A 57,671-nucleotide genomic window follows, 5' to 3' on the forward strand; every position below is an offset into this window, starting at 1 on the left:
AAGCAAAGCAAGCTGGGAGTGAACGACAAATTTAAAAGAATTCTGTCCCACTCCCTACATAGTGGAGACGGCGGGATTCGAACCCGCGTCCAGAGGTCCTGATACACACCTTTCTACGTGTGTAGTCTATTGATAAATTTCGCATAATAGTAAGCAACAGACAACCAGTATTATGCTAGTTTGATTGGATTTCATCTAAACAGACTTCAAACGGCAGTGTTTAGCATATCCTACTAGGGTTGAATCGCGTTAACAGCACGTAGGAGATGCTGTTAGGCGATGCAGAGTGCTATTACGCAGCTACTGCGAAATTATTGTTTGATTTGTCAGTTATATTTACTGAAATGTGTTGATGTCGGAGACAACCCTCCGACACGCTTAATGTGCTCGAGGGACCCCTGTCGAATCCAAAAACGCCCCCGAAATAATATTAGATACGTTTAGTATATAACACCCCTTTATGGCATCATGTACAAACGCAGTGACTGACCGAACTGAGAAGTTGCTAATATATAGCATTTCTCAGTTCTAATCATTCTTGCGAGATTGGGATGATGCATTCGGTTAGAATGTCACCCCAATCACTAACTAACATATCAGTTCATTCACAACATCAGTTATCATACCAAATAGAGACCAATTAAGCAACAAACACGCTTAATAACGGTCCTTAATCGCACGATCGACATCACGTTTCATTGCTTTATCTTTTAAAGCTTGACGCTTATCGTGTATCTTTTTACCGCGGGCTACACCTAATAAGACTTTACACTGACCATGCTTTAAATACAGTTTCAATGGAATAAGGGAATATCCAATTTCTCTTGTACGTTCACCAAGTTTAATAATTTCCTTTTTATGGAGTAATAACTTTCTAGAACGTAAAGGGTCATGATTAAAACGGTTCCCTTCTTCATAAGGGGCAATATGCATATTATTAATGAACATTTCGCCACGTTTAACTTGCGCATAGCTATCTTTCAAATTGGCACTACCACGACGAATGGATTTAATCTCTGTCCCTTTTAATGCAATACCCGCTTCAATGGTATCTTCAATATTATAATCATGTCTAGCTTTTCGGTTTTCAGCTAATGTACCGGGTGATTTTGTTTTCTTCTTAGCCATTAATCTCTGTCACCTCTTTGCTGATTATTTTTTCTTGCGTCGTGATTTTTTCTTCACACTTTTATCTTTGTAAAATGGTTTGTGATTCGTTTTACCTTTTTTATCACGATTACGTTGATTCTTACCTTTTCGTTGCTTACGTTTTTTCTTTTTGCCTTTATGATTATCATCTTTTGATTTATCTAGAGATTTGCCACGTGTTTTAGCCTGAATGGTTTTTCCTCTTGATGGACGTTGACTTCGTTCATTTTTCGGTAATGGCATACCAACGATTTGGAAGTCTATCATGCGCTCATCTACATCAACATGTGTGACTTTTACTGTAACTTGATCACCTATGCGGAATACTTTTGCTTGGCGTTCACCAATAAGTGCCATTTGGCGTTCATCAAAGTGGTAATAATCATCTGTCATATTTGAAATATGAACCATACCTTCAATGGTGTTAGGCAATTCAATAAACATACCAAAGTTTGCTACTGAACTTACAATACCTTCAAATTCATCGCCGATATGCTGAATCATATATTCCGCTTTTTTCAATTCATCTGTATCTCGTTCCGCTTCGATAGCTCGACGTTCACGTTGTGACGTATGCTCTGCTAATTCCGGCAATTTATCTTCCCATTTATGCAATTCTTTATTATTCATAGAATGATCGATGAGATATTTTCGAATTAGACGGTGAACCGTTAAGTCAGGGTAACGTCTAATCGGTGATGTGAAATGGGTATAGTATTCTGCTGATAAACCAAAATGTCCTAAGTTCGTATCATCATAATGGGCTTGTTGCATTGAACGTAACATCATTGTTGAGATAACCATTTGTTCTGAACGGCCTTCAACCTCCTCTTGAATCGATTGCAATGTTGAAGGATGGATATCTTCACCCGTACCTTTAATCATAATACCGAAGTTAGTAATAAAGTCGAAGAACTGTCTTAAACGATCTGATTTAGGTTGTTCATGGACACGGTAAATGAATGGTACTTCTAATTTATTGAAATGTTCAGCAACGGTTTCATTTGCTGCTAACATAAATGATTCGATTAAGCGTTCACCTTCACCACGTTCACGTAAAACTACATCAGTCGGTAAACCTTCGTTATTCACTAATACTTTGGCTTCACTGATATCAAAGTCAATTTCACCACGACGTTTACGCATTTGGATTAAACGATTTGATAAATCTTGTGCTAAATCAAGCATTGGTGTAATTTCTTGATATTGTTTGCGAACGTTTGGGTCCTTTTCAGTGATAATTTGATTAACCGCATCATATGTCATTCTGTAATTAGAATGGATGACACTATCGAATATGTCATGTTTAACCACGTCGCCACGTTCATTGATTTCCATGCGACAACTTAATGTTAAACGGTCGACTTCAGGATTCAATGAACAAATACCATTACTTAAGCGGTGTGGAATCATCGGAATAACACGGTCTACTAGGTAAACACTTGTTGCTCTATCGTAAGCTTCTTTATCTAGCGCTGAGTCTTCTTTAACGTAGTAGCTAACATCTGCAATACTTACAGTTAATTCAGTATGACCGTTTTTTAATTTTTTAACGCTAATTGCATCGTCTAAATCTTTTGCGTCAGCACCGTCAATTGTAATCGTTAACTCGTCACGCAAGTCAGTACGTCCTTTGATTTCTTCAGGCTTAATCTCTTCAGGTACTGCCTCAGCCTCTTTCAAGACATTATCAGGAAATTCAATTTCGATTCCATGTTGATAAATGATTGATAAAATATCTACACCTGGATCATTCTTATGGCCTAAAATAGCTGATATATGTCCTTCTGGATTATCCGTACCATCCGCATATTTCGTAATCTGAACGAGCACTTTGTGACCATCTACAGCACCAAGACTTTGGCCTTTAGGAATGAAAATGTCTTGCATTATGCGTTTATCATCTGGAATAACGAACCCGAAATGTTTCGCTTCACTAAACGTACCGACTACTTGGGTTACAGAATGTTTCTCAATTGATTTAACTTCGCCCTCTATTTTACCTTTATGTTCACCTTTAGATTTCTGTATCTCGACAATCACTGTGTCGCCATCTAATGCACGATTAATCTTAGTTGGTGGGATAAAAATATCATCCATCTCTTCATCTTCAGGACGTAAGAATGCAAAGCCCTTTTTATTTTGGCTTAATGTCCCCTTAATTAATTTAGAGTTCGTATTTTTATGTGATTGTTTACGTTGATATCTATCCGTTTTAGTTCTTTCAACTAATCCTGATTGTTCTAGTTCTACTAGCACCTTTATTAAATCTCTAAATGAGTCGGCACTATTAAGACCTAAAGCATCTTGAAAATCAGACACAGACATGGGTTCATAATCAGGTTGTTTTACAATGTCTTCAATGGATTGCTTTAAATTCATCATGCCCCTCCTTTCTACTTTCTTTTAATTTTTAAAATGATTATTCAGACCAATCTAAAGTTTCTAAGAAGTCATAGACGTCTTCGAATACTTGTTCTTTTTCTTTATCGATTGTTATGACATGACCTGAATTTGCATACCATTTAATATGTTTGTCTTCTGAATCGACATTATCGTATATATAATTTGCTGATTGAGGATTAATCATTTCATCATTTTCAGCTTGTACTACTAATATTGGATCAAGTACATCATCAACTTCATTTCTAACGTTATTTAGTGTCTCACTCAACTCTTTTAACGTTTCAGTTGGCTGGAAGTCTTCCATCTCTTTATCAATCGTATCTTGATCTTTACCTTCATATTTTTTAAAGTTGCGTGCATATTCTAAGAAACCTTCATATATTGTACCTTGCGTTTTACCTTCAGCAGGTGCACACATTGTAACAATACCCTTCACTGGACGGTTCAAGCTTAATTTTAAAGCATACACGCCACCTAATGACAATCCAGCTACGGCGATATCTTCGTAGCCATGTTCCACTAAATAATCATAGCCATCTAGCACGTCTTTAAACCATACATGCGGACTTGATTTTAAAATTTCTTCTGGTGGTGCAGCGTGCCCTTCGTATTGTGGCGCATATGACGTGTAGCCTTTTTTCTGTAGAAATCTACCTAATTGTCTTACGTCTGATGAATTACCTGTAAATCCATGTAGGAGTAAGACTGCGCGTTTGCCTTCCTCAAAGAAGAACGGTTGTGGTAATTTAATTTGCATTCATAATCCCTCTTCCATCGTTATCTCTAAATTACTAATATATACTGTTTTACTTTCAAACATCATTTCTCTTATTTACATATATATTTATACTTATTAAATATTCCCTTATTTCTTCGGAAATATGCATTATTTAAATTTGGACATTATGTCCATGAATTGAATATCTAAGACGTCATCCGTCTCTATTCATTATAAATAAAAAAGCCCGACATTAACATCGTCGGACCTTATAAACCAAAGTAACTGATACCAATCATTATTAAAAAGAAAATGACTGCTAAAATAATTGTTAATCTATGCAAGAATAAATCGACGCCACGTTGTTTTTGTTTACCAAATAACTGTTCTGCGCCACCACTAATAGCACCTGAAAGTCCATTACTTTTACCTTCTTGGAGTAATACAACAGTGATTAATGCAATACAATCAATAATTAGTAGTACTATGAAAAGTGTATGCATGAAAATTGTCCTCCATTCATTATATACGTTCCGAATTATATCACATACTCGTCTTTATAATCAATGACTATCGATTAAACGTGCTCTTACGTACAATTGAAATGATTAGCATATATAACGCTAATACGGTTGAGCAAATCATAACAATTATAATTGGAATAATAAATAGTACTGATTTCGCTGCTATAATCGCATTGATAACCATGGCTAGGTTTACTAATGTAAATAATACATTGGATACATAGACTGCAAACATAAACCACCATAAGTACTTATGTCTATTCCATAATGCAATGACACCCGCTAAATAAGCTAAGATATACATTATTCCTGTGTATCTGAAACTATTTAAGATGTTAGCGACTGCACTATCACTGACTTTCTGGCCTGCCTGTGATAACAACGTCTTAGCCGTTAATGTATCTAATGCAATAAAGTTATGGATGATCAATAAAATACATAATATTAAAGAACTGTAGCCAATTAACTTACCTGCATTTCGTTCCCTCTGACTAGGTTGATTAAGCTGATTCTCCATCTTTACTTCTCCTTCTTTTATATACAAATCTATTATATCAGTTTGAATACGTAAATTAAATCTGTTCCATTCTCAGCAAACACCTTTTTATCTAAACAATTACAACCTGTCATACACAACGTCGACTTAACATGTGTTCGTTTTGTTTGCCACATGATTAAAAAAACCTGCCACAGTCTCAACTCTGTGACAGGCAATATACATTTGCGTGAACTCTATTATATTAAATAAATCTCTGTATTAAACTTATTTATCTAAATTGTAGAAAGATTTGATGCCATCGAATTTAGCAGTTTCAAATAATTCATCTTCAATACGTAATAATTGATTGTATTTAGCAATACGGTCAGTTCTTGATAATGAACCAGTTTTAATTTGGCCAGCGTTTGTAGCTACAGCGATATCAGAGATTGTAGTATCTTCTGTTTCACCTGAACGGTGAGAAACTACTGCAGTGTATCCAGCTTTTTGAGCCATTTCGATTGCTTCGAAAGTTTCAGTTAAAGTACCGATTTGGTTAACTTTGATTAAGATTGAGTTACCAATACCTTGTTCAATACCTCTAGAAAGGATTTCAGTGTTTGTTACGAATAAATCGTCACCTACTAATTGAACTTTATCACCGATACGGTCAGTTAATTGTTTCCAACCGTCCCAGTCATTTTCATCCATACCATCTTCGATAGTGATGATTGGGTATTTACCAATTAATTCTTCTAAGTAGTCAACTTGTTCAGCTGCACTACGTTTCGCACCATGTTCACCTTCGAATTTAGTGTAGTCATATACACCGTTTTCGTAGAATTCAGATGATGCACAGTCAAATCCTAAGAATACATCTTCGCCTGGTTTGTAACCTGCTTTTTCGATTGCTTTGATGATTGTTTCTACAGCATCTTCAGTACCTTCAAATTTAGGAGCGAAACCACCTTCGTCACCTACTGCAGTTTCTAAACCACGTTCACTTAAGATTGATTTTAAGTTATGGAAGATTTCAGCACCCCAACGTAATGCTTCTTTAAATGATTCAGCACCTGTTGGTAAAATCATGAATTCTTGGAATGCGATTGGTGCATCTGAGTGAGAACCACCGTTTACGATGTTCATCATTGGCACTGGTAGTTGTTTACCATTGAAGCCACCTAAATATTTGTATAAAGGTTGACCTAATAAGTCTGCTGCTGCACGTGCAACTGCGATAGACACGCCTAAAATAGCGTTAGCGCCTAATTTACCTTTGTTAGGTGTACCATCTAATTGAATCATCATTTTATCGATAGATACTTGATCTAATACTGAAAATTCACCTTCAACGATTTCTGGTGCGATAATTTCGTTAACGTTTTCAACTGCTTTAGTAACACCTTTACCGCTATAACGTGATTTGTCTCCATCACGTAATTCAACTGCTTCGTGTTCACCTGTAGAAGCACCTGATGGTACTAATGCACGACCGAAAGCACCGCTTTCAGTTAACACTTCAACTTCAACTGTTGGGTTACCACGTGAGTCTAAGACTTCGCGAGCATAAACATCTGTAATAATTGGCATGTGAAAAATCTCCTTTAATTTAGATTCTAAAGCTATTATAGCTTGATTTAATCTTTAAATAAAATATTTATATCAGATAAGGACTGAATCCCTAAGTTTTAGTGATTATATTAGGGATTACAATATCCTTATACTTTAAAAACGCAACTTCATTTAGTGCTTAATAAGTGATTCACCAGTCATATCTGATGGTTGATCAACATTTAATAAGTCTAATAATGTTGGTGCTAAATCACCTAGACGACCAGTTTCACGTAATGTAACGCCTTCTTTAGTTACAATAACAGGAACTGGGTTTGTCGTATGTGTTGTCATTGGTTGATCATCGTCAGTTAACACTTGATCAGAGTTACCATGGTCAGCAGTAATAATTGCATAACCATTCATATCTAAAATTTTGTCGACAACTTCACCTAAACATTCATCCACTGCTTCGATTGCTTTAATCGTTGGTTCTAACATACCACTATGTCCAACCATATCAGGGTTAGCAAAGTTTAAAATGATTAAATCTAAATCACCTTTGTCTAACTCTTCTAATAATGCATCTTTAACTTCATATGCACTCATTTCAGGTTTTAGGTCGTAAGTTGCAACTTTTGGTGAATCAATCAGACGACGACGTTCACCTTCAAATTCTTCATTACGTCCACCACTCATAAAGTATGTTACGTGTGGATATTTTTCTGTTTCAGCAATACGTAATTGTTTCAAGTTGTTATTTTGAGCAACTTCACCAATTGTATTCGTTAAATCAACTTTTTCGAAGACAATTTCAGCATCTACATTGTCATTGTATTTAGTAAATGTTGCATAGTATAAGTCATTAACTTGTTCTACTTTGAAACCATCAAAGGCTTTGTTAGTAAATACTTCTGATAATTGTGCTGCTCTGTCAGGACGGAAGTTGAAGAAGATAACTGCATCTCCATCGTTCACGCCATCATTTTGACCTTCAACAATAAATGGTTCAACAAACTCATCCGTTAAGTCGTTAGCGTAGTTAGCTTCAACACCTTCTTTAGCTGATACATAAGAAGGACCTTCAAAGTTACGAATCGCATTATATGCTTTTTGTTCACGGTCCCAACGTTTGTCACGGTCCATTGCATAATAACGACCAGAAATAGATGCAAATTGACCTACACCTAATGCTTTAAATTTAGCTTCTGTGTCTTCAATGTATTTAAGTGCTGATTTTTGATCTACGTCACGACCATCTAAGAATGCATGTACATAAACTTTATCTAAACCTTTTTGTTTAGCTAATTCTAATAATGCAAATAGATGTTGGTAGTGACTGTGTACACCACCATCAGATAATAATCCAAAGACATGTAATGCAGAATTGTGGTCTTTAACATGTTGTGCAGCATTATTTAATACATCATTTTCAAAGAAATCACCATCAGCGATTGATTTATTGATACGTGTCAAACTTTGATAAACGATACGTCCTGCACCAATGTTCATATGACCAACTTCTGAGTTACCCATTTGACCTTCAGGAAGACCTACGTCTAAACCACTCGCTTCAATTTGAGTAGTAGGATATTTACTGTAATAACGATCAAAATTAGGTTTGTTCGCTTGTTTCACAGCATTACCATGTTCACTCTCACGATTAGCGAAACCATCTAAAATGATTAGAGCTGTTGGTTGTTTAGCCATAATTATTTTGCACCTTCTAACAATTGTACGAAATCTTCAACTTTTAATGATGCGCCACCTACTAATGCACCATCAATGTCAGATTGAGCCATATATTCTTTGACGTTGTTAGGTTTAACACTACCACCATATTGAATACGTGTTGCATCAGCAACGTCTTGGCTTGCTACTTTAGCTACTGTTTTACGAACGTGTGCACACATTTCGTTTGCATCGTCAGAAGTAGCTGATTTACCAGTACCGATTGCCCAAATTGGTTCGTATGCGATAACAACTTCTTTAAGTTGTTCTTCTGATAAACCTTCTAGTGCTTTTTCAACTTGGTTACTAACGATTTCATTAGCTTTACCATTTTCGCGTTCTTCATCTGTTTCACCAACACAAATGATTGGTGTCATACCATGATTAAATACAGCATGTGCTTTTTTATTCACATCTTCATCTGTTTCATGGAATAATTCACGACGCTCTGAATGTCCGATAACTACGTATTTAACACCTAAGTCAGCTAATGCTACTGGAGATGTTTCTCCTGTGAATGCACCATTATCTTCAAAATAAGTGTTTTGAGCACCAATTTTTAATCCTTTTGCTTTGCCATCATTTACTAATGAAATTAGTGCATCTAATTGGATTGTTGGTGCACAAATTACTGATTCAACTTCTTTTTCATCAGGTAATGTTGGTAAGTTATTAACGAAGTCTTTAGCTTCTTTAACTGTTTTGTTCATTTTCCAGTTACCAGCTATGATTGGTTTTCTCATTGATTACACTCCTATATATTTAAATTGTAATTTTAGCGTTAAATATCTTTTAAAGACGTAACGTCTCATGCTTTATGCATTTTCCCTAGAAAATGTTTAGAAAAACGTAGACATTTTCATAAGTCGATTATTTGTTATTAATCGCTTTAATGCCTGGTAATTCAATACCTTCTAAATATTCTAATGATGCACCGCCACCAGTAGAAATATGTGTGAAGTCATCTTCAAAACCTAAAGAAATTGCAGCTGCTGCTGAGTCACCACCACCGATAATAGTAGTAGCTTCTTTTAAGTTAGCAATGGCTTTACATACACCGATTGTACCTTGAGCAAAATTACTGAATTCAAATACACCCATAGGTCCGTTCCAAACGACTGTGTGTGCACCCTCTAATTCTTTAGAGAATAACTCAACAGTTTTAGGTCCAACGTCCATTGCTTCTTGATCTGAAGGGATGTTGTCTATTGATACTTCAGTGATTTCAGCATCATTAGAGAATTCTTTTGCCACTTTTGCATCTACTGGTAAAACGATTTGATCGCCGTTACTTTCAAGTAATGCTTTAGCAAAGTCGATTTTATCTTCTTCTAATAATGATAAGCCGATTTCTTTACCTTGCGCTTTTAAGAAAGTATACGCCATTCCGCCACCGATAAGAATTTTATCAGCAATATTTACTAAGTTTTTGATGACACCGATTTTGTCAGATACTTTAGCGCCACCTAAGATAGCAACTACTGGTTTGTGTGGGTCGTTGACAACACCACCGATAAATTTAATTTCTTTTTCCATTAAGTAACCAGCTGCAGTTTCTAAATGTGTAGAAATACCAACATTAGATGCGTGTTCACGGTGTGCTGTACCGAAAGCATCATTGACAAATACATCACCTAATGAAGCCCAATATTTACCTAATTCAGGATCGTTTTTAGATTCTTTTTTACCATCTAAATCTTCAAAGCGTGTATTTTCAACTAATAATACATCGCCTTCTTTTAAGTTTTTGATAGCAGTTTCTAATTTTTCACCACGTGTTTCAGGTACGAAAGTGACTTCTTTACCTAACTTTTCTGATAAAGCATCAGCAACAGGTTTTAAAGTTAAACCTTCTTTATCACTTTCTTGTTTAACTTTTCCTAAGTGAGAAAATAGAACTAATTTACCACCTTGTTCGATGATATATTTAATTGTTGGTAAAGCCTGAACAATACGGTTATCATTTGTGATTTTACCGTCTTTTAAAGGTACATTGAAATCAGCACGTTCAAGAACAACTTTCCCTTTTAATTCTAAATCAGAAACAATTTTTTTTGCCATTATAATTTCCTCCTCTAAATAGGAATTACTAATATAAAAATAAGCGGAGAAGCGTTAGTGCTCCCCGCTTACTCATAAGCTAACTTATTTCAATAATTTGTACAAGTGTACTTTGAATCGTACATCTATACTGAGCACAAGTTTATTTAACTATGCTTCTAAATTATTTAGATAATTCTGCTAAATATTCTAAAGTACGAACTAATTGAGCAGTGTAAGACATTTCATTGTCATACCAAGCTGCAACTTTAACTAATTGACGGTCACCAACAGACATTACACGAGTTTGAGTAGCATCGAATAATGAACCGTAAGTCATACCAACTACGTCTGAAGAAACGATTTCGTCTTCAGTGTAACCGAATGATTCGTTTGAAGCGTTTTTCATTGCTTTGTTAACGTCTTCAACAGTAACGTCTTTTTCTAATACAACTGTTACTTCAGTTAATGAACCTGTAGCAACTGGTACACGTTGAGCACCACCGTCTAATTTACCATCGATTTCAGGAATAACTTTACCGATAGCTTTTGCAGCACCTGTTGAGTTTGGTACGATGTTTTGAGCTGCTGCACGCGCACGACGTTTGTCGCCTTTTTTATGTGGACCATCTTGAGTCATTTGGTCACCAGTGTATGCGTGAATAGTTGTCATTAAACCTTCAACTAAACCAAATTCGTCACTTAACACTTTAGCAACTGGTGCTAATGAGTTAGTAGTACATGATGCACCTGAAACAACTGTTTCTGAACCATCTAGGTCATTGTGGTTAGTGTTGAATACGATTGTTTTAACGTCACCTTTAGCTGGTGCAGAGATTAATACTTTTTTAGCACCTGCATTGATGTGTGCTTCTGCTTTTTCTTTATCTGTATAGAAACCAGTACATTCTAATACTACGTCGATATCTAAATCGCCCCAAGGTAATTTGCTTGCATCTGGTTCTTCGTATGATTTAACTTCTTTACCATTTACGCGGAAACCACCATCAATAACTTCAACTTCTCCTGTGAAACGACCTTGCATAGTGTCATATTTTAATAAATGAGCTAACATTTCGTCGTCTGTTAAGTCGTTTACTGCAACTACTTCAATACCTTCTACGTCTTGAATTCTTCTAAATGCTAAACGACCAATTCTACCAAAACCATTAATTGCTACTTTTACTGCCATTATAATGGCCTCCTTTAAAATGATATTTAAAAAGCTATTAACTTTTTATTACTTATTTAATATTACTTTTGCTGCTGCTTCATCAGTAATTAATACTGTATTCTTAGGGGCAATACTTAAGTAAGCTTTAATTGCTTCTCCTTTAGATTGACCTCCGGCAACAGCGAATATAAAATCTTTGGTTTCTAAATCTTCAAGTTGTAGTCCTATCGTCTTTACTTTATAGACTACGTTGCCTTGAGCATCAAAATAGTAACCGAAAGCTTCTGCAACGGCTTGGTGATGTTGAAGGCTTTCAATCACTTCATCTGACGATTGTCTACGATGCGCCATCTTCAGCGCATCACCAATACCGTGGATTGTTATATTTGCTTGTTTGATTTTATCTAATGTATGAACCACAGAAGGTTCCATTAGAAGTGTATTATACGTTGATTCACTTACATTATCTGGTACGTAAAGCGTTGTATAATACCCACCTGTTTGTTGCGCCATGCTCGCTGAAATCGTGTTAGCTTGGTAGATAACATTTTCGCCAAGGCCACCACGCGCTGGAACAAAAAATACATTAAATGGTAAAAGATGCATCGCACGGCTAACATTTGCCATCGTCGAACCACCTGTTACTGAAACAATCGCATCTTCATATAGGATGCTTTCAAGTAATTGACCAGCTTGTCTCCCCATTTCTGATTTTACGTTCTCGTGAGCATCTGCATCACCAGGTATAACATGAACTTCTTTAATACCGAAAGTGGTCTTAATTTGTTCAGCTAATTGATTATCATCAGTATAAATATTGAAATATTCGTTAAGCTGATTTAAAACAGATCTACCTTCTTCAGTGATTTCCATTCCAGTTGATTTAACTTGGATTAAATCTTGTTTCTTCAACATATCTGTTTCAGACCTTAAGACACGTTCAGTAATATCCATATGTTCACTTAAACTTCTTCTACCTACTGGTTGATTATTTGAGATAGTAGTTAAGATAGAAAAGCGTCGATACATTTTATCCACGAGATCAGGTATCAACTTCTGTTGAATTTTAATCAAGTCTTTCACTACTACCTTCCTCCTTTATGTCTAAAAGGTAACCAATAGTATAAAAGTGGTTTGACTATTTGTGTCCCGCCTGGGACAAAATCTAACCTCTTTACACTTGCAATAGTACTATTGTGTTGATGAAAATGCAAGAGAAAAACTCTAATATTTAAAATTATCTGTAAAATTTCCCAAATTAAGTAGAATAAACCTACTATATACATAATAAAAAGTATTATTTATCTCTTATTTTATAGTATTACCCTCAAAGTTTAATAATTATTCTTTTGCAAAATACTTTCCTATGCAAGTTGTTCTCATTTACAATAGAAGCACTTCATTTAAAGGAGGAGAAAAAAATGGCTCGCGAAGAGGATAATCATGTTGAGGTTATTGATCCAAATGATCGAAGATATAAAGATGATGACTATTTTAATCATTCGCAGCCTACTGATCGAGCGCATTATTCCGTTAGGTATCGGTATGGTTGTGGTTGCCCGTTTGGTTGCCTTTCTTCAATCTTTATTTCTATTTTACTTTCTATCATTTTTACTTTTTTATTGAATTGGGTGTTTTAAAGAGAAGGAGCTCGGTAATGATGTCGTATTGGTACAAATTCATTCTAGCGCTTTGTCATCATACTATTGATGACTAAACTAAGAAAAGCAGCCTCATGAGAAATCTCATAAGACTGCTATCATCACTTGCATTCCCTTTAACCATCGATGTTTAACGTTAATTCATTGCTAGTTAATGGGTTTAAATCATACTAATATTACAGGTCTTAATCAAGACCCATGATGCTACTAATTATTATTAGATGATTGTTGGTTTGATTGGCTTTGTGTAGACGTAGCATTTCGTTGTGTCGTTTGTCTTGAAGTTGATTGCTGCGTAGATGGTTGCGTTGTTGAACGTTGTTGTGTTTGCGGTGATTGTTGTGTTCTAGTTTGTGTGCTTGATTGAGTACGATTTGGTTTATTCGTATTTGACTCATTCGTATTTCTATTGTTGTTGCGATTGCTATTATTTTCTTGTGTTGCCTGTTCTTTTGTACGGCTTTCTTCAGTAGTAGCCTCTTCTTTAGTTGTTTTCTCTTGAGTTTTTTCTTCTTTAGTATCTTGTTTTGTACGTTGTTTCTCTTCAGTTGATGGTTGTTTAGTTCTTTCTTGTGTTGAAGGCGTTGCTTGCTGAGTCTGACGTTGTTGAGTTTGAGGTGTTTGTTGCGTAACAGTTTCCTGCGTCACATTCGAACGTTCTTCACTCGATTTTTTGTCATTCTCTTCTTTATCTTTTTTATCTTTCTTGTCTTTTTTCTCTTCAGTTGATTGATTATTTAAGCGTTCACTTGATCGGTTAGAATGATCAACAAATGCGTAAATCGCAAAAGCCAAGCCACTTAATAATAATAAGACTATAATCGTGCTAATCAGTTTCGAAATGCCACTCATTTTTTTCTTTTCCGGTTCACCAAAGTCATCTCTATTTCTATTGTTCTTAGACATAAGTTACCTCACTTTAATATATTCAATTTGTTTAGTCCCTATATGTAGCAAATTATTTTACAGTCATTCACACGAAAATGATATAAAAAGGATTAAGACATAAATTAAATTGATACATAATTACTTATATATGATAACATCATAAGTAATTACAAACATCAATTATGCAAATATAATTTAATTATAATTCGAGAGCGTGAGATAAATGAAGAAAATTGTTTCTGATGATATCTTTGAAGAAGACAAAGCACCTAAACGTGGATTAAAGTCAATGATGTTAAATAATGATAATTATGATGATAGCAACACGTCTCGGCTTGACCTCTTGCTATTATCAATCATTTTCATTCCTTTAATCATATTATTCTTAATCTACATTAATTAGTACTATAATAGATATACAAAAAGCCCATACGATGCTCGCATGGGCTTCTACTAAAGGGAGTCAAAATTGACCTTCGTTTATTTTGCGTAGTCTATGGGGTATACTCAATTTACTCAAAGCTATTGAAATCTACTATATCGAAGGTACAAATTTATTATAACTTAACCTTCGTAAAATTAAATCCTGTTTACAGCATAGTAAATGACATATTATTGACTAATCGTTGTACATTTTTTGAACAACGATCGTTGAACGACAATCGTAGAACGTCTTTTCAAATACAATAAATTAATAGAGGTGTAAATATGAAGCAATTCTTAATAACTGGCGGAACTGGAATGGTAGGCAGTCAATTAGTAAACGAGTTAAAGCATCGCGATGTACACATTACAATATTAACTCGTAGCGATAAGCAAAGTGATGATCCTAAAATTTCATATATTAATTGGTCAAAAGACGGTTGGACATCTCAAGTTCCAGATATAGATGTAGTTATCAATTTAGCTGGTGCAACTTTAAATAAACGTTGGACACCATCATACAAACAATCAATCATGACTAGCCGTATTGAATCAACACAAGCACTCGTTGATTTATTCAGCAATCGCGACCATAAACCTGAAGTCCTCTTCAATGCGAGTGCGATGGGCTATTATCCACCAAGTTTATATCAAACGTATACTGAAAAATATCAAACACTTCCCTTCGACTTTTTATCTGATGTCGTTTATCAGTGGGAACGTTTTGCCAAACGTTTTGAATCATTTGGTACACGTGTCGTACTAGGAAGATTCAGCATGATTTTATCTGATGATGGTGGCGCATTACAAACGATGAAACTACCTTATAAATTTTTTGTAGGGGGCAAATTAGGTTCTGGATTCCAATGGTATTCTTGGATTCATATTAATGATTTAGTACGTGCAATTCTATTTACCATCGACCATCCTAAAGCCCAAGGTCCTTTTAATATGGCTGCACCTATGGCTGAACGTCAAAATCTATTCGGATATACACTTGCACGTGTCATGCACCGCCCTCATGAAACATGGGTTCCATCGTTCTTGATGCGAATCGCACTTGGTGAAATGTCTACAGTTGTCTTAGATACGCAAAAGGTATTACCAAACAAATTGGATGCACTTGGCTTTACATTTAATTATCCTAACTTAAAAATTGCTTTCGAAGATTTAATCGATGCATAGTTATTGGAGTTTTGAATCATGAACGACGAGAAATTAACGTATATTTTATTAATCATCGCTAGTCTATTTCTGATACTAAATGGCATTTTTGCCTTCGAACATCATTTTGTAATTATATTAATGTCAATTTTCTTCATATTCATTGGTGCTATTTTACTTGTGATTTCGATTCGATTTCTCCTAAAAAGCACTTCAAAAAAATCATAAAAAAATGGGAGTGGGACAGAATTCTTTTTAAATTCGTTGTCCCACCCCCGCAAGGGTGACTAGAACTGAGAAAAGCTTGAATTAAGCGCCTTCTCAGTTCAGTCAGCTACTGCGAATTTGCAAAATAGCTTCATTATATAATTTTTGTCCCGGACTCATTTTTCATGATAATTTAACATTAATGATTAATCTTCAGGTTGCATAACATTATCGATCAAGCCATATGCTTTAGCTTCATCAGCTGTTAAGAAGTTATCGCGGTCCGTATCTTTTTGTATTTTTTCAATACTTTGACCTGTACGTTCAGCTAAAATTTTATTTAATTTTTCACGTGTTTTTAAAATGTGGTTAGCAGCGATTTCGATTTCAGTTGCTTGTCCTTGTGCACCACCTAATGGTTGGTGAATCATAACTTCCGCATTTGGTAATGCGAAACGTTTACCTTTTGCACCAGCAGCTAATAAGAATGAACCCATTGATGCAGCCATACCGATACAAATAGTTTGTACATCTGGTTTAATGTGTTGGATTGTATCATAAATAGCAAAACCAGCAGTGACACTACCACCTGGTGAATTAATATATAAGTAGATATCTTTCTCAGAATCTTGCGCTTGTAAGAATAATAATTGTGAAACAATTGAATTTGCTACGTTATCATCAATTGCAGAACCTAACATAATAATACGGTCTTTTAATAGACGAGAATAAATATCGTATGCACGTTCACCGCGATTTGTTGTTTCAATTACTGTAGGAATTAAATTCATTTATATTTCCTCCTTATGATTAACTGTTATTTAGTATTCTACACGAAAAGTCAAAAATGGTCAAAATTTAAACTCATATAGCACAAAGAAAATTTGACCTTATTTTATTATATTTTGTACACTATAAACATACATTCAGATTGTACTTTTAAATTGATCAATAGTACAGAATTTTGTCTTTGTTACTTTATATCTCCTCGTAGTGTAACGGATAGCACGTAAGATTCCGGTTCTTAAAATAGAGGTTCGACTCCTCTCGAGGGGGCTAATAGTTTTAAATTGCATATATTTTTTACATTATGGGAGTGGGACAGAATGCTTTTGAAATTCGTCGTCCGCTCCCAGCTTGCTTTGTTTGTAGCATTTCTTAGTAAAATGATCTTTGCTGGGGCCCCGCCGAACGCAAGGATGACTAAATCTGAGAAAAGCTTGATTTAAGTGCCTTCTCAGTTTAGTCCGCTACTGCGAATTTGCAAAATAGTATCACTATATTATTGATGTCCCAGGCTCTTTTTAGTTTGCCAGTCATTAAACGATTATAGAATACTAAATGCCATAAACGTGTTAAGAACCTAATCTCTTACAAAAAAACTCGCCACTATGTGACGAGTTCATACCTATAATTCAATTTTTTCGCCACTTCGAATTTTATCTGCAAGTTCATTTAGCTTTCTTAAGCGGTGATTTACTCCAGATTTTGATATAGCACCAGTTGAAACCATTTCTCCTAGTTCTTTTAAGGAGATTTCTTGATGCTCGACTCGAAGTTTTGCAATTTCTCTTAAGCGATCTGGTAAATTATCTAGTCCAATTTCTTGATCAATTAATTGAATGCTTTCCACTTGTTTCATAGCGGCACTTACCGTCTTATTAAGATTTGCAGTTTCACAATTCACTAAACGATTCACTGAATTCCTCATATCCCTAACAATTCGCACATCTTCAAACTTCAATAATGCTTGATATCCACCTATTAAACTAAGAAAATCAGATATTTTTTCGGCTTCTTTTAAATAAGCGATGCTACCCTTTTTGCGTTCTAAGTGTTTAGCATTTAAGCCATAGCTATTCATTAACTTAGTTAAACCTTCAGAATGATTCTCATATTGAGAGAATATTTCTAAATGATAGGATGATGTTTCAGGATTATTTACAGATCCTCCAGCTAAAAATGCGCCTCTCAAATAACTTCTACGCATTTCATCATCTTTAATCATGCTAGCATCAATATCATGAACAAAAATACCATTTTTTAAAATACCTAGTTCGTCCAGAATTTCTTTCGCACGTACTTTTGTACGACAAATATAAATATTATTTTTCTTTAATTTCATTTTTTTACGCACAAGAATTTCAACTTCTACATTAAAAATGCGTTTAATTAATGAATAAATTCTTCTAGCAGTCGTAGCATTTTCTGTTTGAACATTAATTACGAATTGTTGATTAGATAGGCTAAGTGCACCGTTCATACGAATTAATGCGCTAAGCTCTGCTTTAGCATTGCTTTCATCAACTTCAATGCGTGTTAATTCATTTTTCATATCTGACGCAAAACTCATCACATTTCCCCCTCTAATCAAATTTATATATACATGTAATTAACATCCTATATTGTTACACGTTATTCTACGCATACATGAATACACATATGCTCTTTATCATACCATAGTTATACTGCCGATTAGAAGTGTTATTTTTTCGGTCTAAATTGAATCGTACTTGTCAATTCAAGGGCTAAATCATAGATTAATTTCGCTAAAACTTTCGTATTATGACGCACTAAATAGTCATCTAAAATTTCAACTAAATTCGATGACGTAATGATCTTAATGTTATGATCCGTTATTTTATGTTCATCCATAACAACTGGTTTGGCATTACGCTCTTTATAACGTTTTAAAACATTATCATCGTATTTATCATTACTACAAATGACATAATCGATAAAGTCACTGCCAGCATGATTATGTATCGCTTGAATATGATCCATAACATCGTAATTCGACGTTTCTCCAGGTTGAGTCATAACATTAGATATATATAATTTAGGCGCATTTGAGCGTAAGATAGCGTCCGACATACCTTTAACACATAAGTTCGAAATCACACTAGTATATAACGAACCAGGTCCGAGTACGATTAAATCTGCATCTTCTAGTGCGTCAATCGCTTCTTCCATAGGCTCAACGTTCTCAGGCTCTAAAAAGACACGCTCAATACGTTTGTTTTTCTTTGGTATTTGAGATTCGCCGCGTACAATTTCTCCATCTTCTAACACTGCATTTAACATCACATTCGTGTTAGTAGATGGAATCACTTTGCCTTTAATATTTAATATTTTACTTAATTCTTTTACCGCATGACCAAAGTCATTCTTGATATTGGTTAAAGCTGCTAATAATAAATTGCCAAGTGAATGTCCTTCAATTTGATTCTCTTTAAAACGATATTGAAACAACTCTTCTATGACTGGTTCTGCATCACTTAATGCTGCAATAACATTTCTAATATCGCCTGGTGCCGGTATATCCATTTCACTACGGATTTTACCAGTACTACCACCGTCATCCGCTACAGTAACGATGGCTGTAATATCGATGGGGTACTCTCTTAATCCCCTTGCTAATACTGATAGACCTGTTCCACCGCCTATAAGTACAATCTTTAATTGTTTCATTTTTTCACGCCACTTTCGATATGTGCATCTCTATGATGAACATAAACATTATAATCAAATATGTCTGTTAATTCTTCACTAATACGTTTAGCTAACGCAACAGATCGGTGTTGACCTCCTGTACAACCTATTGCAATCACTAATTGAGATTTACCCTCTTTTTTGTAACCTGGTATCATAAATTTCAATAAATCCATTAATTTTTCGAAAAATATTTCAGTTTCTTTCCATTTCATAACATAATGATAAACGGGTTCGTCTTCTCCCGTCATCGGTCTTAAGTCTTCAACATAATAAGGATTTGGAAGGAAACGAACATCGAACACTAAATCTGCATCTTTTTGTATGCCATGTTTAAATCCGAAACTTGAAACATTAATACTAAATGATTTAAAATTGTCATCTTGGAATTTTTCTTTAACCTTTGTTTTAAGCTCTTTCGTCTTCAATTGTGTTGTATCTACGATGTAATTAGCAATTGAGCGAATATTACTAAGCAATTGCTTTTCTTCTAAAATTGAATCTATTAATGACATTTGACCATTTTCATTCAAAGGATGTGCACGTCTAGATTCTTTGTATCTCGAGATTAACTTTTCCGTTTCCGCTTCTAAAAACATGACATCTACAATAACATCATTTCTACTTTTAATTGCATCAATTTCTTCCACTAACGACTTGAATAATTCTTTCCCTCTTAAATCAATCGCGATTGCTACTTTTTGCAAAGAAGGATTTCCTTGTTCCATTAGTTCAACAAATTTGGGAAGTAATATCGGAGGTAAGTTATCAACACAGAAGTAACCAATATCTTCTAAACATTGGATAACTACGGATTTACCAGCACCTGATAGACCTGTTACTACTAATAGTTCACTTTTACTCATTTCATTTTCATTATGGTTCGTCATTTTGACACCGCCTAGTTCATCTTTTTAACGTCAATATACGTTCACAACTATAGTTAATTTACCTTCATAATATCATATGACCGACTTATCGTAACGATTAATGCGATATAAGTAGTTAGTAGTTTGCGCACCCATTAAAAAAGGCTAGAACCCATGTTTATATCACAATCAAATGTGATGACATGTTCTAGCCTTGCTTAATTATGCTTCTTCTTTATCTTTTAATTCTTCAATGTAATCAATAGCGCTCTGAGCTGCTATACTACCATCACCAGTTGCTGTTACAATTTGTCGTAAGCCTTTATCTCTTACATCTCCAGCAGCAAAAATACCTGGTACTGTAGTACTCATATTGTCTTCCGTTACAATATAGCCCATGTCGTTTGTAATTCCTAAATTAACAAATGGTGCTGTTAATGGTTTCATACCAATATAAATGAATACACCATCTGCATCTAACGTTTGTTCTGAGGCATCTTTAGTTGAAACAAGTGTTACAGAGCCTACTTTACCATCTTTTTCGTTAATAGATTTTAATGTGTGGCTCCAGATAAAATCAATTTTGTCGTTTTTGAATGCACGATCTTGTAAGATTTTCTGCGCTCTTAATTCATCTCTTCTGTGTACAATGGTAACTTTATCCGCGAATTTAGTAAGGAATGCTCCTTCTTCAACTGCAGAGTCACCGCCACCTATTACAAATAAGTTTTTATTTTTAAAGAAGGCGCCATCACACACTGCACAATAACTTACACCGCGTCCACCTAGTTCTTGTTCTCCAGGGACACCAATTTTTTTATATTCGGCACCTGTTGAAATAATCACAGCGCGTGCTGTTATTTCTTTATTACCTAGGTTAATTACTTTATAGTCACCTTTATCTTCAATAGATTTAATATCTCCATATTGATATTCGGCACCAAATTTTTTAGCGTGTTCAAACATTTTGGTAGATAAATCCGGACCTGTAATCATTTCAAATCCTGGGAAGTTCTCTACTTCTTCTGTGTTAGCCATTTGGCCACCAGGCATGCCTCGTTCAATCATTACTGTGCTTAAATTTGCACGTGATGCATAAACTGCTGCAGTCATACCAGCAGGTCCTGCGCCGATAATTGCAACATCATAATTTACTTCTGTCATTTCTATGCCTCCTACGTTTTTAATATCATGCGCATTATATATTATTATTTGAAATCTTTAAATTTATATGCTCAATAATTGATTAATCGCACTATCTAACTTGTAACGTGATACATTAAACAATGTCATGATTTTCTTTTTAGTTACATGACTATGATAATAACGATGATATAAATATGCATGTGCAGCTACATATCTATCAACTTCGCTTAAATCAACTTCATTCGCGATTAAACCTTCGCCTTTATCAATCCAACTTATAAATAATTCCGTATCCTTGTGTATTTCATTCATTTCATACAAACGTACTAAACCTTTATGAATGAAATCTAATTTGTTTAAATGTAAACCCTGAACTAAATACGTAAGGTAAAGTTTCTCATAATCATTCATTTTTTCTAAAATAGACCAAATCTCTTGTGTCATTAATATTTCTTTACCATTTAATTGATTTAATAAAAAGACACCATAAAGTCTATAATGACTATCATCATCTAATAACAATGGTAGTATCTTTTGATCAAAAGCTTGTTTACTCTCTTCTAGTACCCAAGGTGCATAACCAACATCTACTTTAGATATTTGAAGTAATTTATCCCAAAAGAATTGACTCTGTTCTTTATTTCCAAGGTAATAATAATTAAAACTCAATGCGTTAAACATTTGAATTGAAGCGAATTTCCCCTTTTTATATAGAGGTAATAATATTTGTTGAGACGCTTCATATTGTTTTAAATAACTTAGTACGATACCTAATTTAAAACTTTCATCATCGTTCATAGGCATAACTTTACTTAATATTTTAAGATATTTATGATATTTGTCTTTTTCATTGGTATTGTAAAGTAGCAATGTATAATGACATAACGCGTGTACATCTGAATTATCTTCTGATAGCAATGCTTCAAACATGTCTTTCGCAATATCATATTCGCTTAAATATAAATAGCACATGGCTAGTAAGTTGCGAATCACTCTATGCTCTTGAATAGTATCATCTTGATTCAATATATACGTACGTGCATCTTGCAATCGTCCTTGAGAAAATAAATATTGGAATAATAGTTGTGTAGCAAAAAGCTGTGCTTCGAGTTGAATTTTTTCTTCACTCATATATGACACTTCGAAGGTCTTTTCTAATTCTTCTCTGAAATCTTTATCATCTGTTAAAATCACATAATTAATACCAAACAAGAAGGCCTTGTTTGGCTCATTAAGGTCGATGTTTAATTGACTAAGCTCATAATAGCTATCTGCTACATTTTGCCCTTCAATAATACTGTCATAAAACAAATGCTCTGCTCGTCTACCTAAATGAAGTTTATTTAAGCAATGGGCATAATTTAACTTTATATCAAAATCTTGTGGTGACAAATCAAGCACTTTTTTATAGTATTCTGCTGCTTTATTAAAATCTTGTGTTTTATATTTTTGATCCGCCATTTTACGATAAAATGGTTCATCAAATTTCATTGAAATAATTTTATCATTGTTTTGCGCCATTCTTTGTCACCTCTCTTTATTTATAATGAATGTGCATAGGATTGCCATATGCAACGGCATCGTCTGGTATATCTTTCGACACAACTGTGCCGGCTTTCACAACCACATGATGACCGATATTTACACCTGGTAATATTGTCGAATTCGCGCCAATTAAAGTTTGATCACCTATTCTAACTGGACCATAGCGATATTCATCTACTAATACCTCATGCGTTAATATTGTAGTATTATAACCAATTACTGTATTATTGCCAATGGTTATAAGTTGGGGGTAAAACAAGTCTGGCATGACCTTATACGCTATAGCTGTATGTTGGCCAATTGACATGTTCAATAAATGGATGTATAGCCATCTTTTCCAACTTAAATTTGGTATAAAGCGACAAATTTCAATAATCATAGTATTCCTAAAAACTCTCGGGAAACGTACAAAACGATAAATTCGCCATAATGGATTAATCTTATGATGCCCCTCTTTCGTTAATCGTCTCATTATTTTACTTTACCCTTAGGACTAGGCCATGATAATGGGCCTGCCTCTTTATATAATGGTGGTTGATGTTTAATACGACGATAAATCATTAGCGCTAAACCAATCACAATCAAAATGACTGAAACAAGTTGGGCTACTCTAATGTTACTTGTTAACATCAAACTATCAGTTCTTAGACCCTCTACGAAGAAACGTCCAATGGAATACCAAATTAAATATAATGTGAATGTTTCACCCACACGTAAATGCTTTCTAATTGTAATTAAGATGATAAAGCCTAATACATCCCATATTGATTCGTATAAAAATGTGGGATGGTAGTACACGCCTTCTATATACATATTACGGATAATGAACTCTGGAATATGTAAGTTTTCAAGAAATGTTCTTTGAACTGGGCCGCCATGAGCTTCATGATTCATAAAGTTTCCCCAACGCCCAATTCCTTGAGCTAATATAATACTTGGTGCTACAATGTCACCTATTTGGAACGGATTAAGATTTTTTACTTTGCATACAATTATACCGGTAATAAATCCGCCTAGAAGACCACCATGTATTGCTATACCACCATGCCATATCATTGGAATTTCAATAGGGTTTTGCATGTAATATGGCCATTGAAAAATCACAAAATAAATTCGAGCAGTGATGAATCCAAAAATGGCACTATAAAAGATGACATCAACAAGCGTATCTTTATGTAGCCCAACATATTTCAAACTTTCTTGAGCTATAAAATATCCAATGAGAATACCTACAGCAATAATGATACCGTACCATTTTATTGAGAGTGGTCCTAAATTAAATGCAGTAGGGTCAATATAATTCAAATTTAAAAGCATGCTCTAGCTCTCCTTGCTTTGATGACCTTTTTTTAGGATTTCTTCATTTAATCGTTGGTTAAACTCTTCTGCAGTATTAATGCCCATTATATTCAGGCGATAGTTCATTGCTGCAACTTCTATAATAACTGCCACGTTTCGTCCTGGACGTACAGGAATCGTTTTTTTAGTGATTTCTGTATCAAGAATTTGTAATGTTTCTTCATTTAATCCAACTCGGTCATACAATTTATCTTTATCCCAATTTTCAAGGTTGATGTTCAAACGAATTTGTTTCTGTGTAAGGATAGAGCCTGCACCAAACAATGTCATAACATTGATGATACCAAGGCCTCTAATTTCGAGTAAGTGTTCAATCAATTTGGGTGGTGTGCCTATTAATTCATCTTTTGTTATTTCACGAATTTCGACATTATCGTCTGCTACAAGTCGGTGTCCTCGTTTCACTAATTCAAGTGCAGTCTCACTTTTACCTATACCAGAATCTCCAGTGATTAATACACCAACACCGTAAACATCGACCAATACACCATGTAATGATGTCGTCTTAGCTAATTCGTGTTCTAAGAACGTTGTTAATCGACTCATCAAACTTGTCGTTGCATCTTTGGATACAATCAGTGGTGTATCCATTTCTTGAGCTGCTTCTATCAACTCTTGTGGCGGTTCTAATCCTCTAGTCACTATGATTGCAGGTGTTTCGGGACGACATAATTTTCTCATTCGTCCGTGACGTTCCTCATCAGGTAATAAATTGTAAAATGATAATTCCGTTGTTCCTAATAGTTGGATACGATCTGCAGCATAATGTGAAAAATAGCCAGCCATTTCTAAACCCGGTCTTGATATATCTGTATTTTTAATCGGTTTATGTAATCCTTTTTCACCTGTAAATAATTCTAATTTAAGTAATTTGACTAATTTCTCTGTCGTTAACATGAGTTCACCTCAAAATTTTCACTTGAATTCATTCATCTATTATCATATCAAAAATTAAGAGAAGATTAATATAAAAAAGAAGAATTCCTAATATATTTGTTTCGTTCACATTTTACAACACACTCAAATGAAAAGGGAGTGGGAGAGAATTCTTAATAAATTCGTTATCCCACCCCCGCAAGGGTGACTAGAACTGAGAAAAGCTTGAATTAAGCGTCTTCTCAGTTCAGTCAGCTACTGCGAATTTGCAAAATAGCTTCATTATATTATTTTTGTTCCGGACTCTATATGAGTCTCGAGTGTCAGGAAAACTTAATTTGTAAGTTTTATGATTTAATGTCCCGTTCCAAGCCTACTTAGCTTGTAGATTTTGTAGTTAAAATTTAATAACTAGACCACCTTGTGCATTATTAATCATTCTTCGTCTTTATAGTTTCCTGACGCTAGGTTTAGTTATTCAACTTTATCGCGTTCGAGTACTGTTTTTAAATATTTACCTGTGTATGACGATGGTACATTAGCGATGTATTCAGGCGTACCTGTGGCAACAAGTGTACCCCCACCATCGCCACCTTCAGGTCCTAAATCGATAATGTGATCTGCTGTTTTGATGACATCTAAATTATGTTCAATGATGACAACTGTATCACCATTTTCAACTAGTCGATTCAATACTTTTAGCAATCGGCTAATATCATCAACGTGTAGACCCGTCGTCGGCTCATCTAGAATGTAGATAGAACGTCCAGTTGAACGTTTGTGCAATTCTGATGCTAATTTAACACGTTGTGCTTCCCCACCTGATAAAGTTGTAGCTTGTTGGCCGAGCGTGATATAACCTAAGCCAACGTCCACAAGTGTTTGTAATTTACGGTGTATTTTTGGGATATTTTCAAAGAAATATGCAGCTTCTTCCACCGTCATTTCAAGTACTTCGGCAATATTTTTACCTTTATACGTTACTTCTAATGTTTCACGGTTGTACCGTTTACCATCGCACACTTCACAAGGGACATACACATCAGGTAAAAAGTGCATCTCAATTTTGATAATACCATCGCCTTTACAAGCTTCACAACGTCCACCTTTAACATTAAAACTGAAGCGTCCTTTTTGATAACCACGAATTTTAGCTTCGTTAGTTTGAGCGAATACATCGCGAATATCATCAAATACGCCAGTATAAGTAGCTGGGTTAGAACGTGGTGTTCTACCAATTGGTGATTGGTCAATATCTATAATTTTATCTAACTGGTCAATGCCTTCAATACTATCATATGCACCTGGTTTAACTTTAGATTTATTTATTTTTTGAGCTAAAGATTTATATAATACTTCGTTAACTAATGAACTTTTGCCGGAACCTGATACACCAGTCACAACGGTCATTACAGATAACGGAATATCAACGTCCACACCTTTTAAATTGTTACTTCTTGCACCTTTAATACTGATTTTGCGATCTGTCACTTCTCGACGATGTTCAGGGACATCAATACGTTTCTTACCGCTTAAATATTGACCTGTTAAAGATTTTTTGTCTTTCATCACTTTGCTTGGTGTACCACTAGAAACAATTTCTCCACCGTGATTCCCCGCACCAGGACCGACATCTACAAGGTAGTCAGCAGCACGCATCGTGTCATCATCGTGTTCAACAACTATAAGTGTGTTACCTAAATCACGCATTTCTTTCAGTGTACTTATTAATCGGTCATTATCACGTTGATGTAGACCAATAGATGGCTCATCAAGCACATATAGCACACCTGTTAAGCGTGAACCTATTTGTGTAGCTAATCGAATTCGTTGTGCTTCACCACCAGAAAGTGTACCTGATGCACGATTAAGTGTTAAATACTCTAATCCAACATTATTTAAAAATGATAATCTTGAAATAATTTCTTTTAATATTTGATTTGCAATTGCACTATCTTGTTCGGATAGTTCAATATTTTCGTAGTAATTTAATGCATTTTTAATAGAATATTCCACTACTTCACCAATGTTATATCCACCAACGTAAACAGATAGTGCTTCTTTGCTTAGGCGTTTACCATGACATGTTTCACAAGGCAATTCTGTCATATATTTACTCATCATTTCACGTGTATATTCTGATGGTGATTCATGATAGCGACGGTCAATGTTGGCAACAACACCTTCGAACTTCATTCTTCGATGACGTGTACCTCCATTTCGACTGTGGAAAGAAAAATCAATTTCTTTATCTCCTGAACCATGCATTAATATATTTTTCTGTCTGTCAGTTAATTTTTTATAAGGTTTATCCATATTTATTTTATAAACGTCGCATACGCGTTTTAATAATGTTGGATAAAAATCAGAACTTGTTGGTTCCCAAGGTTCAATAGCACCTTCATTCAAAGTTTTGTTGGGGTCTGGTACCACTAAATCAAGATCGACAGTAAGTTTTTGGCCTAGACCGTCACAAGTTGGACATGCCCCAAACGGACTATTAAAACTAAACATTCTAGGTTCTAATTCACCGATAGAGAATCCGCAAATTGGACAAGCGTGATTTTCAGAGAATTTAAGATCTTCGCCATCGATCACATCGACAGTAATATTACCTTCCGCTAATTCTAAACCTGTTTCTATTGAATCTGCTAAACGTGTTTCAATGCCTGATTTTACGACTAATCTATCTACAACTACCTCGATAGTATGATTTTTATTTTTATCTAATTCTGGCACTTCATTAACATCAACAATTTCGCCATCGACTCTCAGACGGACATAGCCCTTTTTACCAATATCTGAGATAAGTTTCTCATGGCTACCCTTTCTATGAGATACAATGGGTGCTAAAATTTGAATTTTAGTACGTTCCTCAAGCTCAAGTATACGGTCAACCATTTGTTGAACGGTTTGCGATTCAATTTCAATATTATGATTTGGACAATATGGCTTGCCTATTCGTGCGTAAAGTAGACGTATATAATCATAAATTTCAGTTACAGTCGCTACAGTAGAGCGAGGGTTTTTACTTGTCGTTTTTTGATCAATTGAAATTGCTGGAGACAATCCTTCGATTGTATCCACATCTGGTTTATCCATTTGACCCAAAAATTGGCGCGCATATGCACTTAATGATTCGACGTATCGTCTTTGACCTTCAGCATAAATCGTGTCAAAGGCTAAAGATGATTTACCTGATCCTGATAATCCTGTCATAACAATAAGTTTATTTTTAGGAAGTTCTATATCTACATCTTTTAAATTATGTGCGCGTGCGCCTTTTACTACAATACTTGGTCCCTTCATTTAACTGTCACCCTTCTGCTTTTAATTCAAATAACATATCTCTTAATTCCGTTGCTCTTTCGAAGTCTAAATCTTTAGCTGCTTTTTTCATTTCTTTTTCTATATTCTCAATCGTTTTTTGTCTTTCTTTTTTAGTCATTTTCTTAGGTAGTTCAGTTTGTTGTTTGTCATTTGTTTCATCATTATCTACGGTAGCACTAATAACATCATGAATCTTCTTGTTAATTGTTTTTGGCGTGATACCATATTTTTCATTATGTGCCATTTGTATATCACGACGTCTTTGTGTTTCATCAAGTGCATATTGCATTGAGTCGGTGATTTTATCAGCATACATGATAACTTCACCTTTCTCATTACGCGCCGCACGACCAATGGTTTGAATTAATGAACGGTTTGAACGTAGGAAACCTTCTTTATCCGCATCTAAAATGACTACTAATGAAACTTCAGGTATATCGATACCTTCCCTTAGTAAGTTGATCCCTACAACAACATCATATGTTCCCATTCTTAAGTCACGAATGATTTCAATACGCTCTAACGTTTTAATTTCTGAGTGCAGGTAATTCACTTTAATTCCCGCTTCTTTCATATAAGTGGTTAAGTCCTCACTCATTTTTTTAGTTAATGTAGTGACTAGGACACGTTCGTCCCTATCAATGCGTTCTTGAATTTCACTAAGTAAATCATCAATTTGATTTTTAGTTGGTCTCACATCAATCTTAGGATCTAACAGACCCGTTGGACGGATAATCTGTTCAACCATCTCATCAGTATGTTCAATTTCATATGGCCCTGGTGTCGCTGAGACATATACTAATTGATTTGTTTTTTGTTCAAATTCTTCAAATTTTAATGGTCGGTTATCCATCGCACTTGGCAAACGGAAACCATGATCAACGAGCACTTGTTTACGTGCACGGTCGCCATTGAACATGCCTCTAATTTGAGGTAATGTCACGTGAGACTCGTCTATCATGACTAACCAATCATCACCAAAGTAATCTAGCAATGTATAAGGCGTTGAACCTAAAGGTCTTAATGTTAGGTGAACAGAATAATTCTCTATACCCGAACAGAAGCCCATTTCTCTCATCATTTCTAAATCATAATTTGTGCGTTGCTCTAAACGTTGTGCTTCTAATAACTTGTTCTCATCTTTTAATTCTTTTAATCGTTCTTCTAATTCTTTCTCGATACGCTCTATTGCGATTTTCATTTTTTCTTCACGTGTTACGAAGTGAGAAGCAGGGAAAATAGCGAAATGTTCACGTTCACGAATCACTTCCCCTGTTAAATAATTGACTTCTCGAATGCGATCAATCTCATCGCCAAAGAATTCAACGCGAATACACATCTCTTCGCGTGAAGCTGGGAAAATTTCGACAACATCACCGCGTACTCTAAATGTACCACGTTGGAAATCAATATCATTTCTAGAATATTGTACATCTACAAGTTTACGAAGAAGTTCACTTCGGTCCATCTCCATACCAACTCGAACACTTACTACTAAATCTTTATATTCTTCTGGGTTACCTAAACCATAAATACAACTTACACTGGCAATGATAATGACATCATCACGTTCAAATAATGCACTCGTTGCAGAATGTCGTAGTTGGTCAATTTCATCATTAATTGAGGCATCTTTCTCTATAAATGTATCGGTTGAAGGTACATAAGCTTCTGGTTGATAATAATCATAATAACTAACAAAATACTCCACCCTATTCTCCGGGAAGAACTCTTTAAACTCACTATAAAGTTGTCCTGCTAGCGTTTTATTATGTGCAATGATGAGCGTTGGTTTACCCACTTCTTTAATTACATTACTCATCGTGAATGTTTTACCTGTACCAGTCGCACCTAACAGCGTTTGATGACGCTTACCTTCTTTAACACCTTCCACTATTTTCTCGATTGCTTGTGGCTGGTCCCCTTGCGGATCAAACTCAGAATTCAATTTAAACGGGTAATGTTCCACCATTTTGACAAGCGCCTCCTTGAATTAAACATTCATTTCTATTACTTTTTTAAAGGTTTTATTTACTTATATTTATGTACTAAACCGAAGTTTTGATCTTTATAAATTGCATAGTACATTACAATCATAATGTAATGAGATTAACAGTGACACGCACACGTCGTACTTATAGATTGATATACTTATTAATTACCTATTATTGAAATAATATGCTCACTTAAGGTTATTTTATCAAATATACAAAGAAAAATACAAACGTTTGTTCGCTTACGTTTGTATTTTAAAAAATGTATCGCTATTTTGTATTCCACTCATGTATGTGATTGATTCATATCTCATCTATTGATGCCACGCACTTACATATATTTATTATCTTTACGCTTCAATGTACATATTGTGTATTTACACTATAAATCAACTGACTTTTACATTCAAAAGTTCTGTTTCATAATGTTTATTCTTGATGCTTATGAAATTCAAGATTATCTATGATGACATATCCAGCTAATAAAGAAACGACATCGATAAAAATAATCCACTCATTATGAAAGAAACCTTTATAAATAGAAGCTGCTATCAAAATAAGTGTAACAATCACACCAACCCACTTGCTTCGTGTTATGACACTAAACAACACAACAAGTACACATGGAAAAAATGCAGCTAGCGCGTACCAAATCATTCAACTCACCCATTTCTTCGATTTAAAATCGCCATTGTAGTTTCTCGCAATTCTGCACGAGGAATGAAATTCTCTGTCAACATTTCTGGTATTACATTTTCAATAAAGTCTTGAACAGAACTTAAATGATCAAATTGCATAATTGTTTCTAAACTATTTTCATAAATTTCAAAGAATAAGTCTTCAGGATTACGTTTTTGAATTTCGCCGAACGTTTCATATAGTAAATCAATCTTGTCGGCCACAGATAAAATTTGACCTTCTAGTGAATCATCTTTACCCTCTTGAAGTCGTTTTCGATAAATATCTTTGTAAGGTTCAGGTATTTCTTCATTAATAAACGTGTCCACCATATCTTGTTCAACTTGTGAAAATAACATCTTCAATTCTGTTTTAGCATACTTAACTGGTGTTTTGATATCTCCAGTAAACACTTCCGCAAAATCATGATTCAATGCTTTTTCATATAAACTTTTCCAATCAATGGTATTCCCATGATATTCTTCTACAGTTGCTAAGTATTGGGCAATCTTAGTGACTTTGAAAGAATGCGCAGCAACGTTATGTTCAAAGTATTTAAATTTACCTGGTAAACGAATTAATTTTTCTAAATCTGAAAGTCTTTTAAAGTATTGATGAACACCCATATTACCTTACCTCCATGTTTTATTAAATAAAGATTATACTTACATTTATTATATCAATCAACATTTCTATGAGAAGTGTCAATTCTTTATACATTGTAGAAGGTTAAAATAGTATAAAAAATAAGACGCCTCAGTATTGTTCACGCTTAAATGAACGATCGAGGTGTCTTATGTATACAATTTATCGAATGGTTATATTGTGGTGCTTTAAATTGAATTTGAGGCTTTCATCATTTTATCGAATACTTTGGTTGGCAATATAGCATGTAAAAGCACAAGGGGTTTAGCTGCAAACCCTATTAGATAACGTGGTTTCGGTTTATTACTATCTATGGCTTTTGAAATCGCTTTTGTAACGACCATTGGATTTGAAAGCAAATTAGAATGATATTGCTTCTTCATACTTTCAGCCACTTTCATCGCAGTAGCTTCATAAGCACCGCCTTTTGCAGCATCAGTTAATTTATCAGCGGCGATGATACCCCAATCTGTTTTAATCCCACCTGGTTCAATAATAGATACTTCTATCCCGAATGCTTCTACTTCCATTCGTAAAGCATCACTAAAAGCTTCTAATGCATATTTCGTAGCATGATACCAAGCGCCAAAATATGTTGTAAGTCGTCCACCCATCGATGAAATATTAATGATATGTCCTGACTGTTGTGCTCTCATATGTGGTAAAACAAGCTGTGTAATTCGTGCTAAACCAAATAGATTTACTTCAAATTGCTGTTTCGCTTCTTCAATTGTGACGTCTTCGATTGCTCCATATGAACCATAGCCGGCATTATTTACGAGGACATCAATTCTTCCTTCGTTTGCGATGATTGTATCGATGGCCGTTTTCATCGATGCTTCATTTGTTAAATCTAATTTTAAAGGATGTACTTGTTTTAAATTTTCAAGGCTTTCTATTCTACGACCAGCGCCATAAACGATATTGCCCTGTGCTGCTAAATATTCAGCTGTTTTATAACCAATACCACTCGTTGCTCCTGTAATTAAAATGACTTTTTTCACCATTATTTCCACCTTATTATTTTATTTTCTTTTGTTTTCCAATATATACTAGTTACATAGAAATGTATTGTGATAAGTATTTTAATTAAAGATTAAATTGGTTTCCTATACCTCGTTAATCCATTTAATCGTTCTATTATTTTCTAGGAAATGACATTACTTATAAAATAAAGAGTTCAATGACTATGCTAATTCACATAGCCATTGAACTCTGACGACTTAATATATTAAAAATAGTGTCTAAACATATTTATTAGTGAATAAAGTTATAACTTGAAGTATTGGTAATTGTTCTATTAGTGACATGGTTATAGTGTCCATTCCAGTTCATTTCTGAAACATATACCGAACCATCTTGATTCACATGTTCCACAACACCTACATGACCATAATAACCTGCAGTTGTTTGGAAAATTGCACCTACTTCAGGACGATTATCTACTGTTAATCCAGCATTTTTCGCTGAGTATGCCCAGTTATTTGCGTTACCCCAATAACTTCCAATTGCGCGCCCTAATTGTTGGCGACTATCAAATGCATAGTATGTACAATTTCCGTAACTATAACGGTTACCTTGATTGGCAGTTGTAATATGTTGATATGATACTGGTGAATTTACTGATGATTGGTATGTGTCATTCGTTGTAGCCACAGGTGCACTTGTAGGTACAACATTGTAATTAGACACATTTGTTGTGCTAGCACTTACTGATTGAGCTACTACATCCGCTTGATTATAGCCTGTTGTTTCTGTATATGCTTGTGCATAATTAATCTCTTTATTTTCTAATTTTGCTGCACCTTTGTCACTTACCGCTATTAAATCACCTGGATAAATTAATGCCGTTACACCTGGATTAAGGCTATAGAGTTGTTCTAACGATAAATGATGTGATAAAGCAATTTGATATAACGTATCGCCAGCTTTAACTTTAACGATATCTTTATCTGTTAACCCTAAGTTTGTTTCTTGTGCCACTTGGCCATCATAAGCATTTGCTTGGTGTGATGTTGTATGTGTTGAAGTTGTATGTGTCGTTTCTTGCGCATTAGCTAAACCACTTAAGCCTGCTAAAGCCGCAATTGAAGTAAATGTTACTGTAAGCGTCTTATTTATCATGCTGTCATTCCTTTGTCGTTTTATATTATTCTTAATTTATACTCTAGCACACCGCATTTCATGTGTGTTCAATGTTATCGGCTTGTAATATAAAGGTTAAAAAGGACTTCAAGAACATGTAAAAAGACGTACTCTAGTAATAATTAATATTACATTTTACATTTATTTAGCGACTATTTATGTTTTATAAATAATTAGAGCCTGGAACATAAATAATATGATGATGCTATTTTGCAAATTGGCAATAGCTAACTGATTTGAAAATGCGCTTCAAGCAAGCTTTTTTCAAACCTAGTCATCCTTGACGACAGGCCCCCCAGCACTGAGTATTTCATCAAGAAATTCTACAAGTTAAGCAAGCTAAGAGCGGAACAGCAATATGAATTTTGGAAAAATCTTATTTTTGTCCCGCTCCCTAATCTATCATTCAATTTTATTAATTATCGCTATGATTCATTGCTTGTCTTAAGTATGCTTCAATAAATAGTTGAATTTCTCCATCCATAACAGCATCAACTTTACCAGTTTCTTCATTAGTTCGATGGTCTTTCACCATAGAATACGGATGAAATACATACGAACGAATTTGACTTCCCCATCCAATCTCTTTTTGTTCACCACGTATTTCAGCCATTTCACGTTCTTGTTCTTCCAATTTTAATTGGTATAATTTAGCTTTCAACATTTTCATAGCTGCTTCACGGTTTTTTATTTGTGAACGTTCGTTTTGGTTATTGACTACAATGCCTGTCGGATGATGGGTAATTCGGATGGCAGATTCAGTTTTATTGATATGCTGACCCCCAGCACCAGACGCTCTAAATGTATCTACCGTAATATCATCAGGATTGATTTCAATTTCGATTTCGTCATTATTGAATTCTGGAATGACATCACATGATGCAAAAGATGTATGACGGCGTCCTGATGAATCAAAAGGTGAAATTCTGACTAATCTATGAACACCTTTTTCAGCTTTCAAGTAACCGTATGCATTGTGGCCTTTAATTAATAGCGTTACGCTTTTCACACCAGCTTCATCACCCGGTAAATAATCTACGGTTTCAACTTTGAACCCTTGTTGTTCACCGTAACGCTGATACATACGTAGTAACATACTAGCCCAGTCTTGAGATTCAGTACCCCCAGCACCTGGGTGTAATTCTAAAATAGCATTATTAGCATCATGTGGCCCATCTAATAATAATTGTAGTTCAAATTGATCAACTTTCTCTTTGAAGTCGTGTACATTCTGTTCTAAATCGTCTTTTACATCGTCATCTAACTCTTCTTGCAATAATTCCCAAGTTGCAGTCATATCTTCAACTTCTTCATCTAATTCATGGTAACCATTTACAACTGATTTTAGTGCATTATTTTTATCAATAATGTCTTGTGCTTTATTTTGATCATCCCAAAAATCAGGTTCAGTCATCATTTCTTCATATTCTTGTATATTTGTCTCTTTATTTTCTAAGTCAAAGAGACCCCCTAATTTGCGTTAAGTTCTGACGATATTCATCTATATTTCGCTTAATTTCAGATAATTCCATTTTTATCTCTCCTATTCTTTGTCCTTTGCACTTTTAAATGGATATGTAAAAAGTAGGAGCGTAGATTCAGTTCCACAACTCCCACTTATTATTAAAAATTAAAGCTATTCTTCTTTACCGTGGCAATTTTTATATTTCTTACCACTACCACATGGACATGGGTCGTTACGGCCAACTTTATCACCTTTAACAATTGGCTGTTTCTTAGCTTTTTCTTTGCCATCCTCAGCAGAGACATGTTGTGCTTTTCCAAAGTCAGTTGTTTTTTCTCGTTCTATATCTTCATCAACTTGAATTACTGATTTAAGAATGAATTTAGATGTATCTTCTTCAATATTTTGCATCATCATGTCAAATAGTTCATGACCTTCATTTTGGTAATCACGAAGTGGATTTTGTTGTGCATATGAACGTAAATGGATACCTTGACGTAATTGATCCATTGTATCAATATGATCCGTCCAATGCGTATCTATTGAACGTAATAATATCATACGCTCAAATTCTGCCATCTGACCACCGATTTTTGCTTTTTGACTTTCATAAACATTTTCGATCTTAGCCCAAACCACTTCGAAGATATCTTCAGGATCTTTGCCATTAATTTCTTCTTCTTTAAGATCGCCTTCTTGTAAAAAGACATCATTAACATAGTTAATAAATGGTGCATAGTCCGGATTGTCATCTTCTTCACTAATGTGATAGTTCACACCACGCTGTAATGTTGAACGTAACATAGCATTTACTAATTGTGAGCTATCTTCAGAATCGATAATATTGTTTCTTTCGTTATAAATAATTTCACGTTGTTTACGTAACACTTCATCATATTCAAGTATACGTTTACGTGCGTCAAAGTTATTACCTTCAACACGTTTTTGAGCTGATTCAACAGCACGTGATACCATTTTAGATTCAATAGGTGTTGAGTCATCCATACCTAATCGGTTCATCATTTTTTGAAGTCTTTCAGAACCAAAACGAACCATCAATTCATCTTGAAGTGATAGATAGAAACGACTATCCCCTCTATCACCTTGACGGCCAGAACGACCACGTAATTGGTCATCAATACGTCTAGATTCATGACGTTCAGTACCAATAACAGCTAAACCGCCAATTTCTTCTACACCTTCACCTAATTTAATATCGGTACCACGACCAGCCATGTTTGTCGCTATTGTTACAGCACCTTTTTGTCCTGCATTGGCAACAATTTCAGCTTCACGTTCATGGTTTTTGGCGTTTAATACATCATGTCTAATGCCACGTTTTTTTAATAAATTAGAGATATATTCACTTGTTTCAACTGCAACAGTACCTAAAAGAACGGGTTGACCTTGTTTATGCTTTTCAACAACATCTTCAACAACTGCATCAAATTTACCCTTTTGGCTAATGTAAATTAAATCTGATTTATCGTCACGTTGAACAGGTTTATTCGTAGGGATTTGAGTAACCGTCATATTGTAAATATTACGGAATTCTTCTTCCTCTGTTTTCGCAGTACCAGTCATACCTGCTAACTTATTGTACATACGGAAATAGTTTTGGAAAGTAATGGATGCCATTGTTTTAGATTCATTTTGAATTTTAACGCCTTCTTTGGCCTCAATAGCTTGGTGAAGACCTTCTGAGAATCGACGACCAGGCATCGTACGTCCTGTAAATTGGTCAACAATAAGTACTTCTCCATCGACAACCATGTAATCTACGTCACGTTGTAGTGTTACGTGTGCTTTTAAAGCTGTATTAATGTGACTAATAACTTCCACATTTTGCACGTCATATAAATTTTCTATTTTGAACATGCGCTCTGCTTTGTCTGCACCTTGTTCAGTTAAATGAACTGCTTTTGTTTTTTCATCGTATTTATAATCATCTTCTGCTTTAAGCATTTTAGCGAACACATTAGCTTGCGTGTAAAGTGATGTTGATTTTTCCGCTTCACCAGAAATAATTAAAGGTGTTCTCGCTTCATCGATTAAGATCGAGTCAACCTCATCAATAATCGCAAAATGTAAAGGTCTCATTACGCGCTCTTCAGCATAATTCACCATATTATCTCTTAGATAGTCAAATCCTAGCTCGTTATTCGTACTATACGTAATGTCTTGTGCGTAGGCCTCACGCTTCTCAACCGTTGACTTACTGTTTAAGTTCAATCCAACTGTTAAACCTAAAAATTCATATAGCTCTGCCATTTCCTCACTTTGAACACTAGATAAGTATTCATTAACTGTGATAACGTGTACACCTCGACCTGCAAGTGCGTTTAAATAGGTAGGCATCGTAGCCGTTAATGTTTTACCTTCACCTGTTCTCATTTCGGCAATATCGCCTTTATGAATTGCGATACCACCCATTACTTGTACTTTATACGGCGTCATATTGAAGACACGTTTTGCCCCTTCTCTTACTAAGGCATAGGCTTGTGGTAAAATTTTATCTAAATAGTCATTTTGTTTTTTTACATCTTCAATTTCTTGTAGTTCTTGTTGAAATTGTTTTGTTTTATTTTTAATTTCTTCATCAGTTAAGATAGCCATATCTTCCTCTAGCGAAAGTACTTCATCGGCTATTTTACTTAGACGTTTAGTTTCTTTTTTATTGCCGTCAACAATTTTTGATAAAAATCCCATTACGTCCGCTCCTTTAGCTTAAAAACTGTTTGGCTTACAACAATTTATCATATCATTTATACTTTTAAATTTATACTTAAATACTCATATAAGCACAATGCTTAATTGCGTACAACTTAAACAACTTACTTTCTTTTCCCTCTATTTTGAATCGCTAAGCCTAATTTTTCAAATATCCAATTACTTCATTACATTAGCACAGCATGATAATAGCGTCCACGAATTACTATAATATAAGTTACAAAAAGAGTGGAACAGAATCCTTATCGAATTCACTGTCCCACCCTTATCACAATGACTAAAGCTAAATAGCACATTTTATGGTCACATGCTTAACCAACCAATGACTACAAACTTACATTGTAAATTTTATAATGTTATTGAATTTATAGTAACTTAAAGTTAATCAACTGAGTAAAAATTAATTATTCAGTTGTTTCAATTAATCCATATTTACCATCTTTACGTTTATAAACAATGCTTGTACCATCTGTATCACGATCAGTGAAGATGTAGAAATCATGACCTAATAATTCCATTTGTAATACAGCTTCTTCAGAATCCATTGGTTTTAAGCTAAATTGTTTAGAACGGATGATTTCAATATCGCTATCATTTGTAGCTTCTGCATTAGCCTCACCATTCGTTTCTGGTGGTGCCTCTTGAACTTCTGCTACAAACGCTTCTGGTTCTCCATGCGTTTTATGTTTACGATTAACACGTGTTTTATATTTACGAACTTGACGCTCTAATTTGCTTGTCACTAAATCAATGCCTGCATATAAATCATCGTGTCTTTCTTCAGCTCTTAATGTAACATTCTTCAATGGAATTGTTACTTCAATTTTAGTTGTTGAATTTTGATACGTTTTCACTTTAACATGTGCGACTGCATTTGGCACATCATTAAAATAACGTTCAAGTTTACCAATTTTGTCCTCAATATAGTTGCGGATGGCATCTGTAATAGTGAGGTTATCTCCATGAATTTCAAATCTAATCATAGCTATCTCTCCTTTAACCTCTTATGTTGGTAATTCTTACTATTATAATACCACGTTTAGCCTATCTTGAAAACGTAAACACTTTGAATTTTCTGACATTTTTGTCATATAATTTACACCCTGCGTGATGAATTGTTAATCCTGTTGTATAAATATCATCAACGAGTAAAATTTCTTTACCCGTTAAATCTATATCCTCTTTTATAAAGAAAGGATTCATCGCTTTTGCTCGTTCTACCTTACCTAGTTTTGATTGTTTAGGACGCAAGTCAGTCCCTAATATATCTACATAGTTGACGCCCATCTTTTCTAACACTGTTGCAACTGGATTAAAAGTCCTCAGTGTATCACGTGCTAATGGTGATGGTATAGGAACAATTAGATCATACGTTGTCTGTGGTAATTGAAGTTGTGACGCTAAAACCTCAGCTAAATAATAATCTCTCATAAGCTTGTATTGGTGTATGATGTCTTTCATTATGCCAGTATATTGATAATCGCAATAAAGTTGATCCATTAATGTAAAATTCTTAGCTAAAAATTGACAATCCAAACATTTGCCTTCTTTATTGTTATTGTCATTTAAACACTTAGGACAACGTTGCTCATCTTTAATTAATCGTACGCTCTCCCACATTTGTAGACATGGCTGACATAAGCGTTGAGGTACACGATAGAAATTGAATACACTTAGTGGTTCATCTAGATGTACACCACACTGTATACACTTAGGCATTCACCCACCCACGTTGGATACCTAGTCGATTCATTTTTTTAATTTCCCTTTTTGCTTGTATCATAGCGATGCTCACACCTTCATGCATAAATACCACGTTTCCAGTGGGCGCTTCCTGTTTACGTCCCACACGTCCAGCAATTTGTATGAGGGCAGCCTGTTCAAAAGTATGTGCATTGATAACAATGACATCTAATGTCGCCATAGTGAATCCTCTTTCTAAAATAGTTGTTGTAAAAACAATGGTATGTTCACCATTTCGAAGTGCCTGAACTTTATGAAATCGTAACGCATCTTTACTTGAAACACATATTAAATCCGGAAAATAATAGCGATAGCGTTTATACGTTTCTGTCATTAATTCAATATTATTAAAGAATACTAATGTATAGCGGTTTGCATTGATTTGATTGATTAACATTTTCTTTAATTTAAACTGTATATGTTTAACGTTCAATTTGAAATATGAGAACTTAGGCACGGGTAGTGGGTGTTTATGAAAACGTGCTGGTAAAGTGATGATTTGCGCAGTTGATAAACGCTTGATTAGGGATTTGGGAGGAGTTGCCGTCATAAAAATGTGGCTATGCTTTTGTTTGGATGACAGTTGGATTGCATTCAGTAAGCGCGGATCCATAGATAAGGGAAATGCGTCAACTTCATCGATAAAGATAACATCGAAATGGGATTTGAATCTAAACAATTGATGAACTGTTGCAATAATGAAATGACCATTATAGTGCTGTTGACTACTTTGATGTAAGACGTCAATTTTTTCTGAAATAAATGCTGCTTTAATGCGTAAACTAATTTCCACTACAACATCTACTCTTGGAGATACTATAGCAATGTTATAACCACGTTGACGCGCCACACGAATACCTTCAAACATCATTTCAGTCTTCCCAGCGCCAGTAACAGCATACAATAATAAAGGTTGGTGCTGATTAATTGCTTGTACAATCGCATTTGACGCATATTGTTGTTGTTCTGATAGTTGAAAGGGTAACTCATAATATCCATCAGAAATCGTATGTTCACTTCGCGTAATTCTAAATTCTGTAATATTGTCCATACGGCCTAACTGTATGCAATACCTACAGTATATAATACGCTTGTCTGAAAAAGATGTTTCATATTCGCACATATCATGGATATTCGTATTACCACATTGAAGACAGCAATACCCATTGTTTGTAGCGATTATACCAGGCGTGACTTTGATGACTGTTTCATCAGTCAACGTAACGTCAGGGCCTACTAATTTTCCATATGATTTGATTGACTATCACTCCTTATTTCATATAAAAAAGCCTAAAAGCATTTAGAATTCGGATATAAGACATGACACGTTTAATTAAAATAGACCCCCCCACATGCTTTGTTTGCTGATTTCCATTTCTGAAATACCTTTCAACAAAGGAATTCTATCTTAAGCTTCTGGCGGTATGCCGTAGTCTTGCTAGCACCTATGCACATCAATGCTCATTGTCTTAATCCTTATTTACTCAACACTTTTAGACTTGAATTGTTATTAATTAATTTCGATTTTTCTTGGGAAGTATCCTAAACCTAATCCACCTGACCCTAGATGAGATGCAATAACTGGTCCAAATTCTGAATATTGCACATTGATGTTTGGATACGCCTCTTTTAAATGGTTATAAAAGTCTTTGCCTTCATCAATTTTGTCACCATTGATTACAAAGACAGTCACGTCATCGATGTCTTTAATAATTTCAAAGATATTATCTTCTAATGTATTAAATGCACGTTTTTTTGTACGTACTTTTTCAAATGGATGAATTTTGCCATCCTTTTCAAAACGTAGTACAGGTTTCATTTTCAATAATGTTCCAACCCACGCTTGCGCACCAGTGATACGTCCACTTTTTTGTAGATTCTTAAGATCATCAACAAATAAGTAAGCACCTGTTTGCTCACGGATTTCTTCTAATTCTTCGATAATTACTTCTGGCGTAAATCCTTTGTCAATAAGTTCTTTCGCGTATATTGTATAACTTCCTTCAATCATCGCTGCTAATTTAGTATCAAACGTATGAACATTGACACCTTCTACCATTTCTCCAGCTTGCGTAGCCGATTGATAACTACCACTTATACCACTTGATAAAGCAATCACAATAATATCTGTGTAACCTTTGTCTCTTAATTTCTCATAGTTCTCAATCCATTCTCCAATAGCCGGTTGGCTTGTTGTAGGGAACGTCTTAGATGAGGCCATTTTATTATAAAAACGTTCAATCGGTACATTATCATTCTCAGTAAACGTTTCTCCATCATCAAATGCGACACTTAATGGTGCGATAGGTATCTCATACTTGTCCATAAAGTCTTGTGGTAGATACCCTGTTGAATCTGCCATTACTGCGATTTTCATAGTAGTCCTCCTCAATTATACTCAAAGCTATTATAAATTATTTTTATTGAAAAAGAAATTCATAATCAGATATTTATTCATTTAAAAATTAGCGTGTATAATGAAAGTTAAACATCTTTTCTATTAATTGGAGGTGAACAACTTTGACCGATCCTATTATTACGATCAAACAGGAACATATCATTGAAAATGTCATTAATAAATCTAGATTCATTGCACATATAAAACCTGTCTCATCGGAGGATGAAGCGAAAGCTTTTATAAATGAAGTTAAACAACAACATAAAGAGGCTACGCATAACTGTTCAGCTTATACAGTTGGTGATCAAATGAACATTCAGAAAGCAAATGATGATGGAGAACCAAGTGGGACTGCTGGTGTACCAATGCTAGAAATATTAAAAAAATTAGACGTCCATAATGTTTGTGTTGTCGTTACACGATACTTCGGAGGCATTAAACTTGGTGGCGGTGGCCTTATTCGTGCATATAGTGGTGCCGTAAGGGATGTAATTTATGACATTGGACGCGTAGAATTGCGCGATGCCATCCCCACTACCGTGACCATTAATTATGATTTAACTGGAAAGTTTGAATATGAATTAGCCTCTACAACGTATTTTTTAAGAGATACTACGTATACCGATAAAGTCAGTTATCAAATTGATGTCGTACAAACGGAATATGATGATTTTATTGCATTTTTGAATAAGCACACAGCTGGTAATTTTGAATTGCATGAAGCAGACGTTAAAAAGTTACCCTTTGATATACCTACAAATTAATAAAAACCTTGTTTGTGTAACACTACCTAATCATTTAAGTAGCCTCACAAACAAGGTTTTATTTTTTATGATGTTCATCAATGTCATTATTGACACGATGTGATTCATTCTTCTTTGTAATTAAATTGAGAATCGGGCGATAACTATCATCAATCAATCCCGTAAATTCAACAATCAATTCAATTGTAATCACGATTAATATGAACATTAGGAGTACACCTAGTGGTTGTGACAAATATAAAATAATACTTGATAAACTAAATAATATCGCTATTGAATAGATTAACAATACCGTTTGTCTATGGCTGTATCCCAATGCTAGAAGTTTATGGTGCAAATGAGACTTATCCGCTTGCATGATGTGTTGGCCATTACGCATTCTTCGAATCATTGCAAACAATGTATCGATAAATGGTACCGCTAAAATTACAATTGGGAAAAATAGCGAAATGAATGTAATGTTTTTAAAGCCAAGCAACGATAGAAAACCAATGATGAACCCAATCAATAGCGCACCACTATCCCCTAAAAAGATCTTAGCAGGGTGAAAGTTAAAGCATAAAAATCCTAATAATGAACCTATTAATACACTACAAATCATGATAATGAATACATTCGCTTGTAAAATTGCAATAAACGCAATCGTAATAAGACCAATTGCGGATACGCCTGAAGCTAATCCGTCTAATCCATCAATTAAATTAATGGCATTCGTAATCGCCACAATCCAAATAATTGTAATGGGTATACTCAATATTCCAAAATGAATCGTTGGCCCCATCGGAAAGGATATAAAATCAATCGTAATACCATAAAACGCAACGATTGAAGCGGCGACAATTTGTCCAATTAACTTTAAAATAGGCTTTAAATCATAAATATCATCAATTAATCCTACTAAATACATTACAATAGCACCTAAAACTAAGGGCTTAACTTCTCTTTCAATAGGATGTCCAAGCCAAATTCCTATTAAGAAAGAAAGTAGTATAACAGTACCACCCAATACTGAGACTGGCTTTGTATGTACTTTTCTGAAGTTTGGCCTATCTACTAAATCGAATTTAATAGAGACCTTTATAATAATAGGTGTTAATATTAAACTGATTACCAATGTCACAGCAATAAGTAGTAAAGTATACATCAGTTCACCTTCAATAAATCTCTTTTTAATTTGTCATATTTGCTAGTTATCTATTCATTCTATTTAAACAACTTTTAATTCATTTTTGTATTGGACTATAGTTGTAAATTACTGACACTTCATCACAACGTTCAGTAAACTCCAACTATTTTACCCTATTTCTCTATGTTTATCCTTAATTTTTAATTGAATGTAAATTTTTTGTAAAGATATTATAACTTATATCATATCATTTCATTATTCATTTGAATACGAAAGTATATATATTCTATCTAATTTGTTTGTTATATCTGATACAACTTAATGACAAATGGTAAGTTTTCACTTACAATAACTAATGGTTAAATTAAAGGAGTCGATTCCAATATGATTGAATCTATCATTTACAATGTTGCAGTTATGGTAGCGGGAATATATTTATTCCATCGGCTACAATATTCCGAAAATAAAATTATGGTCTTTTCTAAAGGCTATGTCACTGTGTTGATGACTATTGTTGCCCTACTACTTGCAGCATATCCAATTCCATTCCATCAAGAATATTTAGTTCATTTAACGTTTGTCCCATTATTATTTCTAGGTCGTTTTACGAATATGGGTTATACCTTAGTTTCAGCAGTTATTGTTGCTCTAGTTGAAGTATTTGCATTTGGAAACTCACTTCTTTATGGCGTAGTACTGATCGTAATAGGTATCATCGTCAGTATGGTCGGTCCATTCTTGAAACAAAATGATATTGTGGCTTTAGTTGTTTTAAATTTGATTAGTGTAATTATTTTACTTATTTTATCCATCTTCAGCCCGCTATATGACCTTACTGAAATCGCATTTTTAGTTCCTATTTCATTCGTTTTAACCATTGCTTCAGCAATTACATTTGTTGATATGTGGCACTTCTTTTCATTAGTTACACGCTACGAAAATGAAGATAAGTATGACTATCTTACTGGTTTAGGAAATGTGAAAGAATTTGATAGACATTTAAATCATGTATCACAAATCGCCGAAGAGAAAAAAGAAAGTCTTGCCTTATTATTAATTGATATCGATGGTTTTAAAGATGTTAATGATACGTACTCACATCAATCTGGAGATGCTGTGCTCAAACAAATGTCACAGCTATTAAAGAATTATGTTCCTAAACAATTCCAGATTTTCCGTAATGGTGGTGAAGAATTTTCAGTTGTCATCCGTGATTATTCATTGGATCAAAGCGTTAAATTAGCTGAAAATATACGAACTGGTGTTGAAAAGTCCTCATTCCACCTACCTAACAAGGAAGTTATTAAATTATCTGTCTCTATTGGTGTAGGCTACTTAACGCAAGATGATCATAAATCGCAACGCAAAGTCTTTAAAGATGCCGATGATATGGTCCATGTTGCTAAAAATGAAGGTCGTAATCAAGTAATGTTTAATCCAATCATTAAATTATAAAACTAAAAGCAGTCAACATATTAGATAATCAAAGTAGGATTCATATAGGTTATCTCATTATGTTGACTTTTTTATGATATCTATCTTAATGTTGCGTTATTTTTCATGTTAATAGGGATTAGATGTGGTAGGAATACGAAGCGTACTATTGCAAGTTGCGTGTGCAAGTTGTACACTTCAAATTGTCTATGAAATTAAATTTAATTATCCAAAGTACTGGAGGTGCCGTTTATGTCAGATTCAATCACTATTATCGATGAAAATAAGGTGATTGATGTAGTTTTAATAGCTGGGAGAATCCTTCTTGAAGCTGGTGCAGAAACGTATCGTGTAGAAGATACAATGAACCGTATTGCACATAGTTACGGTTTAAATGATACATATAGTTTTGTAACGTCAACAGCCATTATCTTTTCACTTAATGACCGCACAAATACAAGACTAATTAGAATTCGCGAACGTACAACGGATTTAGAGAAAATTGCACTAACAAACAGTTTATCAAGAAAAATTTCTAGAAATGAATTAACCATTGATGAAGCAAAATCTGAATTGATTCATTTACGTCGTGCATCGTTACAATACTCATTTCTATTAAACTTTTTTGCAGCTGCAATTGCCTGTGGATTCTTCTTATTCATGTTTGGTGGTGTAGCTTCAGATTGCTGGATTGCTGTTATAGCTGGTGGGGCCGCTTTTTTAACGTTTAGTTTAGTACAACGATTTATTCAAATTAAATTCTTTTCAGAATTCGTTGCCTCAGCAGTCGTTATCACAATTGCAGCCACCTTTACTAAGCTTGGTATTGCAACGAATCAGAATATCATTACCATTTCTAGTGTAATGCCACTTGTACCCGGAATATTAATCTGTAATGCGATTCGAGATTTAATGGCTGGTGAATTGTTAGCCGGAATGTCTAGAGGCGTTGAAGCTGCATTAACTTCATTTGCCATCGGTGCTGGTGTAGCCATCGTTTTATTAATTATTTAAGAAAGGCTGTGTATAAATGTTATTTTATTTATTCCATTTCACAATTAGTTTCATTTCTACAGTGCTCTTCTCAATTATCTTCAATGCACCGAAGCGACTACTCGCAGCTTGTGGATTTGTAGGCGCTGTTGCATGGACCATATATCAATTCACTGTAGATATGGATTTAGGAAAAGTTGGCGCCGCATTTCTTGGAAGTTTAATACTCGGATTATTAAGTCATGTTATGAGTCGTCGTTACAAACGCCCTGTGATTATTTTTATAGTGCCAGGTATCATTCCACTTGTACCTGGGGGTACCGCATATGAAGCAACACGTTATTTAGTGTCAAATGATTATACACAGGCAGTAAACACTTTTTTAGAGGTAACACTTATTTCTGGTTCTATCGCGTTCGGAATTTTAGTAGCTGAAATCCTCTACTATATTTACACACGCATCAAGCAGTATTATGATAAAATTAAAGGTAAAACATATAGAAAATCATACAATATGAATAATAGAATCTAAGGGGATGTCTTGCTATGAAAGCACAGATTATAGACAGATTATCACGCTACGTCAAAATCGATACACAATCTAACCCAGAATCGTCAACCACACCTTCAACTGACAAACAATGGGATTTATTACATTTATTACAACAAGAACTTGAAGCCTTTGGTCTAGAAACAGACCTTGATGACAATGGCTATCTATTTGCGACGCTAGAAAGTAACATTTCTTCCGACGTTCCTACTGTTGGATTCCTAGCACATGTTGATACGTCACCTGACTTTAATGCTAGCAATGTGAATCCTCAGATTGTAGAAGCCTACGACGGTAGTGCAATCAAACTTGGCGATACGGGTCGTGTATTGAGCCAAGAAACTTTTCCAGAATTAAAAAAGCTTAAGGGCCATACACTCATGATTACTGACGGCACATCATTGTTAGGCGCAGATGATAAAGCTGGCGTTGTGGAAATTATGGAAGCCATTAACTATTTAATCGAGCATCCTGAAATTCAACATGGCCGTATTCGCATAGCATTCACACCTGATGAAGAAATTGGGCGTGGTCCACATCACTTTGATGTTGAACGCTTTGATGCAGACTTCGCTTATACAATGGATGGCAGTGAATTCGGTGAGTTACAATTTGAAAGTTTTAACGCTGCAGAGGCAAAAATTACGACACATGGCGTCAATGTACATCCAGGGTCAGCTAAAAACATCATGGTAAATGCAATATCATTAGGCCACCAATTTCATAGTCTTTTACCTGCAAGTGAGGTTCCAGAACGTACAGAAGGTTATGAAGGCTTCTATCATTTAATGAAGTTTGAAGGTAATGTTGAAAAAGCGACATTGCAATATATTATTCGTGATCATGATAGAGATGCTTTTGAATTGCGTAAAAAGAAATTATTAGAAATTCGCGACGATATTAATATTCATTACGAAGATTTCCCAGTCGAGGTGACAATCGAGGATCAATATTATAATATGGCTGAAAAGATTAAACCACACCCATATATTATTGATATACCTAAAAAAGTGTTCAAAGATTTAAATATTGAACCTAATACAGCACCTATTCGCGGTGGTACTGACGGATCACAATTATCCTATAAAGGGTTACCAACACCTAACATTTTTACAGGTTGCGGTAATTTCCATGGACCTTTTGAATATGCATCAATCGATGTAATGGAAAAAGCAGTACAAGTCATTATTGGTATTGCACAAGAAGTCACACATCATCATAAATAGATATCATAAATTAGGGAACCATGATGACCATATGGGTCATTGTGGTTCCCTTTTATTAGCATTTATTCATTTATCCATGGTTCAATGTCGTTTTTAATAGTCTAAGTGCTTGAACAGTGAAATATCTAATTTGTATGCCCATTTTAAAGTCTGTGTAGCTTTCTGGCATCTCAATAAATGTATTAAACATTGCTGTAACTTGATATTGGTCAAAGACATTAAATTTGTCGTCCGTCGCGCAAATAGCAATTGCTGGTTTATGATGTTTATGTGCTAATTCCGCAATTGTTAAAGTCGTTGTTTCAAGTAAGTGGTCTTCCTCTTTTACACCTTCACCAAAGATAATTAAATCAGCTTGAGATACGAGATCATCTAAATGCGTGATTTGATTGACTAATTCATGACTTGTTAATATCTCAGCATCATACAATCCACTTAATAATGCTGCAATACCACCGCCAGCGCCCCCTCTTTCGATTGGACCCATGGCAATTTTCATTTCATTTTTAACCAACTCACTAAAGTACCAAATTAAATTATCGATTTCAGCGGCCTTTTCTCGTGTCATTCCATAACCTTCATACGTCTTCATAATTTCACTATGTTTGCCATATAATTTACTAGAAAAGTCAGACATCACCTGAATATGTGCATCTTTAAAATTTTGAGGTATCTCAGAAAAGTCAATACGTCGAATAAATTTGATGATTTGAGCCCCTTCGCGCGCATCCAAAAGTTCTCCTTCATCATTATAGAATTTCGCACCTAAGGCTTGCATCATACCGATACCACCGTCGAAACTATCGATACCGCCTAGTGAGATAACAATGTTCGCAGCGCCGTTATTCAATGCATCTAGAATAACCTCTCCTAAGCCATAACTTGAGCGTTGTTCGATTGGCTTTTGACCTTTAACAAACAAATTACCTTCAATTATAGTTAATCCTTGTTCAGTTTGACCATAGATTGTTTCAACTTCATTCATATCTGCATCATGGACATTCACTCTATATTTTGTGCCTGATTGCCACAAGAATACCGAATCCATAAGTTCATGGCGACCATTAAATAATGGCACTTGTACAATATCAGCATCTTCAATTTGACTGGCTACCGCTTCTTCAACAAAACGATTTGCTTGATAACTCGAAATGATACCGTTAAATTCATCCATTGCTACTAATACTTTCATCTGTTAATCACCTCATGCCATTTTCTTTATTTATATATTGATTTAGATGTTATATATTCGACTTCACTTTCACATTATACATGGGTTGTCTCTACTTTTCATAATAATAGCAGTTATAATAACATAAATAAAAAACAGGGGTGACGCAGAATTCACTTTGAATTCATGTCCCCCTGTAAGGATGATGCGCACTAAGAGAAGCCTGATATGTCCATCTTCTCAGAGTCGCCGGCTACTGTCCTTTTAAAATGTAGCCTTAAACAATGGTTGTTATTTGAATTTAATATTTACTTTCTTAAGTCGTTATCTATTATTCTTCAGCTTGCGCTAATGAAGATACGTTAATATCACTGTGACTCGCGTTCCACTTTGCTTCTCCATCAATAAAATAGAATGCTTGTGGAGATTCATGTTTCACATGGGTCTTTTCAGCGATATAGTCAGAAAGTTTTCTTTCTTCTTGAACGACTAAATAATAGCCATCCATATCTCTTTCATATAAAAACTTGTTAAATTGATCGTATGCATCTGCTGAGATTGGACAAGTATCACTATGTTTTAATACAAATACATATTTATTGTCTTTAAGTACTTGTTCAAACTGGTCAATCGAACTCAGCTTTATAGCCATTCTATTCACCTCTAAAATTATTTATGTCCATATTGCACTTTATAATCATTATAAACTACTCAATGGGTTCAATTATACACATTTCATTGTCCATTGTTAACCAAAAATTTTAATTTTAATAATTGTGTCTACTTATTGCTTTTTTAACTTTTTCAATTCTTCGTAAAATCCACTATTATCCTTACTTAATTCTTTACCCGTTTTCGGTAACTTTTCTACATCAATTTTAGAAAGTTTTTTCTCTATCTCGATGGTTGTTTCTCGCGTATCATAATAATTCAATAAATTATAATACATTTCAATAGCATTTTTACGCGCACTGTTAACTTTTGGATCAGTAATATTCGTTTGATTCAATTCTGTTATTTGCTTCTCAATCAATGGCTTAATATGATCATCTATTGCTTTATTAGTAGTCGTATCATCACGCTCTAAATATTTTTGTGCTGCCTCTTTCAACTTCTGATTGTTATTTTCAATTTTAGATGTTAATTGATTCGCATCTTCTTGGTTCGTTGCTTTTTGAATTTGTGTTTCTACCTGTGAGCGATTGCTTTCAAATAGTTTAGTGTAATCCAATATATCCTCATTCGCCTTGATTGATCTATTACATAAGTCTACAAAGGCTTTAATGTCATAGATGGATTGTTTTTCTTGTTTCACATTTTGCAAATACTTGTCTTTTAATTCTATAACATCTTGATGTTCAGCAGGTAATTGTTTAGCCGATTTTTCATATTTCTTAAATTCAGGAATTAAGTGCTTGTTTATATCCTTCTGCAACGCTTTAAATTCTCTTTTATTCTTATCAGTGGTGTCCGTCTTGCTTAATTGATCTAATTGTTTCAAATGAATTTTATCCATCACTGTTTTGACGTCTTTCTTCTCATCTTCAACCTTATTCAGTTGTGTTTGGAAATCATTTAAATCTGCACGCTTTTGATTACCACACGATGCGAGTAATACGCCACATATCAACATTATAGAAAGTATTGCTAATTTCTTCATAAATGCACTCCTATCACCACGTATTATACCTAAAGCTATTTATATTGAAAATGATTTGTGTTATAGTATTTCAGAATTTGACAAAACTTACCATTTAAAGGAGATACGTATGTACGCAACCGTTCAACCTTTTATTCAAGATGACGCACACAGCGAGTATGATACATTATATCAAACTACGAAAGCATCGCTATTCAACTTACTAGATTCTCCTGTAAAATTTACACAACATATCGGAGGCACACGTCATTTTAATTATGCAACCGAACCTATTCTAGATGTTTTAGTGGGTGTAAATAATTTACACGATATCACAGCTTTAGACGAGAAACGATTGAATTATTTAGGCTTTTATCGTCTCCATCATCCCTATAAGAGGAAAGTGATGATGGCAAAGTTTAATAATATGATTGATTTGAAGCAAACCATTCGCTTACATATCATTCAAATGGATACCCTGCTATTCAAACAGTACATTGATGTTGACAATGCACTTGCAACATTGCCAGATATTGCGCATCATTTTTCAGAAAAAAAGCATTCTATCATTCAACATATTAATTATATAAGACCCTATGAAAATCAAAAGCAGAAATACTTCGAAGACATCTATCAAAAGTTATAAAACGTTGTCGTCTTCGCAAATCATCGACAAAATTGCTATAATAAAAGGTAGATTATAGAAGAGAAGAAAGGATGTACTTATGTTAAAGCAAGAAGACATCTTACAAGATTTAAAGTCCTTAATACCTGAAGATATTATTAAAGTTAATGAACCACTAAAACGCTATACATACACTGAAACTGGTGGTAATGCTGATTTTTATTTATCACCGACTAAAAATGAAGACGTTCAAGCTATTGTACGCTATGCCAAAGAGAAGGCTATCCCTGTTACTTATCTTGGAAATGGATCAAATATTATTATTCGTGAAGGTGGCATTCGTGGCATTGTAATTAGCTTATTGTCATTAAATCACATCAATGTATCTGACGATGCTATTATTGCAGGAAGCGGTGCGGCAATTATTGATGTGTCACGTGCTGCTAGAGACCACGTGTTAACAGGATTAGAGTTTGCTTGTGGTATTCCTGGTTCTGTTGGAGGCGCCGTTTATATGAATGCTGGCGCATATGGCGGCGAAATCAAAGATTGCATTGATTACGCACTTTGCGTTAATGAACAAGGTGATTTAATTCAATTGACTAATAAAGAATTAGAATTAGATTACAGAAATAGTATTGTTCAAAAACAACATTTAGTCGTACTTGAAGCTGCATTTACACTTGAACCAGGTCAACTAGACGATATTCAAGCTAAGATGGATGACTTAACTGAACGTCGCGAATCTAAACAACCGCTTGAGTACCCATCATGCGGAAGTGTATTCCAACGTCCACCTGGTCATTTCGCAGGCAAATTAATACAAGATTCAAACTTACAAGGCCACCGAATTGGTGGTGTAGAAGTTTCAAAAAAACATGCCGGATTTATGGTTAATGTAGACAATGGAACAGCTACAGATTATGAAGATTTAATTCATCATGTACAAAAAGTAGTAAAAGAAAAATTTGATGTTGAACTTCATCGTGAGGTTCGTATTATCGGAGAACATCCTGAAGAATAACAACATGGTACGTTGATAGGAGACGATGAATAATGCCAAAGGTCTATGGTTCGCTTGTAGATAATGAAACACGTTGTACACACTATCATACATTTTTAGATGTAATCGCTATTAAATTTAAATGTTGTAATACATATTACCCGTGTTATCAATGTCATGAGGAACATGCGTCACACCCCATTCAACGATGGTCAGAACAAGAATCCAATGAAAAAGCGATTATGTGTGGTGTATGTAAACATGAGATGTCTATTCAAGACTATATGATGACAGAGCTATGTCCGAAATGTAAGGCGCATTTTAATAGTCGTTGTAAATTTCACTATCATTTATATTTTGAATTATAATAATAATGGCTTAGTAACGATTGACAGATGGTTACTAAGCCATTTTTTGTTTCTTATTTATTTAATTTTTCAATAATGTGATTTAATTCATCAATTTGTTTGATTGTCGTAGACGTTGATCCTGCGCTAAAGTACCATAGTTTAGGATCGAGTTCATAAACATTGCCGTGTTTAACGGCATTCACACCTTTAATTACATCATTAGATAACGTTTGTTTCGCGCTTGATTTACCACTCACAACTTGTCCTCTATCCATCGCTAGAATAATGTCAGGATTTTTAGTTGTAATATACTCATTATTAATATTTTGACCGTGTGGGCTAGCTTTAACATGCATATCAGTCGGTTTAAAGCCTAGTGTATTATAAATTAAATCACCAAATCTACCACCTGGACCGAAAGTTGATAACTCACCTTCATTAACTAACAAGTACATCGTTTTCTTATCTATTTTTTCAACTTTTGCTTTTGTATCTGCTATTTTTTTATCCAGTGCGTCATTTAAAGATTTTGCTTTATCTTCTTTACCATAAATTTTACCTAATTTTGTTGTTACTGATTTCATATCATTAATATAATTTTTCTCGCTAGCACCAACATAAACAATTTTGGCGTTTGGTGCAGCCTTTTTCAATTCATCTATATTTTTCACGGTTGCTGTTCTTCCAGAAATATAAATCACTTCTGGTTTTGCTTTAGCTACTTTATCAAAATTAATTTGCATTAAATTACCCGTATTGATGTATTTCTCATCTTTAAATTCTGAAAGAAATTCAGGTAATGCCGCATTTTTCTCACCTTTAGGTAAACCAATAATTTGGTCTTGTACGCCAAATGTTTTCAATACATCGACAGCACCGTAATCAAAGACAATTGCACGCTTTGGATGCTTAGGAACATCCACCGTTTCTTTAACCTCTTTAGCGTCACTTTTATCTTTCTTCTCGCCTCGTGTCTTATAATTATTTTCTATTTGAACGATGTCTTTATTGTCATCTTTTTTTGCGGCACCATGATCGCTATCTGAACTTTTGCCACATGCCGTTAAAACTAAGGCAAGACTTAATACTAAAAACACAATTATTTTCTTCATCGTTGCAACATCCTCTTGTTGTTGTATTTAAGTGATAACGATTATCAATATCACTTAAAAATATATTACTTTATTATAAAATATTTTTCAATAAAAAGTTGCAAGCTATGCTGAATATAATGTTGAAGTATAAGCGTATTTTTTTAATACATGATAGGACTAACTTATTTTCTAAATAAAAAAGGTCAATGAATGCATTTGTACACGCATTCACTGACTTTTAGCCTAAGCATTATAATTTAGATGCTTTGAAATGGTCTATTTATCTACGACTTCTTCTAATTCATCAATTTGTTTAATTGTAGTAGTAGATGAACCTGATGCAAAGTACCATAATTTAGGATCTAATTGATATACTTTGTCATTTTTAACTGCTTTAACATTTTTAATAACGTCGTTGCTTAATACTTTTTTAGCAGTTGATTCACCACCAACCACTTCACCACGGTCCATTGCTAAAATAACATCTGGATTGTGCTCACTGATGTATTCATTGTTCACATTTTGGCCATGTGAACTATTACTTACGTTTTTATCTGCTGGTTTGAAGCCTAATGTATCAAATACTAAACCACCAAATCTTCCACCAGGACCATAAGTTGATAATTCACCTTCGTTTACTAATAAATACATTACAGTTTTATCAAAGTTTTTAGTTTCATCTTTCATTTCAGCGATTTTTTCATCTAACTCTTCGTTGATGTCTTTAGCTTTATCTTCTTTGTTGTAAATTTTACCTAAGTTTTCAGTGTTTTTCTTCATGTCTTTAACTAGATTTTTCTCATCAGCACCAACGTAAACGATTTTAGCGTCTGGGGCTGCTTTTTTGAATTCATCTAAATTTTTCTGATTGGCAGTTCTACCTGAAATGAATATTACTTCAGGTTTAGCGGCTGCTACTTTATCGAAATTCACTTCTTTAAGATTTCCAGTATTTACGTATTTATCATCTTTAAAGTCTTTTAGGAAATCTGGTAATGATTCATTGTTTTCACCTTTTGGTAAACCTTTGACTTTATCTGCCACGCCTAATTCTTTAAGTACATCTAAAGCACCATAGTCTAAAACAATTGCATTTTTAGGATTTTTAGGAACCTCAACTGTGTTGCTAACTTTCTTAGCATCACTACCGTCGCGTTCTTCACCTGAAGCTTCAAAATTATTTTTGATTTTTACAGTTTCTTTTGAATCTTTGCTATCACTTTTAGATCCTGAATCGTTACTACTTGATCCATTACTACAAGCTGATAAAACTAATACTAAAGATAAGACTAAAAATAAGACTGTCTTTTTCATATGTACGACTCCTCTAAAAATTATTTAACCTTTATGCTGCGTATCGATGGACTTCTCTCTTGTCTACGTCTTCTAATAGCATCACCCCTTTAAAATATGAGGTTAAATGATTTAATTACAAAGTGAGTCAAATGTGATTTCATCGTAATACAGACAAATGCGTTGCCCTCTGATCTCTTCAATATGAACATCCATTTCATATAATTGCTTTAGAATCTCGGTCTGAATAACATTATCTCTTGTATCTGCTTTGACGATTTCACCATCTTTTAATGCGATGATATCGTCTGAATAACATGACGCAAAGTTGATGTCATGTAGAACAATGACAATTGTTTTGTTTAAGTCTTTACAAAGTCGGCGTAACGTTTGCATAATCTGCACAGAATGTTTCATATCTAGATTGTTTAACGGTTCATCTAATAAAATATAATCCGTATCTTGCGCAATAGTCATTGCAATATACGCACGTTGTCGTTGACCCCCAGATAACGTTTTAATATTTCGATGACGAATGTTTTGAAGCTGCAATAAATCTAGCGCATACTCAACTTGTTCATAATCTTCCTTCTTCATACGTCCTTTTGAATAAGGAAATCGACCAAAGTTTACTAATTGTTCAATCGTTATATTCATATCTGTATGATTCGTCTGTTTTAAAATGCTTAACTTTTTAGCTAAATCATCACTTTTATAATCATCGACTGCTTTACCTTCAATCTTAATTGAACCCTTTTCATACTCAAATAAGCGACTTACCGCAGATAATAAGGTACTTTTACCAGCGCCATTGGGTCCTATAAGAGAGGTGAGCCTACCTTTCTGAATATCAACATTAATATTTTTTAAAATTGGCTTATTCTGTATCGCTTTATCTAAATTTTTAATCTCAATCAATTTGCACTTCTCCTTTTGACAAGTAAGTAAATGAAGTAACTACCACCGATTAAATCAATGATTAAGCTAAACTCTGTTGTAGCTTCAAATAAATTTTCAACAACCCATTGTGCTAAAAATAAACTGATCCAGCTAATTAAAATGGTTGCTGGCAAAATGTATTTGTGTTCATACGTCTTCATTAATTCATGTGCTAAATTTACAGTTAATAATCCTAAGAATGTAACCGGACCAACCAAAGCCGTTGAGATAGAGACCAATAAAGCCACTAATATAAGAAGTAAACGCGTCATTGTCTCATAAGATACACCTAAATTGATTGCTTGCGCTCTTCCAAGTAGTAATACATCTAAGTATGGACGCAATATCACTGTAATCACAATTAAAACAAGTAATAAGCATGTAGAAATAAGGACAAGTTTAGAGTTAGATGCCTCAAAACTTGCAAACATAGCACTTTGTACTGCTAAGAACGACTCAGGATCCATAATCAACTGGATAAAACTCGTAATACTTCGGAAGAATGTCCCTAAAATCACACCTACAAGTAAAATAAAATATACTGAGAAGTTCCCTAATTTGAACATGCCTTCAAATAGCAATAATGAAAATAAGACCATAGCAATTAGTGTCACAAAAAAGTTCAAGTATACATTAGTGACAACTGCAGCTTGTGTACCTACTAAAAAGACTGGCAACACTTTTACAAATAAATAAACAGAATCCAATCCCATAATTGATGGTGTTAATAATCGGTTGGTTGTAATCGCTTGAAAGATAACAACTGATGCCCCAATCGCACCACCTACAATGAGGATAAGCACCAATTTTCTCAACCGACTTTGAAATTGATACTGAAAAATCTCATAGTCTAAACCTACTAATAAGTAAAATGCTGCCATGCAAATTGTCGCAATAATTAATATGGTAATTTTCTTGTTAGAACTCATTTGCAT

54 protein-coding genes and 1 other RNA gene (1 of these 55 cut by a window edge) are annotated in these 57,671 nt (G+C 34.4%); 12 read left to right on the top strand and 43 right to left on the bottom strand.

What is annotated here, in order from left to right; all coding sequences use genetic code 11:
- Positions 1-59: 59 nt before the first annotated feature.
- The 12 genes from ssrA to KA828_RS05500 form a co-directional block, all read right to left on the bottom strand.
- Positions 60-421: a transfer-messenger RNA gene (gene ssrA, locus KA828_RS05445) on the bottom strand.
- A gap of 236 nt (positions 422-657) precedes the next feature.
- Positions 658-1,128 carry an SsrA-binding protein SmpB gene (gene smpB, locus KA828_RS05450; RefSeq protein WP_011276368.1) on the bottom strand — a complete coding sequence of 157 codons (471 nt, stop codon included), beginning with the start codon at positions 1,126-1,128 and terminating at the stop codon, positions 658-660.
- Positions 1,129-1,152: 24 nt separating this feature from the next.
- The gene (gene rnr / locus KA828_RS05455; protein WP_210125671.1) at positions 1,153-3,531 is read right to left on the bottom strand and encodes a ribonuclease R; all 2,379 of its coding nucleotides are present in this window, start codon (positions 3,529-3,531) and stop codon (positions 1,153-1,155) included.
- A 40-nt stretch (positions 3,532-3,571) separates the two neighbouring features.
- Positions 3,572-4,312: an alpha/beta hydrolase gene (locus KA828_RS05460; RefSeq protein ID WP_075109135.1), complete on the bottom strand. Its 741-nt coding sequence runs from the start codon at positions 4,310-4,312 to the stop codon at positions 3,572-3,574.
- 230 nt (positions 4,313-4,542) lie between these two features.
- Positions 4,543-4,776: a preprotein translocase subunit SecG gene (gene secG, locus KA828_RS05465; RefSeq protein ID WP_011276371.1), complete on the bottom strand. Its 234-nt coding sequence runs from the start codon at positions 4,774-4,776 to the stop codon at positions 4,543-4,545.
- Positions 4,777-4,843: 67 nt separating this feature from the next.
- The gene (locus KA828_RS05470; RefSeq protein WP_075109134.1) at positions 4,844-5,314 is read right to left on the bottom strand and encodes a hypothetical protein; all 471 of its coding nucleotides are present in this window, start codon (positions 5,312-5,314) and stop codon (positions 4,844-4,846) included.
- A 246-nt stretch (positions 5,315-5,560) separates the two neighbouring features.
- Positions 5,561-6,865 (bottom strand): surface-displayed alpha-enolase, encoded by a 1,305-nt coding sequence (eno, locus tag KA828_RS05475; RefSeq protein WP_011276373.1) that lies wholly within the window; start codon positions 6,863-6,865, stop codon positions 5,561-5,563.
- A 153-nt stretch (positions 6,866-7,018) separates the two neighbouring features.
- Positions 7,019-8,536, bottom strand: a complete 1,518-nt coding sequence (gene gpmI / locus KA828_RS05480) for a 2,3-bisphosphoglycerate-independent phosphoglycerate mutase (protein WP_075109133.1) — start codon at positions 8,534-8,536, stop codon at positions 7,019-7,021.
- Between the two features lie 2 nt (positions 8,537-8,538).
- Positions 8,539-9,300 carry a triose-phosphate isomerase gene (gene tpiA / locus KA828_RS05485; RefSeq protein WP_011276375.1) on the bottom strand — a complete coding sequence of 254 codons (762 nt, stop codon included), beginning with the start codon at positions 9,298-9,300 and terminating at the stop codon, positions 8,539-8,541.
- A gap of 127 nt (positions 9,301-9,427) precedes the next feature.
- Entirely contained in the window at positions 9,428-10,618 is a 1,191-nt protein-coding gene (locus KA828_RS05490; protein WP_210125673.1) for a phosphoglycerate kinase, read from the bottom strand.
- 163 nt (positions 10,619-10,781) lie between these two features.
- Positions 10,782-11,789: a type I glyceraldehyde-3-phosphate dehydrogenase gene (gap, locus tag KA828_RS05495; RefSeq protein WP_011276377.1), complete on the bottom strand. Its 1,008-nt coding sequence runs from the start codon at positions 11,787-11,789 to the stop codon at positions 10,782-10,784.
- A 48-nt stretch (positions 11,790-11,837) separates the two neighbouring features.
- Positions 11,838-12,854, bottom strand: coding sequence for a sugar-binding transcriptional regulator (locus KA828_RS05500; protein WP_075109132.1), 1,017 nt, complete (start codon positions 12,852-12,854; stop codon positions 11,838-11,840).
- A gap of 338 nt (positions 12,855-13,192) precedes the next feature.
- On the opposite strand from KA828_RS05500, the gene KA828_RS05505 reads away from it, so the two are divergent.
- Positions 13,193-13,411 (top strand): hypothetical protein, encoded by a 219-nt coding sequence (locus tag KA828_RS05505; protein ID WP_075109130.1) that lies wholly within the window; start codon positions 13,193-13,195, stop codon positions 13,409-13,411.
- Positions 13,412-13,639: 228 nt separating this feature from the next.
- On the opposite strand, the gene KA828_RS05510 is transcribed toward KA828_RS05505, so the two are convergent.
- On the bottom strand, positions 13,640-14,338 hold the full coding sequence (locus KA828_RS05510; RefSeq protein ID WP_075109129.1) for a DUF4887 domain-containing protein: 699 nt from the start codon (positions 14,336-14,338) through the stop codon (positions 13,640-13,642).
- Positions 14,339-14,543: 205 nt separating this feature from the next.
- Between KA828_RS05510 and KA828_RS05515 the strand changes: the two genes are divergently transcribed.
- The 3 genes from KA828_RS05515 (at position 14,544) to KA828_RS13130 (ending at position 16,135) form a co-directional block, all read left to right on the top strand.
- On the top strand, positions 14,544-14,723 hold the full coding sequence (locus KA828_RS05515; RefSeq protein ID WP_075109128.1) for a hypothetical protein: 180 nt from the start codon (positions 14,544-14,546) through the stop codon (positions 14,721-14,723).
- A gap of 305 nt (positions 14,724-15,028) precedes the next feature.
- A complete protein-coding gene (locus KA828_RS05520; RefSeq protein ID WP_075109127.1) occupies positions 15,029-15,928 on the top strand; it encodes a TIGR01777 family oxidoreductase in 900 nt (299 codons plus the stop codon).
- Between the two features lie 18 nt (positions 15,929-15,946).
- Positions 15,947-16,135 (top strand): hypothetical protein, encoded by a 189-nt coding sequence (locus tag KA828_RS13130; protein WP_075109126.1) that lies wholly within the window; start codon positions 15,947-15,949, stop codon positions 16,133-16,135.
- Between the two features lie 185 nt (positions 16,136-16,320).
- Here the strand turns inward: KA828_RS13130 and clpP are convergent, their stop codons facing one another.
- The 21 genes from clpP to fakB1 all read right to left on the bottom strand — a co-directional run bounded on the left by clpP (position 16,321) and on the right by fakB1 (position 42,508).
- Positions 16,321-16,905, bottom strand: coding sequence for an ATP-dependent Clp endopeptidase proteolytic subunit ClpP (gene clpP, locus KA828_RS05525; protein WP_053029910.1), 585 nt, complete (start codon positions 16,903-16,905; stop codon positions 16,321-16,323).
- A 617-nt stretch (positions 16,906-17,522) separates the two neighbouring features.
- Positions 17,523-18,467: a DNA-binding protein WhiA gene (gene whiA, locus KA828_RS05530; protein ID WP_053029911.1), complete on the bottom strand. Its 945-nt coding sequence runs from the start codon at positions 18,465-18,467 to the stop codon at positions 17,523-17,525.
- A 131-nt stretch (positions 18,468-18,598) separates the two neighbouring features.
- Complete coding sequence (locus KA828_RS05535) at positions 18,599-19,585, bottom strand: gluconeogenesis factor YvcK family protein (RefSeq protein WP_210125675.1); 987 nt, start codon at positions 19,583-19,585, stop codon at positions 18,599-18,601.
- The gene (rapZ, locus tag KA828_RS05540) at positions 19,582-20,496 is read right to left on the bottom strand and encodes an RNase adapter RapZ (RefSeq protein ID WP_053029913.1); all 915 of its coding nucleotides are present in this window, start codon (positions 20,494-20,496) and stop codon (positions 19,582-19,584) included. Before rapZ ends, KA828_RS05535 begins: the two co-directional genes overlap by 4 nt.
- Before the next feature lie 201 nt (positions 20,497-20,697).
- Positions 20,698-21,639, bottom strand: coding sequence for a thioredoxin-disulfide reductase (gene trxB / locus KA828_RS05545; RefSeq protein ID WP_210125677.1), 942 nt, complete (start codon positions 21,637-21,639; stop codon positions 20,698-20,700).
- A gap of 63 nt (positions 21,640-21,702) precedes the next feature.
- Positions 21,703-23,142, bottom strand: coding sequence for a tetratricopeptide repeat protein (locus KA828_RS05550; RefSeq protein WP_210125678.1), 1,440 nt, complete (start codon positions 23,140-23,142; stop codon positions 21,703-21,705).
- Positions 23,143-23,158: 16 nt separating this feature from the next.
- Complete coding sequence (locus KA828_RS05555) at positions 23,159-23,638, bottom strand: acyltransferase (RefSeq protein ID WP_210125679.1); 480 nt, start codon at positions 23,636-23,638, stop codon at positions 23,159-23,161.
- Entirely contained in the window at positions 23,638-24,483 is an 846-nt protein-coding gene (gene lgt / locus KA828_RS05560; RefSeq protein ID WP_210125680.1) for a prolipoprotein diacylglyceryl transferase, read from the bottom strand. Before lgt ends, KA828_RS05555 begins: the two co-directional genes overlap by 1 nt.
- Positions 24,484-24,486: 3 nt before the next feature.
- Positions 24,487-25,422 carry an HPr(Ser) kinase/phosphatase gene (gene hprK / locus KA828_RS05565; RefSeq protein WP_053029918.1) on the bottom strand — a complete coding sequence of 312 codons (936 nt, stop codon included), beginning with the start codon at positions 25,420-25,422 and terminating at the stop codon, positions 24,487-24,489.
- 453 nt (positions 25,423-25,875) lie between these two features.
- Positions 25,876-28,710, bottom strand: coding sequence for an excinuclease ABC subunit UvrA (gene uvrA, locus KA828_RS05570; RefSeq protein WP_075108221.1), 2,835 nt, complete (start codon positions 28,708-28,710; stop codon positions 25,876-25,878).
- 7 nt (positions 28,711-28,717) lie between these two features.
- Positions 28,718-30,703: an excinuclease ABC subunit UvrB gene (uvrB, locus tag KA828_RS05575; RefSeq protein ID WP_075108222.1), complete on the bottom strand. Its 1,986-nt coding sequence runs from the start codon at positions 30,701-30,703 to the stop codon at positions 28,718-28,720.
- A 451-nt stretch (positions 30,704-31,154) separates the two neighbouring features.
- Positions 31,155-31,382 (bottom strand): CsbA family protein, encoded by a 228-nt coding sequence (locus KA828_RS05580; RefSeq protein WP_053029921.1) that lies wholly within the window; start codon positions 31,380-31,382, stop codon positions 31,155-31,157.
- A 5-nt stretch (positions 31,383-31,387) separates the two neighbouring features.
- Positions 31,388-32,029: a YfbR-like 5'-deoxynucleotidase gene (locus tag KA828_RS05585; protein WP_053029922.1), complete on the bottom strand. Its 642-nt coding sequence runs from the start codon at positions 32,027-32,029 to the stop codon at positions 31,388-31,390.
- 207 nt (positions 32,030-32,236) lie between these two features.
- On the bottom strand, positions 32,237-33,055 hold the full coding sequence (locus tag KA828_RS05590) for an oxidoreductase (RefSeq protein WP_210125682.1): 819 nt from the start codon (positions 33,053-33,055) through the stop codon (positions 32,237-32,239).
- A 250-nt stretch (positions 33,056-33,305) separates the two neighbouring features.
- Positions 33,306-34,169 (bottom strand): CHAP domain-containing protein, encoded by an 864-nt coding sequence (locus KA828_RS05595; RefSeq protein WP_210125699.1) that lies wholly within the window; start codon positions 34,167-34,169, stop codon positions 33,306-33,308.
- 439 nt (positions 34,170-34,608) lie between these two features.
- Positions 34,609-35,725, bottom strand: a protein-coding gene (gene prfB / locus KA828_RS05600) for a peptide chain release factor 2 (protein ID WP_245336053.1) whose coding sequence is annotated in 2 segments (ribosomal slippage) — positions 34,609-35,652 and positions 35,654-35,725 — 1,116 coding nt in all. Because the reading frame shifts where the segments join, the coding sequence is not laid out codon by codon here.
- A gap of 104 nt (positions 35,726-35,829) precedes the next feature.
- Positions 35,830-38,367, bottom strand: a complete 2,538-nt coding sequence (gene secA, locus KA828_RS05605) for a preprotein translocase subunit SecA (RefSeq protein ID WP_053029924.1) — start codon at positions 38,365-38,367, stop codon at positions 35,830-35,832.
- A gap of 425 nt (positions 38,368-38,792) precedes the next feature.
- Complete coding sequence (hpf, locus tag KA828_RS05610; RefSeq protein ID WP_070854846.1) at positions 38,793-39,371, bottom strand: ribosome hibernation-promoting factor, HPF/YfiA family; 579 nt, start codon at positions 39,369-39,371, stop codon at positions 38,793-38,795.
- Between the two features lie 61 nt (positions 39,372-39,432).
- On the bottom strand, positions 39,433-40,107 hold the full coding sequence (locus KA828_RS05615; protein ID WP_075108226.1) for a ComF family protein: 675 nt from the start codon (positions 40,105-40,107) through the stop codon (positions 39,433-39,435).
- Complete coding sequence (locus KA828_RS05620) at positions 40,100-41,182, bottom strand: DEAD/DEAH box helicase family protein (RefSeq protein WP_348634773.1); 1,083 nt, start codon at positions 41,180-41,182, stop codon at positions 40,100-40,102. Before KA828_RS05620 ends, KA828_RS05615 begins: the two co-directional genes overlap by 8 nt.
- A gap of 459 nt (positions 41,183-41,641) precedes the next feature.
- Positions 41,642-42,508: a fatty acid kinase binding subunit FakB1 gene (fakB1, locus tag KA828_RS05625; protein ID WP_210125684.1), complete on the bottom strand. Its 867-nt coding sequence runs from the start codon at positions 42,506-42,508 to the stop codon at positions 41,642-41,644.
- Between the two features lie 143 nt (positions 42,509-42,651).
- Between fakB1 and KA828_RS05630 the strand changes: the two genes are divergently transcribed.
- Entirely contained in the window at positions 42,652-43,293 is a 642-nt protein-coding gene (locus tag KA828_RS05630) for a YigZ family protein (protein WP_075108229.1), read from the top strand.
- A 58-nt stretch (positions 43,294-43,351) separates the two neighbouring features.
- Here the strand turns inward: KA828_RS05630 and KA828_RS05635 are convergent, their stop codons facing one another.
- A complete protein-coding gene (locus KA828_RS05635) occupies positions 43,352-44,437 on the bottom strand; it encodes a glycosyltransferase family 4 protein (RefSeq protein WP_075108230.1) in 1,086 nt (361 codons plus the stop codon).
- Positions 44,438-44,803: 366 nt separating this feature from the next.
- On the opposite strand from KA828_RS05635, the gene gdpS reads away from it, so the two are divergent.
- The 4 genes from gdpS (at position 44,804) to pepT (ending at position 48,622) form a co-directional block, all read left to right on the top strand.
- The gene (gene gdpS / locus KA828_RS05640) at positions 44,804-45,874 is read left to right on the top strand and encodes a GGDEF domain-containing protein GdpS (RefSeq protein WP_075108231.1); all 1,071 of its coding nucleotides are present in this window, start codon (positions 44,804-44,806) and stop codon (positions 45,872-45,874) included.
- 231 nt (positions 45,875-46,105) lie between these two features.
- The gene (locus KA828_RS05645; protein WP_053029932.1) at positions 46,106-46,867 is read left to right on the top strand and encodes a threonine/serine exporter family protein; all 762 of its coding nucleotides are present in this window, start codon (positions 46,106-46,108) and stop codon (positions 46,865-46,867) included.
- Between the two features lie 16 nt (positions 46,868-46,883).
- On the top strand, positions 46,884-47,378 hold the full coding sequence (locus tag KA828_RS05650) for a threonine/serine exporter family protein (RefSeq protein WP_053029933.1): 495 nt from the start codon (positions 46,884-46,886) through the stop codon (positions 47,376-47,378).
- Positions 47,379-47,392: 14 nt separating this feature from the next.
- Complete coding sequence (gene pepT / locus KA828_RS05655) at positions 47,393-48,622, top strand: peptidase T (protein WP_053029934.1); 1,230 nt, start codon at positions 47,393-47,395, stop codon at positions 48,620-48,622.
- Between the two features lie 70 nt (positions 48,623-48,692).
- On the opposite strand, the gene KA828_RS05660 is transcribed toward pepT, so the two are convergent.
- The 3 genes from KA828_RS05660 to KA828_RS05670 form a co-directional block, all read right to left on the bottom strand.
- Entirely contained in the window at positions 48,693-49,814 is a 1,122-nt protein-coding gene (locus tag KA828_RS05660) for a glycerate kinase (RefSeq protein WP_210125686.1), read from the bottom strand.
- Positions 49,815-50,124: 310 nt separating this feature from the next.
- Positions 50,125-50,445 (bottom strand): bacillithiol system redox-active protein YtxJ, encoded by a 321-nt coding sequence (gene ytxJ, locus KA828_RS05665; RefSeq protein WP_053029936.1) that lies wholly within the window; start codon positions 50,443-50,445, stop codon positions 50,125-50,127.
- A 132-nt stretch (positions 50,446-50,577) separates the two neighbouring features.
- On the bottom strand, positions 50,578-51,453 hold the full coding sequence (locus KA828_RS05670) for an EMYY motif lipoprotein (protein WP_075108233.1): 876 nt from the start codon (positions 51,451-51,453) through the stop codon (positions 50,578-50,580).
- A gap of 109 nt (positions 51,454-51,562) precedes the next feature.
- Between KA828_RS05670 and KA828_RS05675 the strand changes: the two genes are divergently transcribed.
- The 3 genes from KA828_RS05675 to KA828_RS05685 all read left to right on the top strand — a co-directional run bounded on the left by KA828_RS05675 (position 51,563) and on the right by KA828_RS05685 (position 53,428).
- Positions 51,563-52,078 (top strand): GrpB family protein, encoded by a 516-nt coding sequence (locus KA828_RS05675; protein ID WP_210125688.1) that lies wholly within the window; start codon positions 51,563-51,565, stop codon positions 52,076-52,078.
- A 79-nt stretch (positions 52,079-52,157) separates the two neighbouring features.
- Positions 52,158-53,081 carry a UDP-N-acetylmuramate dehydrogenase gene (murB, locus tag KA828_RS05680; RefSeq protein WP_075108235.1) on the top strand — a complete coding sequence of 308 codons (924 nt, stop codon included), beginning with the start codon at positions 52,158-52,160 and terminating at the stop codon, positions 53,079-53,081.
- Between the two features lie 32 nt (positions 53,082-53,113).
- Positions 53,114-53,428, top strand: coding sequence for a CHY zinc finger protein (locus KA828_RS05685; RefSeq protein ID WP_210125690.1), 315 nt, complete (start codon positions 53,114-53,116; stop codon positions 53,426-53,428).
- A 53-nt stretch (positions 53,429-53,481) separates the two neighbouring features.
- On the opposite strand, the gene KA828_RS05690 is transcribed toward KA828_RS05685, so the two are convergent.
- Positions 53,482-54,522 carry a ferrated catecholamine ABC transporter substrate-binding lipoprotein SstD gene (locus KA828_RS05690; protein ID WP_193839637.1) on the bottom strand — a complete coding sequence of 347 codons (1,041 nt, stop codon included), beginning with the start codon at positions 54,520-54,522 and terminating at the stop codon, positions 53,482-53,484.
- A 258-nt stretch (positions 54,523-54,780) separates the two neighbouring features.
- Entirely contained in the window at positions 54,781-55,818 is a 1,038-nt protein-coding gene (locus tag KA828_RS05695; protein WP_075108238.1) for a ferrated catecholamine ABC transporter substrate-binding lipoprotein SstD, read from the bottom strand.
- A gap of 111 nt (positions 55,819-55,929) precedes the next feature.
- A complete protein-coding gene (locus tag KA828_RS05700; RefSeq protein WP_075108239.1) occupies positions 55,930-56,715 on the bottom strand; it encodes an iron ABC transporter ATP-binding protein in 786 nt (261 codons plus the stop codon).
- Complete coding sequence (locus KA828_RS05705) at positions 56,712-57,671, bottom strand: iron chelate uptake ABC transporter family permease subunit (RefSeq protein ID WP_075108240.1); 960 nt, start codon at positions 57,669-57,671, stop codon at positions 56,712-56,714. Before KA828_RS05705 ends, KA828_RS05700 begins: the two co-directional genes overlap by 4 nt.
- Positions 57,655-57,671, bottom strand: partial view of an ABC transporter permease gene (locus tag KA828_RS05710; RefSeq protein ID WP_210125691.1) — the 3' end only. 958 nt of this gene lie beyond the right edge of the window; the window shows 17 of its 975 coding nt (coding positions 959-975); its start codon lies off the right edge, out of view; the stop codon is at positions 57,655-57,657. Before KA828_RS05710 ends, KA828_RS05705 begins: the two co-directional genes overlap by 17 nt.

The organism is Staphylococcus sp. GDY8P85P, assembly GCF_017892405.1.
Lineage (GTDB): Bacteria > Bacillota > Bacilli > Staphylococcales > Staphylococcaceae > Staphylococcus > Staphylococcus borealis.

What these genes read in the sequence shown, in the direction of transcription:
- gdpS (WP_075108231.1), top strand. Translation starts at nt 44,804, where the DNA reads ATGATTGAATCTATCATTTACAATGTTGCAGTTATGGTAGCGGGAATA.
- KA828_RS05535 (WP_210125675.1), bottom strand. Translation starts at nt 19,585, where the DNA reads ATGAAACAATTAAAGATTGTACTTATAGGCGGTGGAACAGGTCTATCA.
- KA828_RS05695 (WP_075108238.1), bottom strand. Translation starts at nt 55,818, where the DNA reads ATGAAAAAGACAGTCTTATTTTTAGTCTTATCTTTAGTATTAGTTTTA.
- gpmI (WP_075109133.1), bottom strand. Translation starts at nt 8,536, where the DNA reads ATGGCTAAACAACCAACAGCTCTAATCATTTTAGATGGTTTCGCTAAT.
- KA828_RS05615 (WP_075108226.1), bottom strand. Translation starts at nt 40,107, where the DNA reads ATGCCTAAGTGTATACAGTGTGGTGTACATCTAGATGAACCACTAAGT.
- KA828_RS05555 (WP_210125679.1), bottom strand. Translation starts at nt 23,638, where the DNA reads ATGAGACGATTAACGAAAGAGGGGCATCATAAGATTAATCCATTATGG.
- clpP (WP_053029910.1), bottom strand. Translation starts at nt 16,905, where the DNA reads ATGAATTTAATTCCTACAGTAATTGAAACAACAAATCGCGGTGAACGT.
- fakB1 (WP_210125684.1), bottom strand. Translation starts at nt 42,508, where the DNA reads ATGAAAATCGCAGTAATGGCAGATTCAACAGGGTATCTACCACAAGAC.
- KA828_RS05645 (WP_053029932.1), top strand. Translation starts at nt 46,106, where the DNA reads ATGTCAGATTCAATCACTATTATCGATGAAAATAAGGTGATTGATGTA.
- KA828_RS05705 (WP_075108240.1), bottom strand. Translation starts at nt 57,671, where the DNA reads ATGCAAATGAGTTCTAACAAGAAAATTACCATATTAATTATTGCGACA.
- KA828_RS05690 (WP_193839637.1), bottom strand. Translation starts at nt 54,522, where the DNA reads ATGAAGAAAATAATTGTGTTTTTAGTATTAAGTCTTGCCTTAGTTTTA.
- KA828_RS05470 (WP_075109134.1), bottom strand. Translation starts at nt 5,314, where the DNA reads ATGGAGAATCAGCTTAATCAACCTAGTCAGAGGGAACGAAATGCAGGT.
- KA828_RS05505 (WP_075109130.1), top strand. Translation starts at nt 13,193, where the DNA reads ATGGCTCGCGAAGAGGATAATCATGTTGAGGTTATTGATCCAAATGAT.
- KA828_RS05660 (WP_210125686.1), bottom strand. Translation starts at nt 49,814, where the DNA reads ATGAAAGTATTAGTAGCAATGGATGAATTTAACGGTATCATTTCGAGT.
- KA828_RS05550 (WP_210125678.1), bottom strand. Translation starts at nt 23,142, where the DNA reads ATGGCGCAAAACAATGATAAAATTATTTCAATGAAATTTGATGAACCA.
- KA828_RS05515 (WP_075109128.1), top strand. Translation starts at nt 14,544, where the DNA reads ATGAAGAAAATTGTTTCTGATGATATCTTTGAAGAAGACAAAGCACCT.
- KA828_RS13130 (WP_075109126.1), top strand. Translation starts at nt 15,947, where the DNA reads ATGAACGACGAGAAATTAACGTATATTTTATTAATCATCGCTAGTCTA.
- hpf (WP_070854846.1), bottom strand. Translation starts at nt 39,371, where the DNA reads ATGATTAGATTTGAAATTCATGGAGATAACCTCACTATTACAGATGCC.
- uvrA (WP_075108221.1), bottom strand. Translation starts at nt 28,710, where the DNA reads ATGAAGGGACCAAGTATTGTAGTAAAAGGCGCACGCGCACATAATTTA.
- KA828_RS05510 (WP_075109129.1), bottom strand. Translation starts at nt 14,338, where the DNA reads ATGTCTAAGAACAATAGAAATAGAGATGACTTTGGTGAACCGGAAAAG.
- secA (WP_053029924.1), bottom strand. Translation starts at nt 38,367, where the DNA reads ATGGGATTTTTATCAAAAATTGTTGACGGCAATAAAAAAGAAACTAAA.
- whiA (WP_053029911.1), bottom strand. Translation starts at nt 18,467, where the DNA reads ATGAGTTTTGCGTCAGATATGAAAAATGAATTAACACGCATTGAAGTT.
- KA828_RS05590 (WP_210125682.1), bottom strand. Translation starts at nt 33,055, where the DNA reads ATGGTGAAAAAAGTCATTTTAATTACAGGAGCAACGAGTGGTATTGGT.
- rnr (WP_210125671.1), bottom strand. Translation starts at nt 3,531, where the DNA reads ATGAATTTAAAGCAATCCATTGAAGACATTGTAAAACAACCTGATTAT.
- rapZ (WP_053029913.1), bottom strand. Translation starts at nt 20,496, where the DNA reads ATGACGAACCATAATGAAAATGAAATGAGTAAAAGTGAACTATTAGTA.
- gap (WP_011276377.1), bottom strand. Translation starts at nt 11,789, where the DNA reads ATGGCAGTAAAAGTAGCAATTAATGGTTTTGGTAGAATTGGTCGTTTA.
- smpB (WP_011276368.1), bottom strand. Translation starts at nt 1,128, where the DNA reads ATGGCTAAGAAGAAAACAAAATCACCCGGTACATTAGCTGAAAACCGA.
- KA828_RS05460 (WP_075109135.1), bottom strand. Translation starts at nt 4,312, where the DNA reads ATGCAAATTAAATTACCACAACCGTTCTTCTTTGAGGAAGGCAAACGC.
- KA828_RS05675 (WP_210125688.1), top strand. Translation starts at nt 51,563, where the DNA reads ATGTACGCAACCGTTCAACCTTTTATTCAAGATGACGCACACAGCGAG.
- KA828_RS05580 (WP_053029921.1), bottom strand. Translation starts at nt 31,382, where the DNA reads ATGATTTGGTACGCGCTAGCTGCATTTTTTCCATGTGTACTTGTTGTG.
- KA828_RS05635 (WP_075108230.1), bottom strand. Translation starts at nt 44,437, where the DNA reads ATGTATACTTTACTACTTATTGCTGTGACATTGGTAATCAGTTTAATA.
- hprK (WP_053029918.1), bottom strand. Translation starts at nt 25,422, where the DNA reads ATGTTAACGACAGAGAAATTAGTCAAATTACTTAAATTAGAATTATTT.
- pepT (WP_053029934.1), top strand. Translation starts at nt 47,393, where the DNA reads ATGAAAGCACAGATTATAGACAGATTATCACGCTACGTCAAAATCGAT.
- murB (WP_075108235.1), top strand. Translation starts at nt 52,158, where the DNA reads ATGTTAAAGCAAGAAGACATCTTACAAGATTTAAAGTCCTTAATACCT.
- KA828_RS05685 (WP_210125690.1), top strand. Translation starts at nt 53,114, where the DNA reads ATGCCAAAGGTCTATGGTTCGCTTGTAGATAATGAAACACGTTGTACA.
- KA828_RS05650 (WP_053029933.1), top strand. Translation starts at nt 46,884, where the DNA reads ATGTTATTTTATTTATTCCATTTCACAATTAGTTTCATTTCTACAGTG.
- secG (WP_011276371.1), bottom strand. Translation starts at nt 4,776, where the DNA reads ATGCATACACTTTTCATAGTACTACTAATTATTGATTGTATTGCATTA.
- uvrB (WP_075108222.1), bottom strand. Translation starts at nt 30,703, where the DNA reads ATGGTGGAACATTACCCGTTTAAATTGAATTCTGAGTTTGATCCGCAA.
- KA828_RS05585 (WP_053029922.1), bottom strand. Translation starts at nt 32,029, where the DNA reads ATGGGTGTTCATCAATACTTTAAAAGACTTTCAGATTTAGAAAAATTA.
- lgt (WP_210125680.1), bottom strand. Translation starts at nt 24,483, where the DNA reads ATGCTTTTAAATTTGAATTATATTGACCCTACTGCATTTAATTTAGGA.
- eno (WP_011276373.1), bottom strand. Translation starts at nt 6,865, where the DNA reads ATGCCAATTATTACAGATGTTTATGCTCGCGAAGTCTTAGACTCACGT.
- KA828_RS05670 (WP_075108233.1), bottom strand. Translation starts at nt 51,453, where the DNA reads ATGAAGAAATTAGCAATACTTTCTATAATGTTGATATGTGGCGTATTA.
- trxB (WP_210125677.1), bottom strand. Translation starts at nt 21,639, where the DNA reads ATGACAGAAGTAAATTATGATGTTGCAATTATCGGCGCAGGACCTGCT.
- KA828_RS05490 (WP_210125673.1), bottom strand. Translation starts at nt 10,618, where the DNA reads ATGGCAAAAAAAATTGTTTCTGATTTAGAATTAAAAGGGAAAGTTGTT.
- KA828_RS05520 (WP_075109127.1), top strand. Translation starts at nt 15,029, where the DNA reads ATGAAGCAATTCTTAATAACTGGCGGAACTGGAATGGTAGGCAGTCAA.
- ytxJ (WP_053029936.1), bottom strand. Translation starts at nt 50,445, where the DNA reads ATGGCTATAAAGCTGAGTTCGATTGACCAGTTTGAACAAGTACTTAAA.
- tpiA (WP_011276375.1), bottom strand. Translation starts at nt 9,300, where the DNA reads ATGAGAAAACCAATCATAGCTGGTAACTGGAAAATGAACAAAACAGTT.
- KA828_RS05620 (WP_348634773.1), bottom strand. Translation starts at nt 41,182, where the DNA reads ATGGACAATATTACAGAATTTAGAATTACGCGAAGTGAACATACGATT.